The organism is Paraburkholderia rhizosphaerae, assembly GCF_004366595.1.
GTDB classification, from domain to species: Bacteria; Pseudomonadota; Gammaproteobacteria; order Burkholderiales; family Burkholderiaceae; genus Paraburkholderia; species Paraburkholderia rhizosphaerae.
Genome location: NZ_SORE01000041.1, coordinates 1 through 40971 on the forward strand (window position 1 = coordinate 1; position 40971 = coordinate 40971).

At 59.3% G+C, this 40971-nt stretch carries 47 protein-coding genes and 4 tRNA genes; 50 read left to right on the forward strand and 1 reads right to left on the reverse strand.

Annotation, left to right across the window (positions count from 1 at the left end; genetic code table 11):
- The first annotated feature begins 185 nt into the window (after positions 1 to 185).
- From BX592_RS31670 to BX592_RS31735, 14 genes are all read left to right on the forward strand, one after another.
- A tRNA-Tyr gene (locus tag BX592_RS31670) sits at positions 186 to 271 on the forward strand.
- A 39-nt stretch (positions 272 to 310) separates the two neighbouring features.
- Positions 311 to 384 (forward strand) — tRNA-Gly (locus BX592_RS31675).
- A 12-nt stretch (positions 385 to 396) separates the two neighbouring features.
- Positions 397 to 471: transfer RNA gene (locus BX592_RS31680), tRNA-Thr, on the forward strand.
- 67 nt (positions 472 to 538) lie between these two features.
- Positions 539 to 1729, forward strand: a complete 1191-nt coding sequence (gene tuf / locus BX592_RS31685) for an elongation factor Tu (RefSeq protein WP_134197232.1) — start codon at positions 539 to 541, stop codon at positions 1727 to 1729.
- A 64-nt stretch (positions 1730 to 1793) separates the two neighbouring features.
- Positions 1794 to 1869 (forward strand) — tRNA-Trp (locus BX592_RS31690).
- Between the two features lie 33 nt (positions 1870 to 1902).
- The gene (gene secE, locus BX592_RS31695) at positions 1903 to 2283 is read left to right on the forward strand and encodes a preprotein translocase subunit SecE (protein WP_134197233.1); all 381 of its coding nucleotides are present in this window, start codon (positions 1903 to 1905) and stop codon (positions 2281 to 2283) included.
- A 1-nt stretch (position 2284) separates the two neighbouring features.
- On the forward strand, positions 2285 to 2842 hold the full coding sequence (gene nusG, locus BX592_RS31700; RefSeq protein ID WP_026121916.1) for a transcription termination/antitermination protein NusG: 558 nt from the start codon (positions 2285 to 2287) through the stop codon (positions 2840 to 2842).
- 148 nt (positions 2843 to 2990) lie between these two features.
- Positions 2991 to 3422, forward strand: a complete 432-nt coding sequence (gene rplK / locus BX592_RS31705; RefSeq protein ID WP_134197234.1) for a 50S ribosomal protein L11 — start codon at positions 2991 to 2993, stop codon at positions 3420 to 3422.
- Positions 3423 to 4121: a 50S ribosomal protein L1 gene (rplA, locus tag BX592_RS31710; RefSeq protein WP_134197235.1), complete on the forward strand. Its 699-nt coding sequence runs from the start codon at positions 3423 to 3425 to the stop codon at positions 4119 to 4121.
- A 307-nt stretch (positions 4122 to 4428) separates the two neighbouring features.
- Entirely contained in the window at positions 4429 to 4926 is a 498-nt protein-coding gene (gene rplJ, locus BX592_RS31715) for a 50S ribosomal protein L10 (RefSeq protein ID WP_134197236.1), read from the forward strand.
- A 63-nt stretch (positions 4927 to 4989) separates the two neighbouring features.
- A complete protein-coding gene (rplL, locus tag BX592_RS31720; protein WP_134197237.1) occupies positions 4990 to 5367 on the forward strand; it encodes a 50S ribosomal protein L7/L12 in 378 nt (125 codons plus the stop codon).
- A gap of 367 nt (positions 5368 to 5734) precedes the next feature.
- Complete coding sequence (gene rpoB, locus BX592_RS31725; protein WP_134197238.1) at positions 5735 to 9841, forward strand: DNA-directed RNA polymerase subunit beta; 4107 nt, start codon at positions 5735 to 5737, stop codon at positions 9839 to 9841.
- A gap of 21 nt (positions 9842 to 9862) precedes the next feature.
- A complete protein-coding gene (gene rpoC, locus BX592_RS31730) occupies positions 9863 to 14107 on the forward strand; it encodes a DNA-directed RNA polymerase subunit beta' (RefSeq protein WP_134197239.1) in 4245 nt (1414 codons plus the stop codon).
- A 267-nt stretch (positions 14108 to 14374) separates the two neighbouring features.
- A complete protein-coding gene (locus BX592_RS31735; RefSeq protein WP_134197240.1) occupies positions 14375 to 16075 on the forward strand; it encodes a hypothetical protein in 1701 nt (566 codons plus the stop codon).
- Between the two features lie 32 nt (positions 16076 to 16107).
- On the opposite strand, the gene BX592_RS31740 is transcribed toward BX592_RS31735, so the two are convergent.
- Positions 16108 to 16650, reverse strand: a complete 543-nt coding sequence (locus BX592_RS31740) for a nucleoside 2-deoxyribosyltransferase (RefSeq protein WP_134197241.1) — start codon at positions 16648 to 16650, stop codon at positions 16108 to 16110.
- Between the two features lie 157 nt (positions 16651 to 16807).
- Here BX592_RS31740 and recQ point away from each other — a divergent pair, with 157 nt between their 5' ends.
- The 36 genes from recQ to dsbD all read left to right on the forward strand — a co-directional run bounded on the left by recQ (position 16808) and on the right by dsbD (position 40717).
- Positions 16808 to 18655: a DNA helicase RecQ gene (gene recQ / locus BX592_RS31745; RefSeq protein WP_134197242.1), complete on the forward strand. Its 1848-nt coding sequence runs from the start codon at positions 16808 to 16810 to the stop codon at positions 18653 to 18655.
- 227 nt (positions 18656 to 18882) lie between these two features.
- Positions 18883 to 19263, forward strand: coding sequence for a 30S ribosomal protein S12 (rpsL, locus tag BX592_RS31750; protein WP_006053290.1), 381 nt, complete (start codon positions 18883 to 18885; stop codon positions 19261 to 19263).
- 195 nt (positions 19264 to 19458) lie between these two features.
- Positions 19459 to 19929 carry a 30S ribosomal protein S7 gene (gene rpsG / locus BX592_RS31755; protein WP_006053291.1) on the forward strand — a complete coding sequence of 157 codons (471 nt, stop codon included), beginning with the start codon at positions 19459 to 19461 and terminating at the stop codon, positions 19927 to 19929.
- Between the two features lie 135 nt (positions 19930 to 20064).
- Positions 20065 to 22167: an elongation factor G gene (gene fusA, locus BX592_RS31760; protein ID WP_134197243.1), complete on the forward strand. Its 2103-nt coding sequence runs from the start codon at positions 20065 to 20067 to the stop codon at positions 22165 to 22167.
- A 48-nt stretch (positions 22168 to 22215) separates the two neighbouring features.
- Positions 22216 to 23406 carry an elongation factor Tu gene (gene tuf, locus BX592_RS31765; protein ID WP_134197232.1) on the forward strand — a complete coding sequence of 397 codons (1191 nt, stop codon included), beginning with the start codon at positions 22216 to 22218 and terminating at the stop codon, positions 23404 to 23406.
- Between the two features lie 129 nt (positions 23407 to 23535).
- The gene (gene rpsJ / locus BX592_RS31770) at positions 23536 to 23847 is read left to right on the forward strand and encodes a 30S ribosomal protein S10 (RefSeq protein WP_017777154.1); all 312 of its coding nucleotides are present in this window, start codon (positions 23536 to 23538) and stop codon (positions 23845 to 23847) included.
- 209 nt (positions 23848 to 24056) lie between these two features.
- Positions 24057 to 24716 (forward strand): 50S ribosomal protein L3, encoded by a 660-nt coding sequence (gene rplC, locus BX592_RS31775; protein ID WP_134197244.1) that lies wholly within the window; start codon positions 24057 to 24059, stop codon positions 24714 to 24716.
- A complete protein-coding gene (rplD, locus tag BX592_RS31780; RefSeq protein WP_134197245.1) occupies positions 24716 to 25336 on the forward strand; it encodes a 50S ribosomal protein L4 in 621 nt (206 codons plus the stop codon). Before rplC ends, rplD begins: the two co-directional genes overlap by 1 nt.
- Positions 25333 to 25647, forward strand: a complete 315-nt coding sequence (gene rplW / locus BX592_RS31785; protein ID WP_075158350.1) for a 50S ribosomal protein L23 — start codon at positions 25333 to 25335, stop codon at positions 25645 to 25647. Before rplD ends, rplW begins: the two co-directional genes overlap by 4 nt.
- A 2-nt stretch (positions 25648 to 25649) precedes the next feature.
- A complete protein-coding gene (gene rplB / locus BX592_RS31790) occupies positions 25650 to 26477 on the forward strand; it encodes a 50S ribosomal protein L2 (RefSeq protein WP_134197246.1) in 828 nt (275 codons plus the stop codon).
- A gap of 10 nt (positions 26478 to 26487) precedes the next feature.
- Complete coding sequence (gene rpsS / locus BX592_RS31795) at positions 26488 to 26763, forward strand: 30S ribosomal protein S19 (protein WP_027797286.1); 276 nt, start codon at positions 26488 to 26490, stop codon at positions 26761 to 26763.
- A 12-nt stretch (positions 26764 to 26775) separates the two neighbouring features.
- Positions 26776 to 27105: a 50S ribosomal protein L22 gene (gene rplV, locus BX592_RS31800; protein WP_007730533.1), complete on the forward strand. Its 330-nt coding sequence runs from the start codon at positions 26776 to 26778 to the stop codon at positions 27103 to 27105.
- Positions 27106 to 27116: 11 nt separating this feature from the next.
- Positions 27117 to 27926, forward strand: coding sequence for a 30S ribosomal protein S3 (gene rpsC / locus BX592_RS31805; protein ID WP_134197247.1), 810 nt, complete (start codon positions 27117 to 27119; stop codon positions 27924 to 27926).
- A 2-nt stretch (positions 27927 to 27928) separates the two neighbouring features.
- Positions 27929 to 28345, forward strand: coding sequence for a 50S ribosomal protein L16 (rplP, locus tag BX592_RS31810; protein ID WP_075158347.1), 417 nt, complete (start codon positions 27929 to 27931; stop codon positions 28343 to 28345).
- Between the two features lie 10 nt (positions 28346 to 28355).
- Positions 28356 to 28550, forward strand: coding sequence for a 50S ribosomal protein L29 (gene rpmC / locus BX592_RS31815; protein WP_075159014.1), 195 nt, complete (start codon positions 28356 to 28358; stop codon positions 28548 to 28550).
- Positions 28547 to 28819, forward strand: a complete 273-nt coding sequence (rpsQ, locus tag BX592_RS31820; RefSeq protein WP_134197248.1) for a 30S ribosomal protein S17 — start codon at positions 28547 to 28549, stop codon at positions 28817 to 28819. Before rpmC ends, rpsQ begins: the two co-directional genes overlap by 4 nt.
- A gap of 338 nt (positions 28820 to 29157) precedes the next feature.
- Positions 29158 to 29526 (forward strand): 50S ribosomal protein L14, encoded by a 369-nt coding sequence (rplN, locus tag BX592_RS31825; protein WP_028213345.1) that lies wholly within the window; start codon positions 29158 to 29160, stop codon positions 29524 to 29526.
- 9 nt (positions 29527 to 29535) lie between these two features.
- A complete protein-coding gene (gene rplX / locus BX592_RS31830) occupies positions 29536 to 29844 on the forward strand; it encodes a 50S ribosomal protein L24 (RefSeq protein WP_134197249.1) in 309 nt (102 codons plus the stop codon).
- Positions 29845 to 29860: 16 nt separating this feature from the next.
- Positions 29861 to 30400: a 50S ribosomal protein L5 gene (gene rplE / locus BX592_RS31835; protein ID WP_006052214.1), complete on the forward strand. Its 540-nt coding sequence runs from the start codon at positions 29861 to 29863 to the stop codon at positions 30398 to 30400.
- Between the two features lie 7 nt (positions 30401 to 30407).
- A complete protein-coding gene (gene rpsN / locus BX592_RS31840) occupies positions 30408 to 30713 on the forward strand; it encodes a 30S ribosomal protein S14 (protein WP_134197250.1) in 306 nt (101 codons plus the stop codon).
- Between the two features lie 15 nt (positions 30714 to 30728).
- Positions 30729 to 31124, forward strand: a complete 396-nt coding sequence (gene rpsH / locus BX592_RS31845) for a 30S ribosomal protein S8 (RefSeq protein ID WP_134197251.1) — start codon at positions 30729 to 30731, stop codon at positions 31122 to 31124.
- A 20-nt stretch (positions 31125 to 31144) separates the two neighbouring features.
- On the forward strand, positions 31145 to 31675 hold the full coding sequence (gene rplF / locus BX592_RS31850) for a 50S ribosomal protein L6 (RefSeq protein WP_134197252.1): 531 nt from the start codon (positions 31145 to 31147) through the stop codon (positions 31673 to 31675).
- A gap of 12 nt (positions 31676 to 31687) precedes the next feature.
- Positions 31688 to 32053, forward strand: a complete 366-nt coding sequence (gene rplR, locus BX592_RS31855; RefSeq protein WP_134197253.1) for a 50S ribosomal protein L18 — start codon at positions 31688 to 31690, stop codon at positions 32051 to 32053.
- A gap of 15 nt (positions 32054 to 32068) precedes the next feature.
- On the forward strand, positions 32069 to 32587 hold the full coding sequence (rpsE, locus tag BX592_RS31860) for a 30S ribosomal protein S5 (protein WP_134197254.1): 519 nt from the start codon (positions 32069 to 32071) through the stop codon (positions 32585 to 32587).
- Positions 32588 to 32598: 11 nt separating this feature from the next.
- Positions 32599 to 32781, forward strand: coding sequence for a 50S ribosomal protein L30 (gene rpmD / locus BX592_RS31865; protein WP_004202755.1), 183 nt, complete (start codon positions 32599 to 32601; stop codon positions 32779 to 32781).
- 30 nt (positions 32782 to 32811) lie between these two features.
- Positions 32812 to 33246, forward strand: a complete 435-nt coding sequence (gene rplO, locus BX592_RS31870; protein ID WP_134197255.1) for a 50S ribosomal protein L15 — start codon at positions 32812 to 32814, stop codon at positions 33244 to 33246.
- 46 nt (positions 33247 to 33292) lie between these two features.
- A complete protein-coding gene (gene secY, locus BX592_RS31875; protein ID WP_134197256.1) occupies positions 33293 to 34642 on the forward strand; it encodes a preprotein translocase subunit SecY in 1350 nt (449 codons plus the stop codon).
- 7 nt (positions 34643 to 34649) lie between these two features.
- Positions 34650 to 34868, forward strand: coding sequence for a translation initiation factor IF-1 (gene infA / locus BX592_RS31880; RefSeq protein WP_004521905.1), 219 nt, complete (start codon positions 34650 to 34652; stop codon positions 34866 to 34868).
- 20 nt (positions 34869 to 34888) lie between these two features.
- Positions 34889 to 35005 carry a 50S ribosomal protein L36 gene (gene rpmJ / locus BX592_RS31885; RefSeq protein ID WP_004199844.1) on the forward strand — a complete coding sequence of 39 codons (117 nt, stop codon included), beginning with the start codon at positions 34889 to 34891 and terminating at the stop codon, positions 35003 to 35005.
- A 41-nt stretch (positions 35006 to 35046) separates the two neighbouring features.
- Positions 35047 to 35412, forward strand: a complete 366-nt coding sequence (gene rpsM / locus BX592_RS31890; protein ID WP_075158339.1) for a 30S ribosomal protein S13 — start codon at positions 35047 to 35049, stop codon at positions 35410 to 35412.
- A gap of 27 nt (positions 35413 to 35439) precedes the next feature.
- Positions 35440 to 35844, forward strand: a complete 405-nt coding sequence (gene rpsK, locus BX592_RS31895; RefSeq protein ID WP_017777173.1) for a 30S ribosomal protein S11 — start codon at positions 35440 to 35442, stop codon at positions 35842 to 35844.
- A gap of 154 nt (positions 35845 to 35998) precedes the next feature.
- Positions 35999 to 36622, forward strand: coding sequence for a 30S ribosomal protein S4 (gene rpsD, locus BX592_RS31900; RefSeq protein WP_134197257.1), 624 nt, complete (start codon positions 35999 to 36001; stop codon positions 36620 to 36622).
- Between the two features lie 124 nt (positions 36623 to 36746).
- Complete coding sequence (locus tag BX592_RS31905) at positions 36747 to 37724, forward strand: DNA-directed RNA polymerase subunit alpha (RefSeq protein ID WP_027199071.1); 978 nt, start codon at positions 36747 to 36749, stop codon at positions 37722 to 37724.
- A gap of 181 nt (positions 37725 to 37905) precedes the next feature.
- Entirely contained in the window at positions 37906 to 38301 is a 396-nt protein-coding gene (gene rplQ / locus BX592_RS31910; protein WP_134197258.1) for a 50S ribosomal protein L17, read from the forward strand.
- Between the two features lie 186 nt (positions 38302 to 38487).
- Positions 38488 to 38814, forward strand: a complete 327-nt coding sequence (gene cutA, locus BX592_RS31915) for a divalent-cation tolerance protein CutA (RefSeq protein WP_134197259.1) — start codon at positions 38488 to 38490, stop codon at positions 38812 to 38814.
- The gene (gene dsbD, locus BX592_RS31920; RefSeq protein ID WP_134197260.1) at positions 38807 to 40717 is read left to right on the forward strand and encodes a protein-disulfide reductase DsbD; all 1911 of its coding nucleotides are present in this window, start codon (positions 38807 to 38809) and stop codon (positions 40715 to 40717) included. Before cutA ends, dsbD begins: the two co-directional genes overlap by 8 nt.
- Positions 40718 to 40971 lie beyond the last annotated feature (254 nt).

Consider the following 40971-nt stretch of genomic DNA (forward strand, 5'->3'; position numbering starts at 1 on the left):
ATAGTGCGGATCCCCGTGTGAAAGTAGGTAATCGTCAGGCTCCCCAGCAGCACACCGCAAACCCCGCCACCAGGCGGGGTTTCGGCGTTTACGGCAGACGCTGAATAAGTGAGGGCTGTTCGAGGCGAAGCTCCGGCATGTATTGACAATGCTCGGTAGTTCCCCCATAATCATCAGTTCTCTGCGGAGGGGTGCCCGAGTGGCTAAAGGGGGCAGACTGTAAATCTGTTGGCTTACGCCTACGTTGGTTCGAATCCAACCTCCTCCACCAGAATAAAGCTGAGCAGTAGTCGGGAATCGATAGATCCTTGCGGGTGTAGCTCAATGGTAGAGCAGAAGCCTTCCAAGCTTACGACGAGGGTTCGATTCCCTTCACCCGCTCCAGCAAGAAGCATTGCCCATGTGGCTCAGTGGTAGAGCACTCCCTTGGTAAGGGAGAGGTCGGCAGTTCGATCCTGCCCATGGGCACCAGCAGGTGTCGGTGATTGATTGTTTGCGCCCCGCGCAACGTACGGATAAACCCTCTTAGGAGTCGAAAATGGCCAAAGGTAAGTTTGAGCGGACCAAGCCGCACGTGAACGTGGGCACGATCGGTCACGTTGATCACGGCAAGACCACGCTGACGGCGGCGATCACGACGGTGCTGACCGCGAAGTTCGGCGGGGAAGCGAAGGCGTACGACCAGATCGACGCGGCGCCGGAAGAAAAGGCGCGCGGCATCACGATCAACACGGCGCACGTGGAGTACGAGACGGCGAACCGCCACTACGCACACGTTGACTGCCCGGGTCACGCGGACTACGTGAAGAACATGATCACGGGTGCGGCGCAGATGGACGGCGCAATCCTGGTGTGCTCGGCCGCTGACGGCCCGATGCCGCAAACGCGCGAGCACATCCTGCTGGCGCGTCAGGTGGGCGTGCCGTACATCATCGTGTTCCTGAACAAGTGCGACATGGTGGACGACGCGGAACTGCTCGAGCTGGTGGAAATGGAAGTGCGCGAACTGCTGTCGAAGTACGACTTCCCGGGCGACGACACGCCGATCATCAAGGGTTCGGCGAAGCTGGCGCTGGAAGGCGACAAGGGCGAGCTGGGCGAAGTGGCGATCATGAACCTGGCCGACGCGCTGGACACGTACATCCCGACGCCGGAGCGCGCGGTGGATGGCGCGTTCCTGATGCCGGTGGAAGACGTGTTCTCGATCTCGGGTCGCGGTACGGTGGTGACGGGTCGTGTCGAGCGTGGCGTGATCAAGGTTGGCGAGGAAATCGAGATCGTCGGGATCAAGCCGACGGCGAAGACGACGTGCACGGGCGTGGAAATGTTCCGCAAGCTGCTCGACCAGGGTCAGGCGGGCGACAACGTGGGTATCCTGCTGCGCGGCACGAAGCGTGAAGACGTGGAGCGTGGCCAGGTGCTGGCCAAGCCGGGTTCGATCACGCCGCACACGCACTTCACGGCTGAAGTGTACGTGCTGAGCAAGGATGAGGGCGGTCGTCACACGCCGTTCTTCAACAACTACCGTCCGCAGTTCTACTTCCGTACGACGGACGTGACGGGCTCGATCGAGCTGCCGAAGGACAAGGAAATGGTGATGCCGGGCGACAACGTGTCGATCACGGTGAAGCTGATTGCGCCGATCGCGATGGAAGAAGGTCTGCGTTTCGCCATCCGTGAAGGTGGCCGTACCGTCGGCGCCGGTGTCGTCGCCAAGATCATCGAGTAAGCCAGCCAGTTCTCGTTGATCGGTTGTTTTCGGGGTTGGCGATGTCGTCAACCCCAAATGGTTTAGGGGTATAGCTCAACTGGCAGAGCGTCGGTCTCCAAAACCGAAGGTTGGGGGTTCGATTCCCTCTGCCCCTGCCAATTCTCGCGTCAATGTGACGTTTGTAAGGTGTTATGGCGAATCCATCCGTCGAAACTGTAAATACGTCCGGTGACAAGCTGATGCTGGTTGTCGGCGTATTGTTGGTCGTGGCCGGGTTCGTGGGGTTCTTCTGGCTCAACGGCCAGGAATGGTACGTTCGCGGTGCGGCCTTGGCCGTTGGTTTGATCGCGGGCGTCGCAGTCGGTCTCCTTTCAGCGCCTGGCAAGGGTTTTATCGCGTTCGCCAAGGACTCATATAAAGAGGTCCGCAAGGTAGTGTGGCCGACTCGTAAAGAGGCGAGCCAAACGACCCTTGTCGTCTTCGGGTTCGTGTTAGTCATGGCGCTATTTCTTTGGATTTGTGACAAATCCATAGAATGGGCGATTTTCTCGGCGATTCTGGGTTGGAAATGATATGAGCGATACGCCGGCATCCCCGAGTGGAAAACGTTGGTACGTCGTGCACGCCTACTCCGGAATGGAGAAGAGCGTGCAGCGTGCGCTTCAGGAGCGCATCGAGCGGGCTGGCATGCAAGATAAGTTCGGCCAGATCCTTGTTCCGACGGAAGAGGTAGTTGAAGTAAAGGGTGGTCATAAGTCGGTGACGGAGCGTCGGTTTTTTCCGGGCTACGTCCTCGTCGAGATGGAGATGACCGATGAAACGTGGCACCTGGTCAAGAACACGGCCAAGGTCACCGGGTTCGTCGGGGGCGCACGTAACCGCCCGAGTCCGATTTCGCCGCGCGAGGTCGAAAAAATCATGTCGCAGATGCAGGAAGGCGTCGAGAAGCCGAGGCCAAAGACCCTGTTCGAAGTCGGCGAGATGGTTCGCGTGAAAGATGGCCCATTCACTGACTTCAACGGTAGCGTTGAAGAAGTCAACTACGAAAAGTCGCGAGTTCGCGTTTCTGTCACCATTTTCGGTCGTGCGACACCGGTTGAACTGGAATTCGGACAGGTTGAGAAGTTGTAATCAGTTCCAGCGGATCGCGCCAATGGCGCGATCCGCGTTTCGCGCTTACGGCTCGCGTAATGGCCGTTGAGGAGCGTCAGTAGCTGAAGTTGGCGAACGCGCGCTACTACTCACTGAACGCACACGCGTTCCCACGAGGTTTGCAAATATGGCAAAGAAAATCGTCGGCTTTATCAAGCTGCAGATTCCTGCAGGTAAAGCCAATCCGTCGCCGCCGGTCGGCCCGGCATTGGGTCAGCGCGGCCTGAATATCATGGAGTTCTGCAAGGCGTTCAACGCACAGACTCAAGCGATGGAACCGGGTCTCCCGATTCCCGTCGTTATCACCGCCTTCGCTGACAAGAGCTTCACGTTCGTCCTCAAGACGCCGCCGGCCACGGTTCTGATCAAGAAGGCTGCGAAGGTCGACAAGGGCTCGAGCAAGCCGCACACGGACAAAGTCGGCAAGATCACCCGTGCGCAAGCTGAAGAAATCGCCAAAACGAAGATGCCGGACCTCACCGCAGCCGATATGGACGCAGCGGTTCGTACCATCGCTGGCAGCGCCCGCTCGATGGGCATCACCGTGGAGGGCGTGTAAATGGCTAAGCTTTCAAAGCGTCTGCAGGCATTCGCAAACAAGGTTGATCGTCAAAAGCTGTACCCGATCAACGATGCTCTGTCGCTGGTTAAAGAATGTGCGAGCGCGAAATTCGATGAGTCGATCGACGTTGCGGTGCAACTCGGCATCGACGCGAAGAAGTCGGACCAGGTCGTTCGCGGCTCGGTAGTCTTGCCGTCGGGTACCGGTAAGTCAGTGCGCGTGGCGGTTTTCGCGCAAGGCGAAAAGGCTGAACAGGCACGTGCCGCCGGCGCCGAGATCGTTGGTATGGAAGACCTCGCCGAGCAAGTGAAGGCGGGTAACCTGAACTTCGACGTGGTCATCGCCTCTCCGGACACGATGCGCGTGGTCGGTACACTGGGTCAAATCCTCGGTCCCCGCGGCCTGATGCCGAACCCGAAGGTAGGTACGGTGACGCCGGACGTGGCGACTGCCGTGAAGAACGCAAAGGCCGGTCAAGTGCAGTTCCGTGTTGACAAGGCAGGCATTATCCACGCAACGATCGGTCGTGCTTCGTTCGAACCCGCAGCGCTGCGCAGCAACCTCGACGCACTTGTCGAAGCGCTGCAAAAGGCGAAGCCGGCGACGAGCAAGGGCGTGTATCTGCGTAAGATCGCGCTGTCGAGCACGATGGGCGTGGGCGTGCGCGTCGACCAGACGTCGCTGGCCGCGCAGTAAAGAGTTTGGCGCTTCCGAGCCAGTGAGGGCGGAAGCGCGTGAAGGGCTTTGGGCGGTCGCAAGCTGAGCGGTAAGCAGCGAGTGACCGGTTGTCAAAGACCGTTGGTGGGAGCGCAGCAATCGGGCGTGACCTTAATTCAAGCCAACGCAGATGGCGAACCCGAAAAGGTTTTGTGGTGATGAAGCCGTTAGGCACCCTCGGTGACGGGAGTGTCGGGCGGTCGAAATACTCCTTGACTGGTCGGACGCCGTTGTTGAACGCGGTGCACGAAGCGCAAGTGAAGTGCACCGAATCTGGAGGTTAACCGTGCCACTGAACAAAGAAGGTAAGCAGGCCGTCGTGGCTGAGGTTTCCGCGCAAGTCGGGAAAGCTCAGACCATCGTTCTGGCCGAGTATCGTGGGATCACGGTTGGCGATCTGACCAAGCTGCGCGCGAAAGCGCGCGAGCAGAAGGTGTACCTGCGCGTTCTGAAGAACACGCTGGCGCGTCGCGCTGTCGAGGGTACTCCGTTTGCTCCGCTGGCTGAGCAGATGACCGGTCCTCTGATCTACGGCATCTCTGAAGATGCGATTGCCGCCGCTAAAGTCGTCAACGAATTTAGCAAAGGCAATGAGAAGTTGATCATCAAGGCTGGTTCCTACGAAGGCAAGGTGATGGACAAGGCTGGCGTACAAGCGCTGGCCAACATCCCGAGTCGCGAGGAACTGCTCTCCAAGCTGTTGTTCGTTATGCAAGCACCTGTTTCTGGCTTTGCGCGCGCATTGGCTGCGCTGGCTGAAAAGAAGCAGGGCGAAGCTGCCTAACGTACTTCAGCCGGGCGTAAAGGATCGCTGGCTGTATCCGAATTCAATCTAGGAGTATTTCAAATGGCAATCGCAAAAGAAGACATCCTCGAAGCCGTAGGCTCGATGTCGGTTCTGGAACTGAACGAACTGGTCAAGGCGTTCGAAGAGAAGTTTGGCGTATCGGCTGCTGCTGTCGCAGTTGCGGGCCCGGCGGGCGCTGGCGGCGGTGCTGCTGCCGTGGAAGAACAAACCGAGTTCACGGTTATCTTGACGGAAACCGGCGCGAACAAGGTGTCCGTAATTAAGGCGGTTCGTGAACTGACGGGCTTGGGCCTGAAGGAAGCGAAGGACCTGGTCGACGGTGCACCGAAGCCAGTCAAGGAAGCGGTACCGAAGGCTGCCGCTGAAGAGGCGAAGAAGAAGCTGGAAGACGCAGGCGCGAAGGCTGAAATCAAGTAATTTTCGGCGCGCTATGCGAAGGCTGGCGGTTAAATCACCGCCGGCCTTTTTGTGCTTTGTGGGGACGGCGTTTCCCGCGCTGTTTTTGGCGACAATGTCCCCTAGAAGCCAAAGAAAACCGTCATTTCGTAAGTTAAGTGGCGCTTCTCTTTGTCTTCTGAAGCGACTGCAGAAGGCAAGTTTGGTCGGGCGGCGGGCAACACAGGCATCCGCTGCCGTCAGCCAGCGGTTGGTAGCGGCCAACCACCAAGCTTCTCGGCTCGTTCAAGCCATCGGACGGCCAACGGGTCTCAGTCGGTGAACACTCGGGTTGTCACATCAAGGTATCTCGCCTCGACAACAATGCCCGCCGTGATTCGGAGATCGTATGCAATATTCCTTCACCGAGAAGAAGCGTATTCGCAAGAGTTTCGCGAAGCGCCCCATCGTTCACCAAGTACCTTTCCTGCTGGCCACCCAGCTTGAATCATTCAGCACGTTTCTGCAAGCAGAAGTGCCGGCTACCCAACGCAAGCCTGAGGGTCTGCAGGCCGCGTTTACGTCGGTATTCCCGATTGTTTCTCATAACGGCTTTGCCCGTCTAGAGTTTGTCAGCTACATGTTGTCGCCGCCGGCGTTCAACATCAAGGAATGTCAACAGCGTGGCTTGACGTACTGCTCCGCGCTGCGCGCGAAAGTGCGACTCGTGCTGCTCGACAAGGAGTCGCCGAGCAAGCCTGTCGTCAAGGAAGTCAAGGAGCAAGAGGTGTACATGGGCGAGATTCCGCTCATGACGCCGACGGGCTCGTTTGTGATCAACGGCACTGAGCGCGTGATCGTTTCGCAGTTGCATCGTTCGCCGGGCGTGTTCTTCGAACACGACAAAGGCAAGACGCACAGCTCCGGCAAACTGCTGTTTTCGGCGCGGATCATCCCTTACCGCGGTTCGTGGCTCGATTTCGAGTTCGACCCGAAGGACGTGCTGTACTTCCGCGTCGACCGTCGCCGCAAGATGCCGGTCACGATCCTGTTGAAGGCGATCGGCCTTACGCCGGAACAGATCCTCGCGAACTTCTTCGTATTCGATAATTTCGCGCTGATGCCGGAAGGCGCGCAGATGGAGTTCGTGCCCGAGCGTCTGCGTGGCGAAGTCGCGCGTTTCGACATTAGCGACCGCGACGGCAACGTGATCGTCACGAAGGACAAGCGGATCAACGCGAAGCACATTCGCGACCTCGATAACGCAAAGACGAAATTTATTTCGGTCCCCGAAGATTATCTGCTCGGCCGTGTGCTCGCGAAAAACGTGATCGACGGCGAAACCGGTGAAGTCATCGCGAACGCGAACGACGAAATCACCGAGACGGTGCTCGAGAAACTGCGCGAAGCGAAGATCAAGGACATCCAGACGCTCTACACGAATGATCTGGACCAGGGTCCTTATATCTCGTCGACGCTGCGTATCGACGAAACCGCTGACCGGATGGCCGCGCGTATCGCAATCTATCGGATGATGCGTCCGGGCGAGCCGCCGACCGAAGAAGCGGTCGAAGCGCTGTTCAATCGCCTGTTCTACAGCGAAGACGCGTACGACCTGTCGAAGGTCGGCCGTATGAAGTTCAACCGCCGTGTCGGCCGGGATGAAATCATCGGCCCGATGACGCTGCAGGACGACGACATCCTTGCGACGATCAAGATCCTCGTCGAGCTGCGCAACGGCAAGGGCGAAGTGGACGATATCGACCACCTGGGCAATCGTCGCGTGCGTTGCGTCGGTGAACTTGCGGAGAATCAGTTCCGCGCCGGACTCGTGCGTGTCGAGCGTGCGGTGAAGGAGCGTCTGGGCCAGGCGGAAAGCGAAAACCTGATGCCGCACGACCTGATCAATTCGAAGCCGATTTCGTCGGCAATTCGCGAGTTCTTCGGTTCGTCGCAGCTGTCGCAGTTTATGGACCAGACGAACCCGCTGTCGGAAATCACGCACAAGCGTCGCGTTTCCGCACTGGGCCCGGGCGGTCTGACGCGTGAGCGCGCAGGCTTCGAAGTGCGCGACGTGCACCCGACGCACTATGGTCGCGTGTGCCCGATCGAAACGCCGGAAGGTCCGAACATCGGTCTGATCAACTCGCTGGCGCTGTACGCGCACCTGAACGAATACGGCTTCCTCGAAACGCCGTATCGCAAGGTGACGGACGGCAAGGTGACCGACCAGATCGACTATCTGTCGGCGATCGAAGAAGGCCGTTATGTGATCGCGCAGGCGAACGCCGCGGTGGCAGATGACGGCACGCTGACCGACGAACTGGTGTCGTCGCGTGAAGCGGGCGAAACGCTGATGGTCACGCCGGACCGCATCCAGTACATGGACGTGGCGCCGTCGCAGATCGTGTCAGTTGCTGCGTCGCTGATTCCGTTCCTCGAGCACGACGACGCGAACCGCGCATTGATGGGCTCGAACATGCAGCGCCAGGCGGTGCCGTGTCTGCGTCCGGAAAAGGCGGTGGTCGGTACGGGCATCGAGCGTACGGTCGCGGTCGACTCGGGTACGACAGTGCAGGCGTTCCGCGGTGGTGTGGTCGATTACGTCGACGCAGGCCGTATGGTGATCCGCGTGAACGACGACGAAGCCGTCGCCGGCGACGTCGGCGTGGACATCTACAACCTGATCAAGTACACGCGTTCGAACCAGAACACGAACATCAACCAGCGCCCGATCGTGAAGGTCGGCGACATCGTGTCGCGCGGCGACGTGCTGGCCGATGGCGCATCGACTGACCTCGGCGAACTCGCGCTGGGTCAGAACATGCTGGTCGCGTTCATGCCGTGGAACGGCTACAACTTCGAAGACTCGATCCTGATCTCGGAGAAGGTCGTCGCGGACGATCGCTACACGTCGATCCACATCGAAGAGCTGAACGTGGTCGCTCGCGACACGAAGCTCGGACCGGAAGAAATCACGCGCGATATTTCGAACCTCGCGGAAGTGCAGCTTGGCCGTCTCGACGAGTCGGGCATTGTGTACATCGGCGCGGAAGTCGAAGCAGGCGACGTGCTGGTCGGCAAGGTCACGCCGAAGGGCGAAACCCAACTGACGCCGGAAGAAAAGCTGCTGCGCGCGATCTTCGGCGAGAAGGCGTCCGACGTGAAGGACACGTCGCTGCGCGTGCCGTCGGGCATGAGCGGCACGGTCATCGACGTGCAGGTGTTCACGCGTGAAGGCATCCAGCGCGACAAGCGCGCGCAACAGATCATCGACGATGAACTGAAGCGCTATCGCCTCGACCTGAACGACCAGCTGCGTATCGTCGAAGGCGATGCATTCCAGCGTCTGGCACGCATGCTCGTCGGCAAGGTGGCGAACGGCGGTCCGAAGAAGCTCGCGAAGGGCACGAAGATCGAACAGGCTTACCTCGAAGATCTCGACCACTACCACTGGTTCGACATCCGCCTGGCGGACGAAGATGCAGCGGCGCAGCTCGAAGCCATCAAGGACTCGATCGAACAGAAGCGTCACCAGTTCGATCTCGCGTTCGAAGAGAAGCGCAAGAAGCTCACGCAAGGCGACGAACTGCCGCCGGGCGTGCTGAAGATGGTCAAGGTGTACCTCGCGGTGAAGCGCCGCCTGCAGCCTGGCGACAAGATGGCAGGCCGTCACGGTAACAAGGGCGTCGTGTCGAAGATCGTGCCGATCGAAGACATGCCGTACATGGCGGATGGCCGTCCGGCCGACGTCGTGCTGAATCCGCTCGGCGTGCCGTCGCGGATGAACGTGGGTCAGGTGCTCGAAGTGCATCTGGGTTGGGCCGCGAAGGGTCTCGGCTGGCGTATCGGCGAAATGCTGCAGCGTCAGACGAAGATCGAAGAACTGCGCGCGTTCCTGACCAAGATCTACAACGAGTCGGGCCGTGCGGAAGAAATCGATGGCTTTGGCGACGACGAAATCGTCGAACTGGCGAAGAACCTGCGCGAAGGCGTGCCGTTCGCGACACCAGTGTTCGACGGTGCGACCGAAGACGAGATGTCCAAGATGCTGGACCTCGCGTTCCCGGACGAAATCGCGCAACAGCTCGGTATGACGCAGTCGAAGAATCAGGTGCGTCTGTATGACGGTCGCACGGGTGAGGCATTCGAGCGTCCGGTCACGGTCGGCTACATGCACTACCTGAAGCTGCACCACTTGGTCGACGACAAGATGCACGCCCGTTCGACGGGTCCGTACTCGCTCGTCACGCAGCAGCCGCTGGGCGGTAAGGCGCAGTTCGGCGGTCAGCGCTTCGGTGAAATGGAAGTGTGGGCGCTCGAAGCGTACGGCGCATCGTATGTGCTGCAGGAAATGCTGACGGTCAAATCGGATGACGTGACAGGCCGGACCAAGGTGTATGAGAACCTGGTCAAGGGCGATCACGTGATCGATGCGGGCATGCCGGAATCCTTCAACGTGCTGGTGAAGGAAATCCGCTCGCTCGGTATCGACATCGATCTGGACCGCAACTAATCGGACTACGGAGAGAAAGCAATGAAAGCTCTGCTCGATCTATTCAAGCAAGTCCAACAAGAAGAAGTTTTCGACGCGATCAAGATCGGTCTGGCCTCGCCCGACAAGATCCGGTCATGGTCGTTCGGTGAAGTGAAGAAGCCGGAAACGATCAACTACCGCACGTTCAAGCCGGAGCGGGATGGTCTGTTCTGCGCGAAGATCTTTGGTCCGATCAAGGACTACGAGTGCCTGTGCGGCAAGTACAAGCGTCTGAAGCACCGCGGCGTGATCTGCGAGAAGTGCGGCGTCGAAGTGACGCTCGCCAAGGTGCGTCGTGAACGGATGGGCCACATCGAACTGGCTTCGCCGGTTGCGCACATCTGGTTCCTGAAGTCGCTGCCGTCGCGTCTGGGCATGGTGCTCGATATGACGCTGCGCGATATCGAGCGCGTGCTGTACTTCGAAGCCTATGTTGTGATCGACCCGGGCATGACGCCGCTGAAAGCGCGGCAGATCATGACCGAAGAGGATTACTACAACAAGGTCGAAGAGTACGGTGACGAATTCCGTGCCGAAATGGGCGCGGAAGGGGTGCGTGAACTGCTGCGTGCGATCAACATCGACGAGCAGGTCGAGATGCTGCGCACCGAACTGAAGAACACCGGCTCGGAAGCGAAGATCAAGAAGTACGCGAAGCGCCTGAAGGTGCTCGAGGCCTTCCAGCGTTCGGGCATCAAGCCCGAGTGGATGATTCTCGAAGTGCTGCCGGTGCTGCCGCCGGAACTGCGCCCGCTCGTGCCGCTCGACGGTGGCCGTTTCGCGACGTCCGACCTGAACGACCTGTACCGCCGCGTGATCAACCGTAACAACCGGTTGAAGCGTCTGCTCGAGCTGAAAGCGCCGGAAATCATCGTTCGCAACGAAAAGCGGATGCTGCAGGAAGCCGTCGACTCGCTGCTCGATAACGGCCGTCGCGGCAAGGCGATGACCGGCGCGAACAAGCGTCCGCTGAAGTCGCTCGCCGACATGATCAAGGGTAAGGGCGGTCGCTTCCGTCAGAACCTGCTCGGTAAGCGCGTCGACTACTCCGGCCGTTCGGTGATCGTGGTCGGCCCGACGCTGAAGCTGCATCAGTGTGGTCTGCCGAAGCTGATGGCGCTCGAGCTCTTCAAGCCGTTCATCTTCAACAAGCTCGAAGTGATGGGCGTGGCGACGACGATCAAGGCGGCGAAGAAGGAAGTCGAGAACCAGACGCCGGTGGTGTGGGACATCCTCGAAGAGGTGATCCGCGAGCACCCGGTGATGCTGAACCGTGCGCCGACGCTGCACCGTCTTGGCATCCAGGCGTTCGAGCCGGTGCTGATCGAAGGCAAGGCCATCCAGCTGCACCCGCTCGTTTGCGCGGCGTTCAACGCCGACTTCGACGGTGACCAGATGGCTGTTCACGTTCCGCTGTCGCTTGAAGCGCAGATGGAAGCGCGCACGCTGATGCTCGCGTCGAACAACGTGCTGTTCCCGGCTAACGGCGATCCGTCGATCGTGCCGTCGCAAGATATCGTGCTCGGCCTGTACTACGCGACGCGTGAAGCAGTGAACGCGAAGGGCGAAGGCATGTCGTTCACCGGCGTGTCGGAAGTGCTGCGTGCGTACGAGAACAAGGAAGTCGAGCTCGCGTCGCGGGTCAACGTGCGGATCACCGAAATGGTCCACAACGAAGACACGTCGGAAGGCGCGCCGGCATTCGTGCCGAAGGTCTCGCTGTACGCCACCACGGTCGGCCGTTCGATCCTGTCGGAAATTCTGCCGCCGGGGCTGCCGTTCTCGGTGCTGAACAAGCCGCTGAAGAAGAAGGAAATCTCGCGTCTGATCAATACGGCGTTCCGCCGTTGCGGCCTGCGCGAAACGGTGATCTTCGCCGATCAGCTGATGCAGTCGGGCTTCCGCCTGGCAACGCGCGCCGGTATTTCGATCTGCGTCGACGACATGCTCGTACCGCCGCAGAAGGAAACGATCGTCGGCGACGCCGCGAAGAAGGTGAAGGAATACGACCGTCAGTACATGTCGGGTCTCGTCACCGCGCAGGAGCGCTACAACAACGTGGTCGACATCTGGTCGGCAACGTCGGAAGCGGTCGGCAAGGCGATGATGGAGCAGCTGTCGACGGAGCCGGTCACGGATCGCGACGGCAACGAAACGCGTCAGGAGTCGTTCAACTCGATCTACATGATGGCGGACTCGGGTGCGCGTGGTTCCGCGGTGCAGATTCGTCAGCTGGCCGGTATGCGCGGCCTGATGGCGAAGCCGGACGGCTCGATCATCGAGACGCCGATTACCGCGAACTTCCGCGAAGGCCTGAACGTGCTGCAGTACTTCATCTCGACGCACGGCGCACGTAAGGGCTTGGCCGACACGGCACTGAAGACCGCGAACTCCGGTTACCTGACGCGTCGTCTGGTTGACGTCACGCAGGATCTGGTCGTTGTCGAAGACGATTGCGGCACGTCGCAAGGCGTGGCGATGAAGGCGCTCGTCGAAGGCGGTGAAGTCGTCGAAGCGCTGCGCGACCGGATCCTCGGCCGCGTCGCGGTGGCGGACGTCGTCAATCCGGAAACGCAGGAAACGCTGTACGAATCGGGCACTTTGCTCGACGAAACGGCAGTCGAAGAGATCGAACGTCTCGGCATCGACGAAGTGCGCGTGCGTACGCCGCTCACCTGCGAAACGCGTTATGGTTTGTGCGCATCGTGCTATGGCCGCGACCTCGGTCGCGGCTCGCTGGTGAACGTCGGCGAAGCGGTCGGCGTGATCGCCGCGCAGTCGATCGGCGAACCGGGCACGCAGCTGACGATGCGTACGTTCCACATCGGTGGCGCGGCATCGCGCGCGGCGGTTGCTTCGTCGATCGAAGCGAAGTCGAACGGTACCGTGCGTTTCACGTCGACGATGCGTTACGTCACTAATGCGAAGGGCGAGCAGATCGTCATCTCGCGTTCGGGCGAAGCGATGATCACCGACGATCACGGCCGTGAGCGCGAGCGTCACAAGGTGCCGTACGGCGCGACGCTGCTGCAGCTCGACGGTGCGCAGATCAAGGCGGGCACGCAACTCGCAACGTGGGATCCGATGACGCGTCCGATCATCACCGAGTACGGCGGTACGGTGAAGTTCGAGAACGTCGAGGAAGGCGTGACGGTCGCGAAGCAGATCGACGACGTGACGGGCCTTTCGACGCTCGTCGTGATCGACGTGAAGCGTCGCGGTTCGCAAGCGTCGAAGAGCGTGCGTCCGCAGGTGAAGCTGCTCGATGCCACCGGCGACGAAGTGAAGATTCCGGGTACCGAGCATGCGGTGCAGATCGGCTTCCAGGTCGGCGCGCTGATTACCGTGAAGGACGGTCAGCAGGTTCAGGTCGGTGAAGTGCTTGCACGTATCCCGACCGAATCGCAGAAGACCCGCGACATTACCGGTGGTCTGCCGCGTGTGGCCGAGCTGTTCGAAGCACGTTCGCCGAAGGACGCGGGTATCCTCGCGGAAGTTACGGGTACGGTGTCGTTCGGTAAGGACACGAAGGGCAAGCAGCGTCTCGTCATCACGGACCTCGAAGGCAATCAGCACGAGTTCCTGATCGCGAAGGAAAAGCAGGTTCTGGTGCACGATGGTCAGGTCGTCAACAAGGGCGAAATGATCGTCGACGGACCGGCGGATCCACACGACATCCTGCGTCTGCAGGGCGTCGAGGCGCTGTCGCGTTACATCGTGGACGAAGTGCAGGACGTGTACCGTCTGCAGGGCGTGAAGATCAACGACAAGCACATTGAAGTGATCGTGCGTCAGATGCTGCGTCGCGTGCAGATCTCCGATAACGGTGATACGCGTTTCATCCCGGGCGAACAGGTCGAGCGGTCGGACATGCTCGATGAGAACGACAAGATGAACGCGGAAGACAAGCGTCCGGCAACGTACGAGAACGTGCTGCTGGGTATCACGAAGGCGTCGTTGTCGACCGATTCGTTCATCTCCGCGGCGTCGTTCCAGGAAACGACTCGCGTGCTGACCGAGGCGGCGATTATGGGCAAGCGCGACGATCTGCGTGGCCTGAAGGAAAACGTGATCGTCGGTCGTCTGATTCCGGCCGGTACCGGTCTTGCGTTCCACAAGGCGCGCAAGAGCAAGGAAATGTCGGATCGCGAGCGTTTCGATCAGATCGCAGCCGAAGAGGCCTTCGAATTCGGTACGCCGGAAAACCCGGCTGCCGAGCAACAAGCGCCTCATACCAACGAGTAATGGCGGGCGGCGGGAGCCGCTTCGCTTGGGTCTGTTGGCAAAGCCGCCCAGTTTCGACTGGGCGGCTTTTTTTTATTATTTGAAATTTCTTTGAGCATGCTCAAAGAAATAGCGCGAACGCGTCGATCGCTATATCAGGTATTACGTGCCTGACCGGGTCAAGCTCAAACTGCACCGCAAGAATTCGGCCCCGCAGCGCGGAGGTTGAATTTATGCATGCATAGCCGCTCTTTTGTCACCGCATCGCTTGGATCTGGAGTGTTCAACATGTTCGAGTTTAAAGGCCCCGCTGTATCGCCACACCATATCCCCGAAGCTGCTCCTGGCAAGGCTGGATCGATGGACGATAATTTAAGCGCACCAACATCCGACAATCTAATGGCGCGCCGTAAAGTCGAAATGACCATCGATTTACGGAAGCAGGTTGGATCCGAAAATATGCAAACCTTCTCGGGTGTCAGACAGGGCGTCCGCTCGATCAAACAACCGTTGGTCGCCGAGCGTATAATAAGTCCCTACGCAAATTATCTAAAAGAGACGGGGCGACTGAACGATCGGGATGCTGTTGGTGTCGTAAGAGACATCGCAAGCAGACTCGGTAAACCTGCTCTGGCGCAGCACCAGGGTAATCCGCCGCAATATGTGTCACATGGATTTGATCATTCGGAGCGCACGGCGGGATACATTGACCGGATCATCAATGCATATCCTGAAATAGAGCAGAGTGCGGCCAGAAAATATAACATTCCCACGAGCCTTGCACGCCTTCTGTTCAAGATTACCGCACATTGGCATGACATCGGGTACCCAGATCTCGACGGTCGACCCAAATCCACTCACGGATTGTCCAGTGCGTCGAGGTTTGACGATGTGCGCGATCAATTGCAAGGCCTGATTCAACGCGAAAATGGCCGGACCGATCAGGTGCTTTCCGATATGAGGAAGGCAATTCAACTTCACTCTGCCGATGTCGATGCCGGAAGCTATCCAATTAATGTGAAAACAGATCGTGGCGCGTTGCTGGCATCTGATGTGGAATCTCTGAAAGAATTGTTGAATCATTATTCGACCTCGTCACGTCGCGCCCATCAGGTGTCCGCAATAGAAATTCGTGGGTCCGACGCCAAAGAGATGGAAAAGCAAGTCAACGATATGTTGCAGAAGCAGTCATCTGCGCAACCCATTAAGGTGACCGCGGACGACACCAAAGTTCGCTATGCGGGCCGACCGGCGGCACTGGAAAAGAATAATCAGGTGAAGATCGGGCTACGTTACACGGAGCAAGAGCTTACCCGGAACCCATTTGCCATTATCCGGTTTGCCGATAATCTTGATATGGCGGCGAACCGCTTGAGCCCATTCCAGCGGTCACCGGTTTTTCAAACGATGTATTGGAAGCTCGGTGACCACGGACCGATCGGGCGAGCGCTATCCGAGTTGAACAGACTGGACGATAAAAACACATCCGGTGTGCTGGATGTCTCGCGCAATCTGCGAAGCGCCGCGGCGGCAAACAAATCGATCGACCTCGATTCGTCGATTCTTTTGGGCGTGGTTAGCCAATTCAGTCCCGCTTTAATTCGCGGTGTGGACGCTTCGGCTGCCCGGAGATTATTGACAAGAGCCACGGTAGACAGCGTGCTGAGCAGCCCACTCGCCGGCGGACTTTCCGGCGCGGAGCGGACCACCTTACGCGAGGTGGGGTACCGCATGAACGGAGAGACCCTGCTTCATTTCGGTGGCTGCGAAGCCATCGAAAATGTCGACGTCAAACCGGGCAAAATAGTCGTATCTGTAAATGGGCCGCTATACCGGAAGCTGAACGAAGTAAAGAATCCCGCGGGAATTGGCGTTGGAGAATATCAAATCGAGCGTGCACGACAGGCACTGGCCAGTCTCTCGATTAACGGCAGGCGTCCCAGCATCGAAGTGGTCGCGCAGAACCAGGGCGGGCGTACACCGGTTTGACGGCCTGGCCGCTGCACCAGCGTGGTTCTCTTCTAGTCGCGTCGCGCTTGCAAGTACGCCGACGCACACAGTGCGTCCAGACAAGCCGCTGCGTCGCCGGTAACCAGTTGTACCGTACAGGCAAGCATCAGGTTGACCGGGAGGCCAAAGTCTTCTACGACAAAGCCGCGTGAGCAAAAGGACACACTGTCTTGCGCGCGTGCTGCCGCGCGCTCGATCAGAGGTTTGTCGTCCGACCGGTAACCCCAGACGGGTTTGCCAAGCGCAACGGCGAAGCCCACTTCAAACGCGGTGCCAACATCCGGCTCACCTGCGCCGCGAAAGTCGTTCAGATTGGCGAGCACCGCGTCCGCTTCGCGGATTAATGCGAGGTTTGCGTCACAGATCCATCGTGCCGCGTCGCGCGTCGCGAGCGCATCCGGCGGAGCACCGTCGCACGGGTATAGGCCGGTGAGACCGCGCTCGGCACACAGCGCTTTCAGATATGCGCCATGCGCTGCGGCATCTGGACGAAAAACGTCGAATCCGGCGAGATAGACTCGCCGGGTGGTCGTGGCGGCATCTGCGTCCTTCATGCTATTTCCGGTAACTGACAAGTTGATGCCGAGTGTAGCGCCGATCGATACGGTTTAAACCCTGGCCGTTCGGCTAACAGCGCATCTCGAATGTCGGTTCGGCGCGATGACGTTGGTAAAATTCGCTGTCCTCCTCCTGCCTGTCTTCCGATCGTTCATGTCCCGTCCGCTTGAAATCCTCAATGAAGTGTTCGGCTACCCTGCATTCAGAGGGCAGCAGGCCGAAATCGTCCAGCATGTGGCCGGGGGCGGAGATTGCCTGGTGCTGATGCCGACAGGTGGGGGCAAATCGCTTTGCTATCAGATTCCGTCGCTCGTGCGGCGCGAGCAAGGGCTCGGTACCGGCATTGTTGTGTCGCCGTTGATCGCGCTGATGCAGGATCAGGTCGCGGCGCTCACGGAAGTCGGCGTGCGCGCTGCCTATTTGAACTCGACCTTGTCCGGTGCGGAGGCGGTGGCCACAGAACGAGCGTTGCGCGACGGCAATATCGACCTTCTGTACGTGGCACCTGAGCGGTTGATGACGCCGCGCTTCCTCGATCTGCTCGAACGCGCGCGCATCGGCCTGTTCGCGATCGACGAAGCGCATTGCGTGTCTCAATGGGGGCACGATTTCCGGCCCGAATACATTCAACTATCGGTGCTGCACGAGCGGTTTCCGTCGGTGCCGCGTATCGCGCTCACCGCGACCGCTGACGCGATTACGCGCGACGAAATCATTCACCGTCTCGCGCTTGATGATGCGCGCGTGTTTGTGTCCAGTTTCGACCGGCCAAACATTCGTTATCGGATCGTCGAGAAAGACAATGCGCGCTCGCAGCTACTCGACTTTATCCGCGCTGAACACACGCGGCCGGATGGCACGACCGACGCCGGCGTTGTCTATTGCCTGTCGCGTCGCAAGGTCGAGGAAACGGCAGAGTGGCTACAGGGCCAGGGCGTTCGTGCACTCCCCTATCACGCTGGAATGGAATTCGAAGTCCGGCAGCAACATCAGGAAATTTTTCAGCGAGACGAAGGCATTGTCATGTGCGCGACGATCGCGTTCGGTATGGGCATCGACAAGCCGGACGTGCGTTTCGTCGCGCACCTCGACCTGCCGAAAAGCGTCGAGGGCTATTACCAGGAAACCGGCCGCGCCGGGCGCGACGGTCTGCCGGCGAACGCGTGGATGGCGTACGGCCTGGGCGACGTTGTCCAGCAACGCAAGATGATCGACGAATCGGATGCCGACGACGCACACAAGCGCGTGCAGACCGGCAAGCTCGATGCGTTGTTGGCGCTGTGCGAGACGGCTGCGTGCCGGCGTGTGCGGCTGCTTGGCTACTTCGGCGAAGCGAGCGAACCTTGCGGCAACTGCGACACATGCCTTGAGCCGCCCGCATCCTGGGACGCGACGCGTGAGTCGCGAATGGCGCTGTCCTGTGTGTTTCGCGCGCAACGCGCCAGCGGCTTTAACTTCGGCGCCGGTCACCTGATCGATATCTTGCGTGGGAATCGCAATGAAAAGATATTGCAGCGCGGCCACGATCAGTTAAGCACCTTTGGTATCGGTTCGGCTCTGACCGAACACGAATGGCGAGCGGTGTTCCGGCAACTCGTCGCGTTTGGCTTTCTGACGGTCGATCACGACGGCTTCGGCGCACTCGTACTGACCGAGGCCAGCAAACCCGTTCTCAAGGGCGAGCAGACGGTCACGATGCGCCGTTACGTCAAGCCGACGCGTTCCCGTCAGGCATCCGGGCGCACCAGCGAGCGTGCGGATCCGACCGCCGGCATGAGCGCGCGCGAGCGCGCCCGCTGGGAGCGACTACGCGCGTGGCGCTCCGAGACGGCGAAAAGCGATGGCGTGCCTGCCTACGTCATCTTTCACGACGCGACGTTGGCCGAGATCGCGCGCAGCGAACCGGATTCGCTCGAGGATTTGCGCCACATTCCCGGGATGGGCGTCCGCAAGCTGGATCGGTTTGGAGCGGAATTACTGGAAGTAGTCGCAGCTGATTGACCTGAGAAGCCCGTCGTCCGCTTGCCAAAGGCTGCAACTTGTTGACTCTCTTAGCATTTTCGGAATATCATGCTAGGTTCCGGTTCTCGGGGTGTCTTCGCGCGCACGTTTCAATCGAGTTCGCGCGTTTGTCACGGGTTTCACGTCGAATCGGAGTTCGATGCGCAGTCGTTTTCGCTTTGCCCGGAAACAGATGCGTCGATTTTGTTCAATTTCAGGAATAAACAATGCCAACCATCAATCAACTGGTTCGCAAAGGCCGCACGTCGGAAACGACGAAGAGCAAGAGCCCGGCCTTGCAGGACTGCCCCCAGCGTCGAGGCGTGTGCACCCGCGTGTACACCACGACGCCCAAGAAGCCGAACTCGGCGCTGCGTAAGGTCGCCAAGGTGCGCCTCACGAACGGCTTCGAAGTCATTTCGTACATCGGCGGTGAAGGCCACAACCTGCAGGAACACTCGGTTGTGCTGATCCGTGGTGGTCGTGTGAAGGACTTGCCGGGTGTGCGTTATCACATGGTTCGTGGCTCGCTGGATACCCAGGGCGTCAAGGATCGTAAGCAGGCTCGTTCGAAGTACGGTGCGAAGCGCGCCAAGGCCGGCAAGTAAGTCGCCGGTTAGTCGTAGTCGTTTCAGGTCGCCTGTAAAGGCGTTATTGGCGGTGGTGCCGGATTGCCGGTGCTGTCGAGTAAGTGGTCACCCGACCAGGCTGGTAAGTCTCAGAAGATGAATCGGGTTAGTTGGTGGCCGCGGAGCTGGGCGCGCATCAAGCGTCGCTCCAACTGAAAAGGTAAAGGAAGAAACATGCCGCGTCGTCGCGAAGTCCCCAAGCGGGAAGTGTTGCCGGATCCGAAATTCGGTAATGTTGATGTAGCAAAATTCATGAACGTGCTGATGCTGTCAGGCAAGAAGTCGGTTGCCGAGCGCATCGTGTACGGCGCTTTCGAACAGATCCAGACCAAGGGTGGCAAGGACCCGCTGGAAGTGTTCACGGTAGCGCTCAACAACGTTAAGCCGGTGGTCGAAGTGAAGAGCCGCCGCGTTGGTGGTGCGAACTATCAGGTTCCGGTCGAAGTGCGTCCGTCGCGTCGTATGGCATTGGCGATGCGCTGGTTGCGTGAGGCCGCGAAGAAGCGCAGTGAAAAGTCGATGGCGTTGCGTCTGGCGGGTGAACTGTCGGAAGCCGCTGAAGGCCGCGGTGGCGCAATGAAGAAGCGGGACGAAGTCCACCGGATGGCGGAAGCTAATAAGGCGTTCTCGCATTTCCGTTTCTAAGCATCCCGACCCCGGGTAGCAGTCAATAACGGAAAGAAATTCCGGGCGGGTGCGCTAAACAGGCGCCTCGCCCGTTTGTGTTAGGGCGCGCGGGTATTTCACTCCTCGTCGCGTCATTCCCATAGAGAGATCAAAGTGGCTCGCAAGACACCTATCGAGCGCTACCGCAACATCGGTATTAGCGCTCACATCGACGCCGGCAAAACGACGACGACCGAGCGCATTCTGTTTTACACCGGCGTGAACCACAAGATTGGCGAAGTGCACGACGGCGCTGCAACCATGGACTGGATGGAGCAGGAACAGGAGCGCGGCATCACCATTACGTCCGCTGCTACGACCGCGTTCTGGAAGGGCATGGGCGGCAACTATCCGGAACACCGGATCAACATCATCGACACGCCGGGACACGTCGACTTCACGATCGAAGTCGAGCGCTCGATGCGCGTGCTCGACGGTGCATGCATGGTCTACTGCGCGGTGGGCGGTGTGCAGCCGCAGTCCGAAACCGTGTGGCGCCAGGCAAACAAGTACAAGGTGCCGCGTCTCGCGTTCGTCAACAAGATGGACCGCACCGGCGCGAACTTCTTCAAGGTCTACGACCAGCTGAAGACTCGTCTTAAGGCAAACCCGGTTCCGGTGGTGGTGCCGATCGGCGCGGAAGAGAACTTCAAGGGCGTCGTCGATCTGCTGAAAATGAAAGCGATCATTTGGGACGAAGCGTCCCAAGGCACGAAGTTCGATTACATCGACATTCCGGCTGAACTCGTTGACACCTGCAACGAGTGGCGCGAAAAGATGATCGAGTCGGCCGCTGAAGCCAGCGAAGAGTTGATGGAAAAGTACCTCGGCGGCGAAGAGCTGAGCGAAGCCGAGATCGTCAAGGCGCTGCGCGATCGCACGATCGCTTGCGAAATCCAGCCGATGCTGTGCGGTACCGCGTTCAAGAACAAGGGCGTGCAACGCATGCTCGACGCGGTGATCGATTTCCTGCCGTCGCCGGTCGATATTCCGCCGGTCAAGGGTGAACTCGAAAGCGGCGAGGCTGCGGAGCGTCAGGCGTCCGATGAAGAAAAGTTCTCGTCGCTCGCATTCAAGATCATGACCGACCCGTTCGTCGGCCAGCTGATCTTCTTCCGTGTCTATTCGGGCGTCGTGAATTCGGGCGACACCGTGATGAATTCGACGAAGGGCAAGAAGGAGCGCCTCGGTCGTATTCTGCAGATGCACGCGAACCAGCGCGAAGAAATCAAGGAAGTGCGCGCGGGCGATATCGCCGCGGCGGTCGGCCTGAAGGAAGCAACCACCGGCGATACGCTGTGCGATCCGGCCAACCCGATCGTGCTCGAGCGCATGGTGTTCCCGGAGCCGGTGATTTCGCAGGCTGTCGAGCCGAAGACGAAGCCTGACCAGGAAAAGATGGGCATGGCGCTGAATCGTCTGGCGCAGGAAGATCCGTCGTTCCGCGTTCAAACGGACGAAGAGTCGGGCCAGACCATCATTTCGGGCATGGGCGAGCTGCACCTCGAAATTCTGGTTGACCGGATGAAGCGTGAATTCGGCGTGGAAGCGACCGTCGGCAAGCCGCAGGTTGCGTACCGCGAGACGATCCGCGCGACGGCCGCGGATGTCGAAGGCAAGTTCGTCAAGCAGTCGGGTGGTCGCGGTCAGTACGGCCACGCGGTCATCACGCTTGAGCCGAACGAGCAGGGCAAGGGCTACACGTTCCTCGACGAGATCAAGGGTGGTGTGATTCCTCGCGAATACATTCCGGCGGTCGACAAGGGCATCCAGGAAACGCTGAAGGCCGGTGTTCTGGCAGGCTTCCCGGTCGTCGACGTGAAGGTGCATCTGACGTTCGGTTCGTACCACGACGTTGACTCGAACGAAAACGCGTTCCGCATGGCCGGTTCGATGGCGTTCAAGGAAGCGATGCGCAAGGCGAGCCCGGTGATTCTCGAGCCGATGATGGCCGTCGAAGTGGAAACGCCGGAAGACTACATGGGTAACGTGATGGGCGACCTGTCGGGCCGTCGCGGTATCGTGCAGGGCATGGAAGACATGGTCGGTGGCGGCAAGATCGTCCGCGCAGAAGTGCCGCTGTCGGAAATGTTTGGCTACTCGACGTCGCTGCGCTCGCTCACGCAGGGCCGCGCAACGTATACGATGGAGTTCAAGCACTACGCCGAAGCACCGCGTAACGTCTCCGAAGCGATCATCAACGCGAAGGCGAAGTAATCATTCGGCAACGCAAGCGCCGATCAACTTTTTTGAAAGAAGAGAAACATGGCTAAAGGTAAATTCGAGCGGACCAAGCCGCACGTGAACGTGGGCACGATCGGTCACGTTGACCACGGCAAGACCACGCTGACGGCGGCGATCACGACGGTGCTGACCGCGAAGTTCGGCGGGGAAGCGAAGGCGTACGACCAGATCGACGCGGCGCCGGAAGAAAAGGCGCGCGGCATCACGATCAACACGGCGCACGTGGAGTACGAGACGGCGAACCGCCACTACGCACACGTTGACTGCCCGGGTCACGCGGACTACGTGAAGAACATGATCACGGGTGCGGCGCAGATGGACGGCGCAATCCTGGTGTGCTCGGCCGCTGACGGCCCGATGCCGCAAACGCGCGAGCACATCCTGCTGGCGCGTCAGGTGGGCGTGCCGTACATCATCGTGTTCCTGAACAAGTGCGACATGGTGGACGACGCGGAACTGCTCGAGCTGGTGGAAATGGAAGTGCGCGAGCTGCTGTCGAAGTACGACTTCCCGGGCGACGACACGCCGATCATCAAGGGTTCGGCGAAGCTGGCGCTGGAAGGCGACAAGGGCGAGCTGGGCGAAGTGGCGATCATGAACCTGGCCGACGCGCTGGACACGTACATCCCGACGCCGGAGCGCGCGGTGGATGGCGCGTTCCTGATGCCGGTGGAAGACGTGTTCTCGATCTCGGGTCGCGGTACGGTGGTGACGGGTCGTGTCGAGCGTGGCGTGATCAAGGTTGGCGAGGAAATCGAGATCGTCGGGATCAAGCCGACGGCGAAGACGACGTGCACGGGCGTGGAAATGTTCCGCAAGCTGCTCGACCAGGGTCAGGCGGGCGACAACGTGGGTATCCTGCTGCGCGGCACGAAGCGTGAAGACGTGGAGCGTGGCCAGGTGCTGGCCAAGCCGGGTTCGATCACGCCGCACACGCACTTCACGGCTGAAGTGTACGTGCTGAGCAAGGATGAGGGCGGTCGTCACACGCCGTTCTTCAACAACTACCGTCCGCAGTTCTACTTCCGTACGACGGACGTGACGGGCTCGATCGAGCTGCCGAAGGACAAGGAAATGGTGATGCCGGGCGACAACGTGTCGATCACGGTGAAGCTGATTGCGCCGATCGCGATGGAAGAAGGTCTGCGTTTCGCCATCCGTGAAGGTGGCCGTACCGTCGGCGCCGGTGTCGTCGCCAAGATCATCGAGTAAAATCGCTGGTTTGCTGTAAGCAGTAGATGGTGCCCGGGGTGAGGGTGCCCGCTCTCGCGGAAGTCCTCGCCCCTCGTTCTTTTACTCATTGGCGATGCAATATCGCCTCGCTCTTTTCAAGGAATTGCCATGCAGAACCAGAAAATCCGTATTCGCCTGAAAGCTTTCGACTACCGTCTGATCGACCAGTCGGCCGCTGAAATTGTCGACACCGCGAAGCGGACTGGCGCAATCGTTCGTGGTCCGGTGCCGCTGCCGACCCGCATCCAGCGTTTCGACATCCTGCGCTCGCCGCACGTCAACAAGACGTCGCGCGATCAGCTCGAAATTCGCACGCACTTGCGTCTGATGGACATCGTCGACCCGACGGACAAGACCGTCGACGCGCTGATGAAGCTCGACTTGCCGGCAGGCGTGGACGTCGAGATCAAGCTGCAATAAGCCTCTCAGGGCACCTGGCTGTACGGGTGCCGCTAAGTCTTTGATTGCTTGCGGAAAACGAAAAGCCTCGCTATAATGCAAGGCTTTTCGCGCATTCGCGCAAAAAAGTCGTGGTAGTTCGCGCACGGCAGTTCGCACTGTCAGGCGCCTGGAAACACGGCATTTTGTAAATTAGCCCCGACCAATCGCAGTCGGGAATGGAGAAAACGATGAGCCTTGGACTCGTAGGTCGCAAGGTTGGCATGACCCGTATCTTCACGGCAGAAGGGGATTCGATTCCCGTCACCGTGCTGGACGTGTCCGACAACCGCGTGACGCAGATCAAGACTGTTGAAACCGACGGCTACACGGCTGTTCAGGTTGCATTCGGCACGCGTCGTGCGTCGCGTGTGACGAAGCCGCTCGCAGGTCATCTCGCCAAAGCTGGCGTTCAAGCTGGTGAAATTCTCAAGGAATTCCGCATCGATGCAGCCAAGGCAGCCGAGCTGTCGAATGGCGCAATCGTTGGTCCGGATCTGTTCGAAGTAGGCCAGAAGGTGGACGTGCAAGGCACGTCGATCGGTAAGGGCTACGCCGGTACGATCAAGCGTCACAATTTCAAGTCGAACCGTGCATCGCACGGTAACTCGCGTTCGCACAACGTGCCGGGTTCGATCGGTATGGCGCAGGACCCGGGTCGTGTGTTCCCGGGTAAGCGCATGACCGGTCACATGGGTGACGAGACGGTCACGGTGCAGAACCTCGAAATCGCTCGTATCGACGCTGACCGCAAGCTGCTGCTCGTCAAGGGTGCCGTTCCGGGCGCGAAGGGCGGCAAGGTTTTTGTGACGCCGGCTGTGAAGGCGCCTGCTGCGAAAGGAGCGAAATAATGGAACTTAAGCTCCTGAATGCCGATGGTCAGGAAGGTGCGGCAGTCACCGCGTCGGACGTCGTGTTCGGCCGTGACTACAACGAAGCGCTGATCCACCAGATCGTGGTCGCTTATCAGGCCAACGCTCGCAGCGGTAACCGTGCGCAGAAAGACCGCGAACAGGTCAAGCACTCGACGAAGAAGCCGTGGCGTCAGAAGGGGACGGGCCGTGCACGTTCCGGTATGACGTCGAGCCCGTTGTGGCGTGGCGGTGGTCGCATTTTCCCGAACTCGCCGGAAGAAAACTTCTCGCACAAGGTCAACAAGAAGATGCATCGCGCAGGTCTCTGCTCGATCTTCTCGCAGCTGGCCCGTGAAGGCCGTATTTCGGTGGTCGATGAGCTGACGCTCGAAGCACCGAAGACCAAGCTGCTGGCCCAGAAATTCAAGGCAATGGGTCTCGAGTCCGTGTTGGTCATCACCGATACGGTTGACGAGAACCTGTACCTCGCGTCGCGCAACCTCGCCCACGTGGCGGTTGTCGAGCCGCGTTATGCCGACCCGCTGTCGCTGATCTACTTCAAGAAAGTGTTGATCACGAAGGCTGCGGTCGCCCAGATCGAGGAGTTGCTGTCATGAGCGAGATTCGCAAAAACGATCATCGTTTGATGCAGGTCCTGCTCGCGCCGGTGATCTCCGAAAAGGCGACGCTGGTGGCCGACAAGAACGAGCAAGTCGTGTTCGAGGTTGCACCGGACGCCACGAAGCAGGAAGTGAAGGCTGCTGTCGAGCTGCTGTTCAAGGTAGAAGTCGATTCCGTCAACGTGCTGGTTCAGAAGGGCAAGGCAAAGCGCTTTGGCCGCTTCATGGGCAAGCGCAAGGACGTGAAGAAAGCGTACGTCTGCCTGAAGCCCGGCCAGGAAATCAACTTTGAAGCGGAGGCCAAGTAATCATGGCGCTCGTGAAAGTTAAGCCGACTTCGCCGGGTCGCCGTGCGATGGTCAAGGTGGTGAACAAGGACTTGCACAAAGGCAAGCCCTACGCACCGCTGCTCGACACGCAAAAGTCGAAGGCAGGCCGTAACAACAACGGTCACATCACCACGCGCCATCAAGGCGGTGGTCACAAGCAGCACTATCGCGTCATCGACTTCCGTCGCACCAAGGACGGGATTGCCGCGAAGGTGGAGCGTCTGGAATATGACCCGAACCGTAGCGCGCACATCGCGCTGCTGTTGTACGCAGATGGTGAGCGTCGCTACATCATCGCGCCGAAGGGTGTGACGGTTGGCCAACAGCTGCTGTCCGGCTCCGAAGCTCCGATCCGCGCGGGTAACACGCTGCCGATCCGCAATATTCCGGTCGGTACGACGATTCATTGCGTCGAAATGCTGCCGGGCAAAGGCGCGCAACTGGCGCGTTCGGCGGGCACCTCGGCGATGCTGATGGCCCGTGAAGGTACCTACGCACAGGTTCGCCTGCGCTCGGGTGAAATTCGCCGCGTGCACGTGGAGTGCCGCGCGACGATCGGTGAAGTGGGCAACGAAGAGCACAGCCTCCGTCAAATCGGTAAGGCAGGCGCGAACCGCTGGCGCGGTATCCGCCCGACGGTGCGCGGCGTTGCAATGAACCCGATCGATCACCCGCACGGTGGTGGTGAAGGTAAGACGGCAGCAGGTCGCCATCCGGTGAGCCCGTGGGGTACGCCGACGAAGGGCTACCGCACCCGCAGCAACAAGCGCACGACGAGCATGATCGTCCAGCGCCGTCATAAGCGTTAAGGAGTAGGCAATGGCACGTTCAATCAAAAAAGGTCCGTTCTGCGACGCCCATTTGCTGAAGAAAGTTGAGGCGGCTGCAGCAACGCGCGACAAGAAGCCTATCAAGACCTGGTCGCGTCGCTCGACGATTCTGCCGGACTTCATCGGCCTGACGATCGCCGTTCACAACGGCCGTCAACACGTTCCGGTGTATGTCACGGAAAACATGGTCGGCCACAAGCTTGGCGAGTTCGCATTGACCCGTACGTTCAAGGGTCACGCGGCCGACAAGAAGGCCAAGAAATAAGGGGCAATCAAGATGGAAGTGAAAGCAATTCATCGCGGTGCCCGCATCTCGGCGCAGAAGACGCGCCTTGTGGCTGACCAGATCCGCGGTTTGCCGGTCGACAAGGCGCTGAACGTTCTCACGTTCTCGCCGAAGAAGGCGGCTGGCATCGTGAAGAAGGTCGTGCTGTCGGCGATCGCGAATGCGGAGCACAACGAAGGCGCCGACATCGACGAGCTCAAGATCACGAGCATCTACGTCGACAAGGCTGCATCGCTCAAGCGTTTTACCGCGCGCGCGAAAGGCCGCGGCAACCGCATTGAGAAGCAATCCTGTCACATCACTGTGACGGTCGGGAATTAAGGGGTCATACGATGGGACAGAAAATTCATCCGACTGGCTTCCGTTTGGCCGTCAGCCGCAATTGGGCGTCGCGTTGGTACGCGAGCAACAACAATTTCGCGGCGATGTTGCAGGAAGACATCGGTGTACGTGAATACCTGAAGAAGAAGCTGAAGAACGCTTCGGTTGGCCGCGTGGTCATCGAGCGCCCGGCGAAGAACGCGCGCATTACGATTTTCAGCTCGCGTCCGGGTGTGGTGATCGGTAAGAAGGGCGAAGACATCGAACTGTTGAAGTCGGAACTGCAGAAGCGCATGGGCGTTCCAGTGCACGTCAACATCGAAGAAATTCGCAAGCCGGAAACCGACGCGCAACTGATCGCCGATTCGATCACGCAGCAGCTCGAGCGCCGGATCATGTTCCGCCGCGCGATGAAGCGTGCGATGCAGAACGCGATGCGTCTGGGTGCTCAAGGCATCAAGATCATGAGCGCCGGCCGTCTGAACGGCATCGAAATCGCTCGCACCGAGTGGTATCGCGAAGGTCGCGTGCCGCTTCACACGCTGCGTGCCGATATCGACTACGCAACGTCGGAAGCAAAGACGACGTACGGCATCATCGGCGTGAAGGTGTGGGTCTACAAGGGCGACACGCTTGGTCGTAACGATGCACCGGTGGTGGAAGAAGTAGCCGAAGAAAAGCGTCCGCGTCGCAACGCACGTCCGGGTGGCGATCGCCGTCCGCGTCGTGACGGTGAAGGCGGCGGCCCGGCAGGCGCGCGCCGTGGCGGTCCCCGTCGTGGCGGTGCTGGCGCCGGCGGCGACGGCAAGAGTGGAGAATAACCATGCTGCAACCGAAACGCAGGAAGTACCGCAAAGAGCAGAAGGGTCGTAATACCGGTGTGGCGACGCGTGGCAACGCGGTGTCGTTCGGTGAATACGGTCTGAAGGCTATCGGTCGCGGCCGACTGACCGCGCGTCAAATCGAAGCGGCGCGTCGTGCAATGACGCGTCACATCAAGCGCGGCGGCCGCATCTGGATCCGCATTTTCCCGGACAAGCCGATCTCGCAAAAGCCGGCTGAAGTACGTATGGGTAACGGTAAAGGTAACCCGGAGTACTACGTCGCTGAGATCCAACCGGGCAAGATGCTGTACGAAATGGACGGCGTAACCGAAGAACTGGCACGCGAGGCGTTCCGTCTGGCTGCAGCGAAGCTGCCGTTGAAGACGACCTTCATCGTTCGTCAGCTTGGCGCCTAAGGAGTGATTGATGAAGGCTTCTGAACTTCACCAGAAAGATAAGGCCGCGCTCAACAAGGAGCTGTCGGACCTGTTGAAGGCGCAATTCGGCCTGCGCATGCAACTCGCGACCCAGCAGCTCACGAATACGAGCCAGCTGAAGAAGGTCCGTCGCGACATCGCACGTGTGCGGACCGTCCTGACTGAGAAGGCGAACCAGAAATGAACGATAGCGTAAAAACCTCGCTTAAGCGGACGCTGGTCGGCAAGGTCGTCAGCAACAAGATGGACAAGACGGTCACCGTGCTGGTCGAGCACCGCGTCAAGCACCCGATCTACGGCAAGTATGTCGTGCGGTCGAAGAAGTACCACGCTCACGACGAAGCGAACACCTTTAACGAGGGCGACCTCGTTGAAATCCAGGAAACCCGTCCGATTTCGAAGACAAAGGCCTGGACGGTATCGCGTCTCGTCGAGGCCGCGCGCATCATCTAACGCGGCCGCGACTCGTCACCGAGTCGTAGAAGTAGTTGAAATCGCAGTAGATTTCGCTTGCGAGACCGGGATTATTTGTTATAATCTCGGTCTTCCCTCGTTATGGGGGCCCAGCTGTGGCCTGCAGTTGGCAAAACAGCGGGCGAATCGTAGGTGGAAACCCTGGTGGGAAGATGGTTCGGGCGTCAGCCCAAGCCGAAAGATTCACCGGATTGCGATGGCGGGTTTCGTTTGCCGTCGCTGCCTGTTCTTACCCAAGCAGCCGCACGGCTGACGGGACCAAGACTGACCGGATGCGCCATGGTGGTGCAATCGGATTAAGTTGGGAAAAGTAAACCATGATCCAGACCGAAACTCGGCTTGAAGTGGCCGACAACACGGGTGCGCGTGAAGTCATGTGCATCAAGGTGCTCGGCGGCTCGAAGCGTCGTTATGCCAGCATCGGCGACATCATCAAGGTGAGCGTCAAAGAGGCAACGCCGCGCGGGCGCGTGAAGAAAGGCGAAATCTATAACGCCGTGGTGGTCCGCACCGCCAAGGGTGTGCGCCGTCAAGACGGCTCGCTGATCAAGTTCGACGGCAACGCCGCCGTGCTTTTGAATACCAAGCTTGAGCCTATCGGTACCCGTATTTTCGGGCCGGTCACGCGTGAGCTGCGTAGCGAACGTTTCATGAAGATCGTTTCGCTCGCGCCGGAAGTGCTGTAAGGAGCCGAGATGAACAAGATTCGCAAAGGCGACGAAGTCATCGTCACGACCGGCAAGGACAAGGGCAAGCGCGGTGTTGTGCTGGCCGTTGGCGAAGAGCGGGTGACGGTCGAGGGCATCAACATCGCCAAGAAGCATGTGAAGCCGAACCCGATGAAGGGTACGACGGGTGGTGTGGAGGCGAAGGCTATGCCGCTGCACATCTCGAACGTCGCTCTCGTCGACGCGAATGGCAAGCCGTCGCGTGTTGGCATCAAGGTCGAAGGGGACAAGAAAGTTCGTTTCCTGAAGACGACCGGTGCCACGCTTGGCGCCTGACGCTGCGGAGTAAAAAATGGCACGTTTGCAAGAATTTTATAAAGAGAAGGTTGTTCCTGGCCTGATCGAGAAGTTCGGCTACAAGTCCGTCATGGAAGTGCCGCGCATCACCAAGATCACGCTGAACATGGGTCTTGGCGAAGCCGTCGCTGACAAGAAGATCATCGAGAACGCCGTTGGCGATCTGACGAAGATCGCGGGTCAGAAGCCGGTGATCACGAAAGCGCGTAAGGCAATCGCGGGCTTCAAGATTCGCCAGGGTTATCCGATCGGTGCGATGGTCACGCTGCGTGGCCAGGCGATGTACGAATTTCTCGACCGTTTTGTGACGGTTGCGCTCCCGCGTGTGCGCGACTTCCGTGGCGTGTCGGGCCGTGCATTCGATGGTCGTGGTAACTACAACATCGGTGTGAAAGAGCAGATCATTTTCCCCGAAATCGACTACGACAAAATCGACGCGCTGCGTGGGCTGAACATCAGCATCACGACGACGGCGAAGACCGACGACGAAGCAAAGGCACTGCTCGCCAGCTTCAAGTTCCCGTTCAGAAACTGAGGTTACCGTGGCTAAACTGGCACTGATCGAACGTGAGAAGAAGCGTGCGCGCCTCGTCGCGAAGTACGCGGGCAAGCGCGCAGAGCTGAAGGCGATCATCGACGACGCGAGCAAGTCGGACGAAGAGCGTTATGCAGCTCGTCTGGACCTGCAACAACTGCCTCGCAATGCGAACCCGACGCGTCAACGCAACCGTTGCGCGATCACGGGTCGTCCGCGTGGCACGTTCCGTAAATTTGGGCTGGCTCGCAACAAGATTCGCGAAATCGCGTTCCGTGGCGAGATCCCTGGCCTGACCAAGGCGAGCTGGTAATAGGAGAAACATAAGATGAGCATGAGTGATCCTATCGCCGATATGCTGACTCGCATCCGCAATGCGCAGATGGTCGAGAAAGTTTCGGTGACAATGCCCTCGTCGAAGGTCAAGATTGCGATCGCGCAGGTCCTGAAGGACGAAGGTTACATCGAGGACTTCGCAGTGAAGTCCGAGGGCGCGAAGACGGAGCTGAACATCGCTCTGAAGTACTACGCGGGTCGTCCGGTTATCGAACGCCTTGAGCGCGTGTCGAAGCCCGGCCTGCGTGTGTACCGTGGCCGCAATGAAATTCCGCAGGTCATGAACGGCCTCGGCGTCGCGATCGTGTCGACGCCGAAGGGTGTGATGACGGACCGCAAGGCGCGCGCGACTGGCGTGGGCGGTGAAGTCATCTGCTACGTCGCTTAAGACCGAAAGGAGAGAGAAACATGTCTCGAGTAGGTAAAAGCCCGATCGTGCTGAAAGGCGCCGAAGTGGCTGTCAGCGACGAGCGTATTACCGTCAAGGGCCCGCTGGGTACGATCTCGCAAAACGCGAATCGCCTGGTGAAGGTGGTGAACGACAACGGCACGGTGAAGTTCGAGCCGGTTGACGAGAGCCGCGAAGCAAATGCGATGTCGGGCACGATGCGCGCACTGGTTGCAAACATGGTGAACGGCGTTACCAAGGGTTTCGAGCGCAAGCTGACGCTGGTTGGCGTTGGGTATCGTGCGCAAGCGCAAGGCGACAAGCTGAATCTGTCGCTGGGTTTCTCGCACCCGGTGGTGCACCAGATGCCGGAAGGCGTGAAGGCTGAAACCCCGTCGCAAACGGAAATCGTGATCAAGGGGATCGACAAGCAGAAGGTCGGCCAGGTTGCCGCGGAAGTGCGCGGTTACCGTCCGCCTGAGCCCTATAAGGGCAAGGGTGTGCGCTATGCCGACGAGGTCGTGATCCTCAAAGAAACGAAGAAGAAGTAAGGGTGCGCAATCATGGATAAGACTCAATCTCGCCTGCGCCGCGCTCGTCAGACGCGTCTCAAGATCGCTGAGCTGCAGGTCGCACGCCTGGCTGTTCATCGCACGAACACGCACATCTATGCGCAAGTGTTCTCGCCGTGCGGCACGAAGGTGCTGGCTAGCGCGTCGACGCTTGAAGCTGAAGTGCGTGCGCAGCTCGCTGATGCGTCGGGTAAGGGTGGCAATGTTGCTGCTGCGACCCTGATCGGCAAGCGTATTGCTGAAAAGGCCAAGGCTGCCGGCATCGAATCCGTCGCCTTCGACCGCTCGGGTTTCCGCTACCACGGCCGCGTGAAGGCGCTGGCTGATGCGGCGCGCGAAGCCGGGCTCAAGTTCTAAGGGAAGGAATTCGTCATGGCAAAGATGCAAGCGAAAGTTCAGGCTGACGAACGCGACGACGGCCTTCGCGAAAAGATGATCTCGGTCAACCGCGTGACCAAGGTGGTGAAGGGTGGCCGGATTCTTGGCTTCGCTGCACTGACCGTGGTTGGCGACGGCGATGGCCGTGTCGGTATGGGCAAAGGCAAGGCGAAGGAAGTGCCGGTTGCTGTCCAGAAGGCGATGGAACAGGCGCGCCGGAACATGTTCAAGGTGCCGCTCAAGAACGGCACGCTGCAACACGAAGTGCACGGTAAGCATGGCGCCTCGATGGTACTCCTCGCTCCGGCGAAGGACGGTACTGGCGTGATCGCTGGCGGGCCGATGCGCGCGGTGTTCGACGTGATGGGTGTGCAGAACGTCGTGGCAAAGAGCCACGGATCGACGAACCCGTACAACCTCGTTCGTGCGACTCTCGATGGTCTGCGCAAGCAGTCCACGCCGGCTGATATCGCGGCCAAGCGTGGTAAGTCCGTCGAAGATATTCTGGGCTAAAGGTGGGCACGATGTCTGAAAAAACTGTGAAGGTTCAGCTCGTCAAGAGCCTGATCGGCACCCGCGAATCGCACCGTGCAACGGTGCGCGGCTTGGGCCTGCGCCGACTCAACTCGGTCAGCGAACTGCAGGACACGCCGGCTGTGCGCGGCATGATCAACAAGGTCTCGTACCTCGTTAAGGTCATCGGCTAAGCGGCTGATCGGGTACTCAAGGAGTTGATAATGGAATTGAATAACCTGAAGCCGGCAGAAGGCGCGAAGCACGCAAAGCGTCGCGTTGGTCGCGGCATCGGCTCCGGCCTCGGCAAGACCGCGGGTCGTGGTCACAAGGGTCAGAAATCGCGTTCGGGCGGCTTCCACAAGGTCGGCTTCGAAGGCGGTCAAATGCCTCTGCAGCGTCGTCTGCCGAAGCGCGGCTTCACGTCGCTGACGAAGGAATTCGTCGGTGAAGTGCGGTTGGGCGATCTCGAGAAGCTGCCGGTCGACGAAATCGATCTGCTGGCGTTGAAGCAAGCCGGGCTGGTCGGTGAGTTGACCAGGAGCGCCAAGATCATCGCGACGGGCGAGCTGAAGCGCAAGATCGTCGTGAAGGGTTTGGGTGCGACGAAGGGCGCGCGTGCTGCGATTGAAGCAGCGGGCGGCTCTTTTGCCGAGTAACGAGCAAGTCGATTGCCGTCACTAGCATTTGCATCGGAGAAGGTACTTGGCTAACAGTCCGAGTCTCGCAAAACCCGGTCGCAGCGCAGCGAAGTTCGGCGACCTGCGCCGGAGGGCGGTATTTTTGCTCCTGGCGTTGGTTGTCTACCGTATCGGCGCGCATATTCCGGTGCCGGGTATCGACCCGGATCAACTGGCGAAGTTGTTCCAGAGCCAGGCGGGCGGCATCCTGGGCATGTTCAACATGTTCTCGGGTGGCGCGCTTTCGCGATTCACGGTGTTTGCACTGGGGATCATGCCGTACATCTCGGCATCGATCATCATGCAGCTGCTGGCAATCGTGTCGCCGCAGCTGGAGGCGCTGAAAAAGGAAGGGCAGGCCGGGCAGCGGAAGATCACGCAATACACGCGCGTGTTCACTGTAGTGCTTGCGACGTTCCAGGCTTTCGGCATTGCGGTGGCGCTTGAGAATCAACCGGGCCTCGTGATTGATCCAGGCATGGTGTTTCGCCTGACGACAGTGGTGACGTTGGTGACCGGTACGATGTTCCTGATGTGGCTAGGTGAGCAGATCACCGAGCGTGGTCTGGGCAACGGCATTTCGATCATCATTTTCGGTGGGATTGCTGCGGGATTCCCGAATGCGATCGGTGGCCTCTTCGAACTGGTCCGTACCGGCTCGATGTCGATCATCTCCGCAATTATCGTAGTCGCGTTGATTGCAGCTGTGACGTATGTGGTGGTGTTCATCGAACGCGGTCAGCGCAAGATTCTGGTGAACTACGCGAAGCGGCAGGTGGGCAACAAGATTTACGGTGGCCAGTCGTCGCATTTGCCGCTGAAATTGAATATGTCGGGCGTGATTCCGCCGATCTTCGCATCGTCGATCATCCTGTTCCCGGCAACGATTCTGAGCTGGTTCAGCTCTGGATCGACGAGTGGTGGCTGGTTTGCCGACACGCTGCACAACGTGGCCGAAGCGCTCAAACCCGGCCAACCTGTGTATGTGTTGTTGTATGCGTTGGCGATCGTCTTCTTCTGCTTCTTCTACACCGCGTTGGTGTTCAACAGCAGGGAAACGGCCGACAACCTGAAGAAGAGTGGCGCATTCGTCCCGGGTATCCGTCCGGGCGACCAAACCGCGCGGTATATCGACCGGATTCTCACGCGTCTGACGCTGGCCGGTGCGATCTATATCGTGTTCGTTTGCCTGCTGCCCGAATTTTTGGTGCTGCGCTGGAACGTGCCGTTTTATTTTGGTGGAACGTCGCTGCTGATCATCGTCGTCGTCACCATGGACTTCATGGCGCAGGTGCAGTCGTACGTTATGTCGCAACAGTATGAATCGCTGCTGAAGAAAGCCAATTTCAAAGGCGGCGGCGTCCCAATGCGCTAAAGGACTTATGGCCAAAGACGATGTCATCCAGATGCAGGGTGAAGTGATTGAAAACCTGCCTAACGCTACCTTCAGGGTAAAGCTGGAGAACGGCCATGTCGTATTGGGACACATCTCCGGAAAGATGCGGATGCACTACATCCGTATCCTGCCGGGCGACAAGGTGACGGTTGAGTTGACGCCTTACGATCTGTCGCGTGCGCGGATCGTGTTCCGGGCGAAGTGATTTGAAAAAAGGGTAATATCATGAAAGTGATGGCATCGGTTAAGCGCATCTGCCGCAATTGCAAGATCATCAAGCGCAAAGGCGTTGTGCGCGTGATTTGCAGCTCTGATCCGCGCCACAAACAGCGTCAAGGCTGAACGACGCGCTTTTGCTTGCGCTTTTTGTTTGAGGAAAAACAATGGCTCGTATCGCAGGGGTGAATATCCCGAACCACCAGCATACCGAAATCGGCCTGACGGCTATTTACGGTATTGGCCGCACGCGCTCGCGCATTATCTGCGAAGCCGCTGGTGTGGCATTTTCGAAGAAGGTCAAAGACCTGAACGACGCAGATCTCGAAAAGCTGCGTGAAGAAGTCGGCAAGTACATCGTCGAAGGTGATCTGCGTCGCGAGACGACGATGAACATCAAGCGCCTGATGGACCTCGGCTGCTACCGCGGCGTGCGCCATCGCAAGGGCCTGCCCCTGCGCGGTCAGCGTACGCGTACCAATGCGCGCACGCGTAAGGGTCCGCGTCGCGCAGCGCAATCGCTGAAGAAGTAAGCGAGACTGACAGTTACAGGAAAACGTATGGCTAAGGCTTCGAACAACACCGCGGCGCAACGCGTTCGCAAGAAGGTCAAGAAGAACGTCGCCGAGGGCGTGGTTCACGTTCACGCGTCGTTCAACAACACCATCATCACGATCACCGATCGCCAGGGCAATGCGCTTGCCTGGGCGACCTCGGGTGGTCAGGGCTTCAAGGGTTCGCGTAAGTCGACCCCGTTTGCAGCTCAGGTGGCGGCCGAATCGGCTGGCCGTGTGGCGATGGAATACGGCGTTAAGAACCTCGAAGTGCGGATCAAGGGCCCGGGCCCTGGCCGTGAGTCCGCGGTGCGCGCGCTGCATGGTCTTGGTATCAAGATCACCGCGATCTCCGACGTGACGCCGGTTCCGCACAACGGTTGCCGTCCGCCGAAGCGCCGTCGTATCTAAGACGCGCGATCGCTTGCGCCTGTTTCCGCCGGTTGTGGCATCGGCGGCGACAGGCCGCTTGCGTTATTGAATTGACTAAGCCCACCGTTCGACCCAAAGGGTTCGGACTAGCGTGAACGGAAGTTCACGTGATCAAACATAGAAGGAAAGCAACGTGGCACGCTATATCGGCCCTAAAGCCAAGCTGTCTCGCCGTGAAGGCACTGATCTGTTCCTGAAGAGCGCCCGTCGTTCACTCGCTGACAAGTGCAAACTCGACAGCAAGCCGGGCCAGCACGGCCGCACGTCGGGCGCGCGTACGTCCGACTACGGCACGCAGCTGCGCGAAAAGCAAAAAGTGAAGCGGATCTACGGCGTTCTCGAGCGTCAATTCCGTCGCTATTTCGCCGAAGCCGATCGTCGCAAGGGCAACACGGGCGAAAACCTGTTGCAACTGCTTGAGTCGCGCCTCGACAACGTGGTGTATCGCATGGGCTTCGGCTCGACGCGCGCTGAAGCGCGTCAGCTGGTGAGCCACAAGGCGATCACCGTGAACGGCTCGGTCGCGAACATTCCGTCGCTACAAGTGAAGGCTGGCGACGTGGTCGCAGTGCGCGAGCAGGCGAAAAAGCAGGCTCGCATTCTTGAAGCGGTCTCGCTGGCTGAGCAAGGCGGTATGCCGAGCTGGGTGTCTGTCGATTCGAAGAAATTCGAAGGCACGTTCAAGCAGATGCCGGAACGTAGCGACATCGCTGGCGATATCAACGAAAGCCTGATCGTCGAATTGTATTCGCGCTAATCGGATTGACGGCCGGGGTACCCTGATTGCGTTGCGCAAGGGGGCGCCTCGGCTGTTTATTTTCAGGTTGTTACCGGTCAGCCTTATCGGTGTAACGAGCCGAGGGTATTGAAAAGGAAAACCTATGCAAACCAGTTTGTTGAAACCCAAGATTATCGCTGTGGAATCGCTGGGCGAGAGCCACGCGAAGGTGGTCATGGAGCCGTTCGAACGCGGCTATGGGCACACCTTGGGTAACGCGCTTCGGCGCGTGCTGCTTTCGTCGATGATCGGCTACGCGCCGACCGAAGTGACGATCGCAGGCGTCGTGCATGAGTACTCGACGCTCGACGGTGTGCAGGAAGACGTGGTCAACCTGTTGCTGAACCTGAAGGGTGTGGTGTTCAAGCTGCATAACCGTGACGAAGTGACGGTTACACTGCGCAAGGAAGGTGAAGGCGTCGTCACCGCGGGCGATATCGAACTCGCACACGATTGTGAAGTGATCAATCCGGATCACGTGATTGCGCATCTGTCGAAGGGCGGCAAGCTCGACGTGCAGATCAAGGTCGAGAAAGGCCGTGGCTATGTGCCGGGCAACGTGCGGCGTTACGGTGAAGAGTCGGCGAAGATCATCGGCCGCATCGTTCTGGACGCATCGTTCTCGCCGGTTCGCCGCGTCAGCTACGCCGTGGAAAGCGCGCGTGTCGAGCAGCGTACCGACCTCGACAAGCTCGTGATGAACATCGAAACCAACGGTGTGATTTCGCCGGAAGAAGCGATTCGCCAGTCGGCGCGCATTCTGGTCGATCAACTGTCGGTGTTCGCTGCACTGGAAGGCACGGAAGCCGCAGCAGAAGCGCCGTCGCGTGCGCCGCAGATCGATCCGATCCTGCTGCGTCCGGTCGACGACCTCGAGTTGACGGTCCGTTCGGCGAACTGCCTGAAGGCCGAAAACATTTACTACATCGGCGACCTGATCCAGCGCACCGAAAACGAACTGTTGAAGACGCCGAATCTGGGCCGCAAGTCGCTGAACGAAATCAAGGAAGTGCTCGCTTCGCGCGGTTTGACGCTCGGCATGAAGCTCGAAAACTGGCCGCCGGCTGGTCTCGACAAGTAAATCGCAGCAACATTGGCAGCAGGCAGTAAGTAGCCATAGCTGCCCCGCGACTGGTAAAGACGCGGATTTTCCTTTAAAATCCGCGTCTTGCCGTTTTTTCTACCGGCCCGTGCACTGTTTGTTCAAATGAACCCGGTGCGATAGAAGAGCTGGATCAAAACTTTGAATCAAGGAAATTGAAATGCGTCACCGTCATGGCCTGCGGAAACTGAACCGCACGAGCAGCCACCGTCTGGCAATGCTCCGTAATATGTCCAACTCGCTGATCGAGCACGAAGTCATCAAGACCACACTGCCGAAGGCGAAGGAACTCCGTAAAGTCGTCGAACCGCTGATCACGCTCGGCAAAAAGCCGTCGCTCGCGAACCGTCGTCTGGCATTCAACCGCCTGCGCGATCGCGACTCCGTCACGAAGCTCTTCGACGTGCTCGGCCCGCGTTTTGCAAACCGTCCAGGTGGTTATCTGCGGATCCTGAAGTTCGGTTTCCGTGTTGGCGACAATGCACCGATGGCGCTGGTCGAACTGCTCGATCGTCCGGAACCGGCTGAAGAAGAAAACGTCGTTGAAGCGGAATAAGCTCACCGTCGGCTGATACGAACAAAAGACAAAAACCAGGCCTTGTGCCTGGTTTTTTGTTTTGAGCGCTTCCAAATGGCCGATAGGCCGAACGGCTGATCGTCCACTTGCATCCGGAGCCCAATTGACCAAGGTGATACGATAGCGGCAGCGGATTTAGTACGGCCGGAGGGGGCGTCGGTAACCATGAACGTGATCCTGATGTTGACCACGGTGCCCGACACGACGACTGCAGAAAAGCTCACGTCGGACATTCTCGGGGCTCGTCTGGCCGCGTGCGCGACGCAACTTGGCGCGGTGCGGTCCAGTTTTCACTGGCACGGCAAGCTTGAATCGGCCGATGAAGTCCAGTTGCTGTTCAAAACGAGTGTTGCTCGCGCGCAGGAACTCGAGCAGTTCATTCTTTCGCATCATCCTTACGAGACCCCGGAAATCCTTTCGTGGCAGGCGATCGCGTCAGCCGCATACGGGCAGTGGGTCAACGCAGAGACTCAACGTTCCATCCATGTATAACGGCCTGAATTCGTCCGCACGCGATGTTCTGTGTGTCGCCAAGCTGCTCTTCGCGGGTCTGCTTATCGCGTTGCTTTCCGTTGGCGCGGCGCGCGCCGCAGACGACTTTCTCGATCCCGCCGTCGCGTTCAAGTTCAGCGCAACAGAACAGCCGGGCCAAGTCGACGTGCACTACAAGATCGCCGACGGTTACTACATGTATCGCGAACGCTTTTCGTACGCGGTTCGCAACGGTACGTCGGCAATCGGTGACCCGCAGCTGCCGGCAGGTCATGTGAAATTCGACGAGACCTTCCAGAAGAATGTCGAGACCTATCGCGGCGATCTGACCATCCGTATCCCGATCAAGAATGCAGCGGGGCCATTCGATCTGGCGGTGACGTCGCAAGGTTGCGCGGACGCGGGCATTTGCTATCCGCCGATGGAGCGTATCTATCATGTGAGTGGCGCGGCGCTGCAACCTGCAACCGCCGCCGGGACAACGACGACTCATGCCACGCAGTCGGCGCTACCCACCGACTCATCCGCTGATAGCAACTGGTACGAACGCGCGACAAGCGCCGACTACGCGCAATCTCTATTGCAACGTGGTGGATTCTTCGCGATCGTCGGGTTGTACTTCGTTGCAGGTATCGTGCTGAGTTTGCTGCCGTGTTCATACCCGATGATTCCGATTCTTTCGGCCATCATCATCGGCGAAGGGGGGCGGGTCACCCGTGCACGTGGCTTCGGTTTGTCGCTGTCATACGTGATCGGCATGGCGCTGGTCTACACGGCGCTCGGTATCGCTGCGGCGCTGGTAGGACAGAGTCTCGGCGCGTGGCTGCAGAACCCGTGGGTACTCGGCGCCTTTGCCATTCTGTTGACGGTGTTCGCGCTGACGCTGATCGCCGGCATGGATATCGTGCTGCCTCAACGTTGGCAAAACCGCGTGTCGAAAGCGTCGGAGCGGCGTTCGGGCGGAAAATTCGCCGCCGTCGCGGTGATGGGCGCGCTGTCGGCGCTCGTCGTCGGCGCCTGCATGACGGCGCCGCTGTTTGCGGTGCTCGCATTTATCGCTCATACCGGTAACGCTGCGCTCGGCGGTGCCGCACTGTTTTCGATGGGAATTGGGCTCGGCGTGCCGCTGCTCATCATTGGCCTGGGCGCCGGTACGTTTTTGCCGCGTGCGGGCGCCTGGATGGACAGCGTGAAGGTGTTTTTCGGCGTACTCCTGCTTGCCGCGGCGCTGTGGATCGTCTGGCCGGTTCTCGGCGGCACCGCGCAGATGCTGTTGAGCGTGCTTTGGTTGCTGATTGCCGCCGCCGCATTAGGACTGTTCTCACCGCAACAACCCGGTGGCGGTTCTCTCTGGCGCGGCTTCGGACGTGGAATTGGCGCCGCTTGCGCGATCTGGGCTGCGGTGCTGCTGGTCGGCGTGGCAGCGGGTTCAACCGACCCGCTGCGTCCCCTCGCGGTCCTTGCGAGCCGCGCGGCAGGCGTAGGCGTCGCAGCGGGTGGCAGCGGCACCACGGCTGCTGCTGCGCAACATGACCTCGCGTTCGCGCCGGTCAGCTCGTCAGGTCAACTTGATCAGGCCGTCAAGGCCTCCGCTCAGCCTGCGATGCTCGATTTCTATGCGGACTGGTGTGTCAGCTGCAAGGAAATGGAGAAGTTCACGTTCAGCGACCCGCGTGTCAATGCGCGCCTGAAGCAACTGAAGCTGTTGCGCGCCGATGTCACCGCCAACAATACCGACGATCAGGCGCTGTTGAAGCGATTCAATCTCTTCGGGCCACCTGGCATCATCTTCTTTAACCAGGACGGTAAAGAGGTGCTGCGTGTGGTCGGCTATGAGTCCGCGGATACGTTCCTGCGCAGCCTTGACCGCGTAGCCGGGGCTCAACAGGTGCCGCAGTCCTGATCCGCAAATGATCTCGAGCGCGCGTGTCGCACAAATCGCAACAACCCAGTTCCACAAGCTCCGCATAAACGAAGGCGGAGCATCCTTGCGAATGCTCCGCCTTCGTCATCATTGAACCGCCTGTCAAGCTTGGCAGGCGAAGTGGGCGCGGAGATCAGGGTAAGCGCGAATTTCCCCGCACCTAGCTTGCCAGCTTAAGAAGGTCCACGATTGCGTCCGCAACTACAACTTGCGGACGCAACCTATGAGAGAGA

What these genes read in the sequence shown, in the direction of transcription:
- nusG (WP_026121916.1), top strand. Translation starts at nt 2,285, where the DNA reads ATGAGCGATACGCCGGCATCCCCGAGTGGAAAACGTTGGTACGTCGTG.
- rplQ (WP_134197258.1), top strand. Translation starts at nt 37,906, where the DNA reads ATGCGTCACCGTCATGGCCTGCGGAAACTGAACCGCACGAGCAGCCAC.
- rplF (WP_134197252.1), top strand. Translation starts at nt 31,145, where the DNA reads ATGTCTCGAGTAGGTAAAAGCCCGATCGTGCTGAAAGGCGCCGAAGTG.
- rpsG (WP_006053291.1), top strand. Translation starts at nt 19,459, where the DNA reads ATGCCGCGTCGTCGCGAAGTCCCCAAGCGGGAAGTGTTGCCGGATCCG.
- rplA (WP_134197235.1), top strand. Translation starts at nt 3,423, where the DNA reads ATGGCTAAGCTTTCAAAGCGTCTGCAGGCATTCGCAAACAAGGTTGAT.
- tuf (WP_134197232.1), top strand. Translation starts at nt 539, where the DNA reads ATGGCCAAAGGTAAGTTTGAGCGGACCAAGCCGCACGTGAACGTGGGC.
- rplB (WP_134197246.1), top strand. Translation starts at nt 25,650, where the DNA reads ATGGCGCTCGTGAAAGTTAAGCCGACTTCGCCGGGTCGCCGTGCGATG.
- infA (WP_004521905.1), top strand. Translation starts at nt 34,650, where the DNA reads ATGGCCAAAGACGATGTCATCCAGATGCAGGGTGAAGTGATTGAAAAC.
- rplO (WP_134197255.1), top strand. Translation starts at nt 32,812, where the DNA reads ATGGAATTGAATAACCTGAAGCCGGCAGAAGGCGCGAAGCACGCAAAG.
- rpsH (WP_134197251.1), top strand. Translation starts at nt 30,729, where the DNA reads ATGAGCATGAGTGATCCTATCGCCGATATGCTGACTCGCATCCGCAAT.
- rpsK (WP_017777173.1), top strand. Translation starts at nt 35,440, where the DNA reads ATGGCTAAGGCTTCGAACAACACCGCGGCGCAACGCGTTCGCAAGAAG.
- rplC (WP_134197244.1), top strand. Translation starts at nt 24,057, where the DNA reads ATGAGCCTTGGACTCGTAGGTCGCAAGGTTGGCATGACCCGTATCTTC.
- rpmC (WP_075159014.1), top strand. Translation starts at nt 28,356, where the DNA reads ATGAAGGCTTCTGAACTTCACCAGAAAGATAAGGCCGCGCTCAACAAG.
- rplP (WP_075158347.1), top strand. Translation starts at nt 27,929, where the DNA reads ATGCTGCAACCGAAACGCAGGAAGTACCGCAAAGAGCAGAAGGGTCGT.
- rpsL (WP_006053290.1), top strand. Translation starts at nt 18,883, where the DNA reads ATGCCAACCATCAATCAACTGGTTCGCAAAGGCCGCACGTCGGAAACG.
- rplN (WP_028213345.1), top strand. Translation starts at nt 29,158, where the DNA reads ATGATCCAGACCGAAACTCGGCTTGAAGTGGCCGACAACACGGGTGCG.
- rplE (WP_006052214.1), top strand. Translation starts at nt 29,861, where the DNA reads ATGGCACGTTTGCAAGAATTTTATAAAGAGAAGGTTGTTCCTGGCCTG.
- tuf (WP_134197232.1), top strand. Translation starts at nt 22,216, where the DNA reads ATGGCTAAAGGTAAATTCGAGCGGACCAAGCCGCACGTGAACGTGGGC.
- rpsC (WP_134197247.1), top strand. Translation starts at nt 27,117, where the DNA reads ATGGGACAGAAAATTCATCCGACTGGCTTCCGTTTGGCCGTCAGCCGC.
- dsbD (WP_134197260.1), top strand. Translation starts at nt 38,807, where the DNA reads ATGTATAACGGCCTGAATTCGTCCGCACGCGATGTTCTGTGTGTCGCC.
- rplW (WP_075158350.1), top strand. Translation starts at nt 25,333, where the DNA reads ATGAGCGAGATTCGCAAAAACGATCATCGTTTGATGCAGGTCCTGCTC.
- rpsS (WP_027797286.1), top strand. Translation starts at nt 26,488, where the DNA reads ATGGCACGTTCAATCAAAAAAGGTCCGTTCTGCGACGCCCATTTGCTG.
- BX592_RS31905 (WP_027199071.1), top strand. Translation starts at nt 36,747, where the DNA reads ATGCAAACCAGTTTGTTGAAACCCAAGATTATCGCTGTGGAATCGCTG.
- rplV (WP_007730533.1), top strand. Translation starts at nt 26,776, where the DNA reads ATGGAAGTGAAAGCAATTCATCGCGGTGCCCGCATCTCGGCGCAGAAG.
- rpoC (WP_134197239.1), top strand. Translation starts at nt 9,863, where the DNA reads ATGAAAGCTCTGCTCGATCTATTCAAGCAAGTCCAACAAGAAGAAGTT.
- BX592_RS31735 (WP_134197240.1), top strand. Translation starts at nt 14,375, where the DNA reads ATGTTCGAGTTTAAAGGCCCCGCTGTATCGCCACACCATATCCCCGAA.
- BX592_RS31740 (WP_134197241.1), bottom strand. Translation starts at nt 16,650, where the DNA reads ATGAAGGACGCAGATGCCGCCACGACCACCCGGCGAGTCTATCTCGCC.
- rpsM (WP_075158339.1), top strand. Translation starts at nt 35,047, where the DNA reads ATGGCTCGTATCGCAGGGGTGAATATCCCGAACCACCAGCATACCGAA.
- cutA (WP_134197259.1), top strand. Translation starts at nt 38,488, where the DNA reads ATGAACGTGATCCTGATGTTGACCACGGTGCCCGACACGACGACTGCA.
- rpmD (WP_004202755.1), top strand. Translation starts at nt 32,599, where the DNA reads ATGTCTGAAAAAACTGTGAAGGTTCAGCTCGTCAAGAGCCTGATCGGC.
- rpoB (WP_134197238.1), top strand. Translation starts at nt 5,735, where the DNA reads ATGCAATATTCCTTCACCGAGAAGAAGCGTATTCGCAAGAGTTTCGCG.
- rpsQ (WP_134197248.1), top strand. Translation starts at nt 28,547, where the DNA reads ATGAACGATAGCGTAAAAACCTCGCTTAAGCGGACGCTGGTCGGCAAG.
- secE (WP_134197233.1), top strand. Translation starts at nt 1,903, where the DNA reads ATGGCGAATCCATCCGTCGAAACTGTAAATACGTCCGGTGACAAGCTG.
- rplK (WP_134197234.1), top strand. Translation starts at nt 2,991, where the DNA reads ATGGCAAAGAAAATCGTCGGCTTTATCAAGCTGCAGATTCCTGCAGGT.
- rplD (WP_134197245.1), top strand. Translation starts at nt 24,716, where the DNA reads ATGGAACTTAAGCTCCTGAATGCCGATGGTCAGGAAGGTGCGGCAGTC.
- rpsJ (WP_017777154.1), top strand. Translation starts at nt 23,536, where the DNA reads ATGCAGAACCAGAAAATCCGTATTCGCCTGAAAGCTTTCGACTACCGT.
- recQ (WP_134197242.1), top strand. Translation starts at nt 16,808, where the DNA reads ATGTCCCGTCCGCTTGAAATCCTCAATGAAGTGTTCGGCTACCCTGCA.
- rplR (WP_134197253.1), top strand. Translation starts at nt 31,688, where the DNA reads ATGGATAAGACTCAATCTCGCCTGCGCCGCGCTCGTCAGACGCGTCTC.
- rpmJ (WP_004199844.1), top strand. Translation starts at nt 34,889, where the DNA reads ATGAAAGTGATGGCATCGGTTAAGCGCATCTGCCGCAATTGCAAGATC.
- rplX (WP_134197249.1), top strand. Translation starts at nt 29,536, where the DNA reads ATGAACAAGATTCGCAAAGGCGACGAAGTCATCGTCACGACCGGCAAG.
- rplL (WP_134197237.1), top strand. Translation starts at nt 4,990, where the DNA reads ATGGCAATCGCAAAAGAAGACATCCTCGAAGCCGTAGGCTCGATGTCG.
- rpsE (WP_134197254.1), top strand. Translation starts at nt 32,069, where the DNA reads ATGGCAAAGATGCAAGCGAAAGTTCAGGCTGACGAACGCGACGACGGC.